We start from the raw sequence: 55,854 nt of genomic DNA on the forward strand, positions 1-55,854 counted from the left end.
GCAGCGGTGGACGCGGCAGCGGACAGCACGGCAGCGGCGATCGCGTCGGCGTCCTGCAACGTCCGTGAACCTTCCGCTGCCGGACCGCCGTCGTTCTGTCCCTAGCCGTTGTAGGTCAGCGAAAGCATCATAGCTTTCAGTTGCTGGTAGATGTCGGTCTGCATCCAGGCCCGGGCTGCGGCGTCGTCCGCGAAGGCTCCGGGATCAATGAGGGCTTCGAACCTGATGTCGCCGTCAGACATGAAAACCGTGCCGTAGGCATTGCCGCCATCCATACCATCCGCGTCCGGCAAGCCGTCATCCTCAAGCTGGACATAGTAGCCGCGACTGGGAGATCCCGGTGCTGCGTAGGTCGGACGGGATTCAAACTGGAAATAGACAGGCTCGCCAACCTTGTTCGTGTAGCCGGGCAGTTCCTGTACGTCGTACATGATGTGCCCCGGGCTAATTACTGAGATGTTGTGGAGGTCGGCTCCACTTTCAAACTTGGCTACCGGGTTCCCGGTTGAGTCCAAAATGTTGAAGGCCGCCGGTGACAGACCGACGCTATGGGCAAGCATGGGCAGCGGTTCGGTCGGAACGGCCGACCATCCGGCCGGAAGGGTGAAGCTGTGCAGCCCGTTGGGGGTGGTGACGGTGACCGGTGCTGCCGGTTCAGGAACGGGCGTTTCCGTGGGCGCCGGCGTCGCTGACGGTGTTGCAGCAGGCGTTGTCGCTGACGCCGTCGCCGACGGTGTTGCCGAAGTGGACGGTGTGGCCGTCGGGCTCTTCGACGGTGCCGGCTCGGCGGCCGTCTCCGCGCCGCAGGCGGTCAGTAAGGCAGCGGACGCGAGAACCAAGGCGCATATGCGGGCCCGGCGTGAAAAAGAAGCGGTCAATCCAATCAATTCCCCCAGTAGTTCGGCGCGGAGTTTCCGGGCCGGTGAGAGGGAGACTAACAGTGCGCCAGACGCCCTGGGGTGTGTCGCGTTCAAGTGTAGCCAAGACGTAATACGACGGCGGCCCGCACCTATTGGTGCGGACCGCCGTCGTCGTTTACCTGCCGGTATCCGTTACCGGATTAGAACGGGTATTCCCGCGGAGCGTGCTGCACGCTGATGGTGTGATCCGTGGTGAATTCGTCGATGGCCCACTCGCCGTTGAAGCGGCCGAGGCCGGAGTTCTTCTCGCCGCCGAAGGCAATGTGCGCCTCGTCCTGGACCGGGAAGTCATTGACGTGCGTCATGCCTGCCTTGATGCGGCGGGCGAACTTGACGCCCTCCTCCAGGTTGGCGGTGAAGACGGCGCTGGAGAGGCCGAGGTCGGTGTCATTGGCCAGGGCCAGTGCGTCCTCGGCGTCCTTGGCGCGCATGATCCCGGCGATGGGGCCGAAGATCTCCTCGCGTGCCAGCTCCATGTCCTTGGTAACGTCGGCGAAGACGGTCGGGGAAAGTACCTGGCCGTTGATTTCGCCTTCGAGCAGGAGGCGGGCGCCTTCGGACTTCGCGGTCTCGATCTTGGTCTTCAGGCCCTCGAGCTGCTTGGCGTTGATGATCGGGCCCACGACGTTCTTCGGGTCGGTCGGATCGCCGGCATTCAGCGTCTTCACGTGCGCCGTGAACTTCTCGACGAACTCGTCATAGACGGCGTCCTCGACGATGATCCGGTTCACGGCCATGCAGATCTGTCCCTGGTGCAGGAACTTGCCCATGGCTGCGGCGCGGACTGCCTGGTCAACGTCGGCGTCGGCAAGAACCACGAACGGGCTGTTGCCGCCGAGCTCAAGTGCCGTGTACTTCAGCGTGGCGCCGGTGGCGGCCAGGGCACCGATGTTCTTGCCCACCGGTGTGGAACCGGTGAAGGAGATCATGCGCGGGGTCGGGTGCTCCACGAAGGCGTCGCCGATTTCCGAGCCGGCTCCGACGACGGCGTTCAGCACGCCCGCGGGCAGGCCTGCCTCTTCAAAGATCTTGGCGATGATGAGGGCGCCGGTGACCGGGGTGTCGCTGGCAGGCTTCAGGACGACGGCGTTGCCCAGGGCCAGTGCCGGAGCCACGGAGCGCTGGGAGAGGTGGAGCGGGAAGTTCCACGGGCTGATGACGCCGACCACGCCCAGCGGTGCGCGGTAGACGCGCAGTTCCTTGTTCGGGGTGTCCGAGTCCATGATCTTGCCGGACACACGGTGCGGGAAGGTGGCTGCCTCGCGGGTGATGGAGGCGGCGGAGGCAACTTCAATGTTGGCCTTCAGCATGGTGCTGCCGGATTCGGCGTTGAGCCAGGCAATGATCTCGTCCCGGCGTTCCTCGAAGATTTCTGCGGCGCGGGCGATGACGGCTCGGCGCTCGTTCGGGGTTTTGGCAGCCCAATCCTTCTGGGCTTCCTCTGCTGCGGCGTACGCGTCATTCAGGTCTTCGCGGGAGGCCTGCTGCATGGTCATCAGCTGCGAACCGTCAAAGGGGTTGGTGTCCGTGAGGGTCTTTTCCGAACGGCCGTCGCGCCACTGCCCGCCAATGAACTGCTTGGCGGGGATCCAGTCGGTGAGGGCCGGGGAAGTCGATTCGAGCTGAGTTGTCATGATTTCTCCTAGATGAATCTTGACGGTGTATTGCTGGCTACAACCCGGGAGGGGCCGGATCAATTCCCGACGGCGATTCCCAAAGGTGCAGAGAGCTGTCAAGGTCGAAGGGAGGAGACCTGCTGTCAAGGGCTCCAGATACTAAGTACCCTTTTTATTTCCTCCCGTTCAGCCTAGCGTTGGGAGTACCAGTGGCCAAAAGGGGAATTCCCCGGCTGCTCTTACCGCAAAGGACACCTTCATGAGCACAAGTGCAAGTGCGGCAGGGGACCGCGGACGAAAGGCTGCCGGCCAGGGGGCCGGAGAGCGCCGAGACGGTGCGGCCCCGACTCCGGACGGCACGCGGGGCGACGCGATGGACAACACCAGCCGCCGGCGGGTGGTTGAGCGTGAGAAAGCGACCTTCGGTGGAGTGAAGATCGGCTCGGCGTTTTTTGGCTGGCTGACCGCCATCGGAACCACGGTGCTGCTGAGTGCCCTGGCCACCGCCCTCGGCGCGGCAGTGCTGTTGAACGACGACAGCCCGGATGCCACAGCCATCACGATCACCGGGACCATCATCCTGCTCGTGATCCTCTTCGTGGCCTATTACTGCGGCGGGTACGTCGCGGGACGAATGGCGCGTTTTAACGGGATGAAGCAGGGTATTGCAGTCTGGGTCTGGGCAGTGGTCATCGCCATTGTGGCGGCCATCCTGGCCGCGATCGCGGGCGACCAGTTCAACATCCTGGTTGAACTCAACGGATTCCCCCAGATTCCGATGTTCGGTGACAACGCAACGGCGTCGACAATCATTGCCGCCATCGTGGCCGCAGCTGTGGCCCTGATCGGGGCCATCCTCGGCGGTCTGGGTGGTATGCGCTTCCACCGCCGGGTGGACAAGGCCGGGCTGGGGGACTGACCGGCCGGGCGAACCGGCCGGCGCCAGAAGGAAACCGGCGGAAAAGTCGTGGGGGGAAGCGGGGGACGTAGTTACCGAGGCAGCACCATGCGCCTGCGAGGCGCGGAACACAGGAGAACAACGTGATCACCAGTGAACAGATCGACACGATTATGAACCACGGAACCGTGGAAGGTCCGAACGGGGAAAAGATCGGCTCGGCAGGGGATATCTACCTGGATGACGAGTCGGGCCAGCCGGCATGGGTCACCACCAAGACCGGGCTCTTTGGCTCCAAGGAGAGCTTTGTGCCCCTGGCCGAAGCCTCGGTTGAGGGATCTGTTGTGCGGGTGCCGTACTCCAAAGAGATGGTGAAGGACGCTCCGCGGGTGGACAAGGACGGACACCTCAGCGACCAGGAGCAGGATGAGCTTTACAGCTACTACTCCATCGGCACGTCCGGTAGCTCCGGTACTTCCGGTACTTCCGGTACCTCGGGCCAGCGGAGCTCTGCAGGCTCCGGCGTCGGGACCTCGAGCGGAAGCGGCATGTCGAGCGGAAGCGGGACCTCGAGCGGAAGCAGAACCTCGAGCGGCGGAACCTCCGGCCGGACGGAAAGCAGCCGGGGTTCAGACCACGGCCAGGTGGGGCATGACACTTCCGGCCCCACTACGGACGACGCGATGACCCGCTCCGAGGAGCAGCTCCACGTTGGGAAGCAGAGCCGGGAGTCAGGCAGGGCCCGCCTGCGTAAGTACGTCACCACTGAGAACGTCACCAAGACGGTTCCGGTCAGCCACGAAGAAGCCCGGATTGAGCGTGAGCCCATCACGGACGCCAACCGTGGCTCCGCCATGGACGGACCAACGATCAGCGAGGAGGAACACGAAGTGACCCTCCACGCCGAGGAGCCCGTAGTGGAAAAGGAAGCAGTCCCGGTCGAGCGTGTCCGGCTGGACACCGAAACCGTGACAGAAGAGGCCACCGTCACCGAAGAGGTCAGCAAGGAACAGATTGACATGGAGGGTGAAGGCGGGAGCGGCCGCGGAGGCAAAAGCAGCCGCTGATCCGAACCAGTCTCACACCAGTACCGCAGGCCGCCGGAATCCTCCGGCGGCCTGCGGTGGTTTAAGGGGTGGTCATCCGGCGCGGTCGGAGTGTTCCGCCATCCACCGGTCCAGCACCGCCGCGAAGTCCTCGCTGCTGCGCTCCGGCCACCAGTGGCCGGCGGCCACCTCACGGACTTCCACCCGGGGAAAACGGCTGTCCAGGCCGGAGACCAGCTTCGGCGAAAGGAACGGGTCCCGCACCGGAACGACCACCTGCACCGGGCCGGGATAGCCGCCGTCGGGTACCGCGCCGCCCGAGCGGAACATGTTGGCCCGGTAAAGCTGCAGGCCCCGCACTCCGCTGTCGCCGATTTTCCGGCCGGCGTATTTCTCGTAGCGGGGGGTCAGCAGGTACTTCCAAGCAACGTCGGGCAGGACCGGGACGTGGAAGGCTGCAACGTACCAGCTCCGCAGCGCCTGTGAAAGGGCCTGCGGCCAGAGGCGGGGTGAGCGCAGCCGGGTGCTGAACCAGCGCCGGAAGTGGCCCAGGTCCGGCCCCGAGATGCTGGTGTAACTGAGGATCCTGCCTTGTGCCCTCGGGTCCTGTATCGCGGCCCACCCCTGAATGGATCCCCAGTCATGGCCTACCAGATGCACTCGTCCGGTCCCGGTGGCGTTGAGGACGGCATAGAGGTCCTCCACCAGCAGCTCCAGCCGGTAGGGCGCCAAGGAACCGCGGTCCGCGGCGTTCCCTGTAACCCGCGACGCGCCGGCGTTGCGGGTGTCGTATGTAATGACGTGCCGGTCCGCAGCCAGCCGTTCCACTACGCCGTCGAACACGTGATGGTCATCCGGGTAGCCGTGCACCAGCAGGATACTTGGCACCGCGGCATCCGGACTCCCGTGCTGGTACACCGCCAGTTCCGAGCCCTGGCTTCGGACCGTGATCCGCCGGCCGTCGGGACGTGCCCTATGCGGGGGTGGATCCGGCGGCAGGGGAGAAGAAGACCGGTTGTGGTTCTGCTCCATGAAAATGTCTCCTGTTCCGACGCCGGCTTCCGGACCATTGCAGGTATGGATCACCACGATAGCCGTCCACAGCGCAGAAGCGCCGCCCCGGGTAAACCCAAGGCGGCGCTTCTGTCATTGCTTTGCTAGCCGGTTACTTCCGTCCGGCCAGGCACAGAATGTACTGCGCCAGTTCGTAGGCGTAGCGGACCCAGCCGCGAACGTCCCACCACTGCTTCGGAGCGGTCGGCGCCTTGCAGACCGGCGCCGGCGCCGGCGCTGCAGCCTTCTCGACCGTGACCGGCAAGGTTACCGTGGTGCCGGAACCAGCAGCCGTCAGCACCAGGGAACCGGTGCCGGAGGCCGACGCGGGAAGCGTCGCGGTCACTGTGGCGGAACCGGCGCTGACCGGTGCCGTGCCCAGGGCCGTGGAGGTGCCGGCAGTATTCACGAAGCTGACTGCCAGGGAGGTGTTGGCAGGGCTGCCGAGTGATGTCAGGTCCAGCTGGCCGACGGTGAACGTCGCTGCCGTGCCTGCCTTGACCGTGGTGGGAGCACCCTTGACGACTACGCCCTGACGGGCAAAGTCGGGAGACAGGGGACTGTTGGCCGAGATGTAACTGATCCAGGCGTCACGGTCTACCAGTCCGGTATCGCGGGTGTTCTTGCCTTCGTTGAAGACGGTGAAGTTGTCGCCGCCCTGGGCCAGGAAGCTGAACGTACCCACCCGGTAATCCCGGGCCGGGTCCATGGCGGCACCGTTGATGGTGACGCTTTGGATCCGTGAGCCGCGGGGCTGGTCCGGGTCGAAGGTGTAGGTGATGTTGTCCGAAAGGCCGAGGGCCAGGAAGGCACGTGAACTGCCGTCCGGCTGCCACTGCTGCTCCAACATTGTCTTCAGCTGGGCACCGGTCAACGTGGTGGTCCAGAGGTTGTTGACGAAGGGCAGAACCGCGTTGGCCTCGGCGTACGTTATGACGCCGTCCTCGCCGTAGTAGAGCTCGGCACGCAGGCCGCCCGGGTTGGTGACGCCGATCTCGGCGCCTCCGCGTTCGGGGGCGGCAAGGGTCGACAGGAGTGAATCGGCCACCAACGCGCCAAGGGTGGATTCGGAACTGCGGTCATCGCGGGCAGTACCCACGAAGGCCGAGGTGATGTCTCCGGTGACGGAGCCGACGGGCTGGTTGCCCACCTCGGCCGAGTAGGCCAAGGCGGCGTCGACAATCCGCTTTACCTCGGCCACTGCCGGGTAGGCGGCTACCAGTTCCGGTGCGGCCGTCTTGGTGCGGGCCACGTTGGCTGCGGTGTAGGACGTGACCTCGTCTGTTGCTGCGTTGTATTCGAGCCGGATCTGGCCGATGAATTCACCGTAGGAACCGGTCTGCACCACGGGACGGGTCTTGCCGTCGCCGCCGGGAATGGCTGCATCCCAGGCGTACTGCTTGTGGGTGTGCCCGGTGTAGATGGCATCGACCAGCGGGGTGGTGTCATTGACGATCTCCGCAAAGGCACCGCCGGCCGCCAGCTCCTGATCGAGGTTGGCGCCGTCGGGAGTGCCGCTGCCGGCGCCCTCGTGGTATTCGGCGATGATCACGTCGGCGAGGTCCTGCTCCACCAACTGTTCGGCTACGCGGTTGACCGCTTCCACCGGATCGCCGAAGTCCAGGTTGCTGATTCCGCCCGGGCTGACCAGGCTTGCAGTCTCCCGGGTGATGGCACCGATAACGGCAACATCGACGCCGTTGACGTCGATGATCTCGTACTCCTGCAGTGCAGGCGTGGTGGTGCCCTTGGTGTAGACGTTGGCGCCCAGGTAGGGGAACTGTGCACCCGCGTCGACGCGGCCGGTGAGGTCCGCGAAACCGCCGTCGAACTCGTGGTTGCCGACGGCCGAGGCCTGCAGCCCGAGGGCGTTCAGGACATCAAGGGTGGGCTGGTCCTGCTGCACCGAGGAAGCGAACAGGGACGCGCCGATGTTGTCGCCCGCGGAGAGGAACAGCGAGCTGCCCTCCGGTGCGCCGGCCTTCAGTTCCTCAACGGTTCCGGCGAACGGAACCGTGTTGGCATCAATCCGTCCGTGGAAGTCGTTGATGTTCAGCAGGTTCAGCGTGGCGGTGTCCGTACCTTCGGCGGTCAGGTCCATGCCGACGAGGATCGGGTCATGGTCCGAGGCCCGGTAGGGATCCGGTGCGTAGAAATCGGTGGCGTTGTAGTTGTAGCGGCTGTATTCGAAGGCCACCGACTCCACGGAGTTGATGTTCCAGATATCCGCGCCGGTGACAGCTTCATTGGCTGCCGGGGAGGCCAGGATGTGGTCCAGGCTGCCGACGGTCCCGCCGAAGGCGTAGGAGTGCTTGCCCGTGGTTGCGCCGAGGTCAACGTAGCCGGCGTCAACCAGCACCTTGATGGGATCCTCCGCGTGGTAGGCGTTGAAATCTCCGAGCAGGAACACCTTGTCCGTGCCGGCTGCTTCCGATACGGTCCCGGCGAACTCCACCAGTGCCTGCGCCTGGCGGACGCGGTCTGCGTTAAAGCCGCCCTGGCCGGTGTCGGCATTCTCGCCGGAGGAGGGTGCCGAACCCTTGGACTTGAAGTGGTTGGTGACGGCGAGGATTTCGGTGCCGTCTTCCGCGCCGGCGGGGCGGAAGGCCTGGGCCAGCGGTTCGCGGGCGTTGGAGAAGGCCTCTTCGTTGTCCAGGATGGTGGATTCGCCGACAGGTTCGGCGGTTCCGGTGCGGTAGATGAAGGCGGAGCGGATCACGTCTTCATCGGCAGGCAGAGCCGCGGGGGAGCGGACGTAGTCCCAGGTTCCCGGTGCCTGTGCGTTGAGGGCTGCCACCAGGCGCGACAGCGCATCGTCGCGGTTCTTGCCGAACTTGGCGGAGTTCTCCACCTCCATCAGCGAGACGACGTCAGCGCCCAGGGCGTTGATCGCGGCCACGATTTTGGCCTGCTGGCGTTCCAGGTTCGCTGCGTTGGCGGCGCCTCGGGCGTCGCAGCCTCCGTTGACGGTCACGGGTTCGCCGCTGCGGTTCTTGTAGAAGGTGCAGCCGGACAGCGTGTCACCGGTGGTGGTGAAGTAATTCAGCACGTTGAAGGACGCGAGCTTCAGGTTGCCGCCGACACTCTCGGGCGCCGCGGTGCGGGTGTTGGTGAACGACGCCGGGGTGGCGGTCGCCGCGTTGGCCTGTGTCAGTTCGGTCAGCGGCTGGAACTTCCAGGCACTGTTGCGGAAATCGAGGATCACGCCGGTGCTGAAGGTTGCTGCGGCACCTACCCGGACCGGGTTTTCCGGTGTCAGGTAGGGCAGGGGCTTGCCCTGGTTGGCGGCGTTGAGGAAGTTGGTGCTGGCACCGTCGTCGAGCTTCACGGCACGGGCAGCATTGTCCGCCACGACGGCGGCGTGCTCCGGGGTTCCGACGGCAGCTACGGCGGTCGGCTGGACAAGCGGGGAATTGCCGGCAGCGAGGCCGATTTCTGCGTACTGGTTCAGCGAGAAGTTATCGGTGACGGTGAACTCGCCCTGAGGCGCCAGCAGCATGCCCTCAAAGGTCTCGCGCTGTTCCTCGGTGGCCGGCCAGGCTACGGCGGCGGGCTTGACCTCGGGCGCTGCTTCGCTGAGCTTCGTCATGGCGCCGTCGGCGACGGTCAGCTGCGTGAGGTTGTAGTACTCGCCTACGGTACCCGTGACCTCGACGTAGTCGCCGGCGGTCACCTGGCCTGCAGTTGCCGCGGAGAAGATGAAGATGCCTTCCGATGCGGTGTGCGTGGCCGGGTTGATGTCACCGCCTGTACCCGGGGTCTGGATGTAGTAGCCGTTGAAGCCGCCGGTGGCGTAGACGCCCGTGACCTTGCCGCGGGTTGTGACCGTCTGGCCGATCAGCGGGCTGGCCGCACCGGTGCCCTGGATCTCGGCGATCGGAACCGCGTCGCCCGGGACCGGCACCGGTACCGGCGTCGTGGGTGTGGGTGTGGGTGTGGGTGTGGGTGTCGGCGTCGGCGTGGGGGTGGGCTCGGTGGGAGCCGTGCCGGCCGAAGACGTGGGGGTGACCGACGTGCTGAGGGTGAAGTCGGCGGCGTTGTTGTTCGAATCTGAGAACCCGGTGCGGTTCAGCGACTTCGGATCCGAGTTGCCGGCGGGTGCGGCCGCGCCCGCGGTCTCGAAGGTGTTGGAGGTGCCGTAGCCGATCAGATCGACCACGCCGGGAGCGCCGATGACCGAGCCGGTGGGCAGGGGGTCAACGCGGGTGCCTTGGTTCGAGAGGATCAGGGTGCCGCCGCCTCCGGCGAAGCTGGCGCCGATGGAGGCGTCGGCGTTCGGGAGGGCCGCGCCGGTGGTGCCGTTGCTGGCGCCGGAAACCAGGTAATACCCGCCCGGAGCGATGCTGCCGGAGAGGGTACCGATGCCGGTGGGCGCCGCGGTAGCGGTCGCGGACCGGTACTGGAGGGACCAGCCGTCCAGGCTCACCGGTTCACTGGTGGGGTTGTAAAGCTCTACGAACTTGGTGTTGAACGGGGCGTTGGCGCTGCCGCCGGAAAGGTATGCCTCGTTGATGATGATGCCGGGAACGGCAGCGTTGCCGTCCTGTGCGTAGGCCGGGAATGCGGTCAGCGGGGCGGCGAGCAGGCCTGCTGACAGGGCGGTCCCGAGCGCGGCCTTCCATGGGAAAGGTCTCATGCCTCATACTCCTTGGTCGGCCGTGCGGGCCGACAGGTAATGGCCGCCGGAAACGGCGGCAGGGGATACAGCGAGTGATTACGAAGGGTGATGCTAGGCGGGGCGGGTTACGAGCAGGTGTCCGTCCGGTGACATGCGTCCATGCATGAGCTTCGGGAAGGTTCCGCCGCGTCCCCCGAGGAGGCGGAAAAGTGATCGCCAGCACAGTGTACGGCCTTACACCCCCACTTCCTGCCACGAGGTACCGAGGAGTAACAAAGGAACGCCCGCTCACCGAGGGTGCCACGAAGGTTCGGCCCCTTATGGTCGTAGTGAACGCAAAACGAGTTCCTTATCCGCCGAAGAGGAGGCCAATACGTGTCCGGCCAGTTCCCTGCTGCTGATTCCGGTGCGGTTGTGCAACCGATCGTCCACCGCCGGCACCGGCTCGCCGACGGCCGGGAGTCACTGTTCTTCACCGACCGCGGCGGGCAACCGGTGGAAACCGTCGTGGATGCCCGTCCGCTGGATCCCCGTTCCGGCAACGGGGAGGTGCGCTTCGACCGGCTAACGGGGGAGTGGGTGGCAGTGGCCGCCCACCGCCAGGCCCGGACCTACCTGCCGCCCGCCGACCAGTGCCCCCTGTGCCCCGCCCGGCCGGGACGGAGATCGGAAATCCCGGCGGAGGATTTCGACGTCGTGGTCTTCGAGAACCGTTTCCCCTCCCTGGGACCGGAACTCGGCATCCTGCCGGAGCCGGAGGGGACAGGGGATGAACGTGCGCTGTGGGGGCGCCCCTCGCCCGCGTTCGGCCGCTGCGAGGTGGTGGTCTTCACCCCGGAGCACAACGGCTCCTTCGCCTCGCTGCCGTACACCCGCGCCCGCACCGTCGTCGAGGCCTGGGCGCAGCGCACCGGGGAACTCTCGGCCCTGCCGGGCATTGCGCACGTGTTTCCCTTCGAGAACCGGGGCCAGGACATCGGCGTCACGCTGCACCACCCGCACGGGCAGATCTACGCCTATCCGTATGCGGCGCCCCATGCCGCCCGGCTGGCCCAACGCTCCCGGCAGCACCTGTCCGAGCATGGCCGGGCACTGATGGGCGAGCTGCTCCGGGACGAGTCCGAGGCCGGGGACCGTATGGTCCTGGCGGGCAGGCACTTTTCCGCGTATGTGCCGTACGCAGCCCGCTGGCCGCTGGAAATCCATCTGGTGCCGCACCGCCAGGTCCCGGACCTGGCCGCGCTCACGGGGGAGGAGCGCGACGAACTCGCTGCCGTCTACCTCGAACTGCTGCAGCGGGTGGACGGACTGTACGGCACCCCCACCCCGTACATTTCCGCCTGGCACCAGACGCCGGTGAATGCCGCTGATCGGGAGGCGGGCTGGCTGCACCTGCAGCTCACCAGTCCCCGACGGGCAGCGGACAAACTGAAGTTCCTGGCCGGCTCCGAGGCGGCGATGGGCGCCTTCATCAACGACACCACTGCGGAGCAGACCGCCGTCCGCCTTCGGGAGGTGCGCGTATGAGCGCGCCGGTTGAGCCGGTGCAGTCCCGGGCGGAGAACCTTGCCCGGCGCTTTGCCGAGGTGTACGGCCCCGAGCCCGACGGCGTGTGGCGGGCTCCCGGGCGAGTGAACCTGATCGGCGAACACACGGATTACAACAACGGCTTCGTCCTGCCGTTCGCCATCGACCGCAGTGCCCTCGTGGCCGTGCGGCTGCGCCGGCCGGGGGAAACAGGGGAGCCCGACGTCGCGCGCCTCGCCTCCACCTATGCCCCGGACGGTGGGGAGCTGTCCCGTGCGCAGTTCCGTACCGGCGGGTTGGAGCCGGGCGGGGTCGGCGGCTGGGCGGCGTATCCGGCGGGTGTGGTGTTCGCACTGGAGCACAGCGCCGGCGTCGTTGTTCCCGGTTTTGACCTGCTGCTGGATTCCAGCGTGCCGGTAGGTGCCGGCCTGTCCTCCTCGCACGCCGTGGAAGTGGCCGTGATCGTGGCGCTGAACGAGCTGCTGGAGCTGGGCATGGACCGGCCGCGGATGGCCCGGCTGACCCAGTACGCCGAAAACGAATTCGTCGGTGCGCCCACGGGCATCATGGACCAGTCGGCATCGCTGATGGGACAGGCGGGCGGTGCGCTGTTCCTGGACTGCCGCAGCCTCGACTCCGAAACCGTGCCGCTGCCCCTGGCCCGGCACGGACTGGAAGTGCTGGTCATCGATACGCGGGTGGTCCACAGCCACGCCGACGGCGGCTACAGCGCCCGGCGCTCGTCCTGCGAACGCGGAGCGGCGGCGCTGGGTGCGGCGTCGCTGCGGGAGGTGCCTGCCGGTACCTCCCTGAACCGGTTGGACGGGGAAACCCGGCGGCGGGTCCGGCACGTGCTCGGAGAGAACGAACGCGTGCTGCAGGTTGTCGGGCACCTGCGGGCTGGCGACGTCGCCGGCATCGGGAACCTGCTGACCGCTTCCCATGCCTCGCTGCGGGATGACTTCGAAGTGTCCTGCCCGGAGCTGGACCTGGCCGTGGACACGGCGCTCGCCGCCGGTGCGCTGGGTGCCCGGATGACCGGCGGGGGATTCGGCGGCTCGGCCATCGCCTTGGTCCGGCAGGAGGACGAGGATCAGGTCCGTGCGGCTGTGCGGGGGGCCTTCGCGGGTAGAGGTTTCCGGGAGCCCGCCCTGTTCACGGTGCTTCCCGCGGACGGGGCCGGACGGATCCGGGTCACCCGGCCCTGAGGGGAATGACTGCCCGGCCGCTCCGGTCGCCCGAATTGCCGTCCTCGCCCTGCGAATACACCGCGAAGGAAATCGTTGCGGTTTTTTCACCCCACTGCACGGAAAAGGCTCCGCCACTGAACGGATCGTAGCCGTCATCGGTCAGCACCTGGTCCCGGTATGCGTAGACCGGGCCTTGCACCTGTTCGTAGACGGCATGCGAGCCGATCAGCAAAATGCTCTGGTTGTTGATCAGCAGTGTGTGCTCTCCCGCCGGCGCTGAGATTTTTTGGTAGCCGGGCCCCGAGAAGAAAATGGTGAGGAATCCATATCCAGCAAGGAGGAGCAACCATGCGCAGGTGATGATGCCGCCGAGGAAGCCGGCGGCACGACGCAGAAAGACATGGCGAAAGAGGCCGCTGAACCAGGGAACGAGTGTCCAGGAAGCTCCGAGGAAGAAACACCAGGCCGCCACCAGTGCAGCCACGATCAACTGGCCTGTGCCGATTCCCGCCCCGAGGTAAAGCAGGGTCCCGCTGGCTTGGAGCACGCGGAGGAGATAGGCCAGAGCCATAAGGCTTGCCGCCTGGACCAACGAGTTGGCCCCGGGGATGATGCGCGGCGGCAGACCCGTCATTTCTTGGCGTCCGCTCCACGGCCTATCTCGGCATGGACGGCGCGCATGCCCTGTTCGAGCGCGCGCAGGTCATTGATCGACAGCCGGGAGAGAATATCGACATTAAGTTCGGGGCGTCCGGCCACGAGCCGGCGCACCACCGTCCGTCCCAGCGGTGTTGCCTTCACCCGGCGTACCCGTGCATCCAGGGGATCCTCCGAACGGACGGCCACGCCCTGGGCAACGAGCCGGTCGATCAGGCCGGACATGGACGCCATGGAGACTCCGAAGGACTCCGAGAGGCCCCGGCCGGTGGCACCCTCCTCGGCGGTGACAAGAACGGTCAGGACCTTCAACTGGCGCACTGTCAGGTCCGTGGACAGCAGCGGATCGAGGAAGGCGGGTAGGGCCGTCGACTGCAGGGAATCGGCCAGTTCTTCGAGATTCAGCAGCACACGTTCGCGCTCCTGTTGCTCATTGCTTCCTTCGGTCATGAGTTCACCGTAGTGGCCGCGGACGTGTCGGCAAACACAGGGGTCAGCGAACCCTCAGTCAAATTAGTTAGGGTGAGGCTAACCGTTTATCGGTTTTTGAGATATACCGGCGTCCCCGCGGCTGCAGTTCGGAGTGAGACGGACTCCGAGCGCACCGGCGTCGTAGTCCTCCCGCTCTGCCCTGGGTCACGGGAACGCGCAAGCGAAGCGAGGACACTACATGAGCAGCACGCAAACCCCCATAGCGTACGAGCGCATAGAAGACGGCCTGGACGTCGAGGCGTTGAGGGCGAAGTACAAGGCGGAAAGGGACCGGCGGATCCGCCCGGACGGCGCCACCCAGTACCAGCCCGCCAAGGGAAAATTCGGCTACTACGCCACTGATCCCTACACTCCCCGCACCGAGCGGGAGCCATTGACGGACACCGTTGAGGTGCTGGTGATCGGCGGCGGGTTCGGCGGGCTGATGACCGGAGCCCGGCTGCGGGAGGCAGGCGTCGAAAGCATCCGCATGATGGATGAAGCCGGCGACTTCGGAGGCACCTGGTACTGGAACCGCTACCCCGGCATCCGCTGTGACATCCAGTCCTACGTCTACCTGCCGCTGCTCGAAGAAGTGGGTTACATGCCCAGCGAGCGTTACGCGCGGGGCGAGGAAATCCGCCGGCACGCCGTGGCCATCGCCGAACGCTTCGACCTGTACCGCGACACCGTTTTCTCCACCCGCGTCACCGGCCTGACCTGGGACGACGAAGCGCTGGAATGGATCGTCACCACCGACCGCGGGGACTCAATGCGGGCCCGCTACGTGATCACCTCCTCCGGAACGCTCACCCAGCCGAAGCTGCCGGGCATCCCGGGCATCGACTCCTTCAAGGGGCACACCTTCCACACCAGCCGGTGGGACTACCGCTACACCGGGGGAGACCAGTCCGGCAACCTCACCGGACTCGCGGACAAGAAGGTGGCCGTGGTCGGCACAGGTGCCACGGGCATCCAGGTGATTCCCATGGTGGCGCGCGACGCCGAGCAGCTCCTGGTCTTCCAGCGCACGCCGTCGTCCGTGGATATCCGGAACAACCGCCCCACCGACCCGGCCTGGGCCGCCTCACTGAAGCCGGGCTGGCAGAAGGAACGCATGGAGAACTTCCTTGCCGTGGTCTCCGGGGAACCGGTGGAGCAGGACCTCACCCGGGATGGCTGGACCTCCGTCCCGCAGCTGCACCGCAAGATGATCAGCGGCGCCGTCGACAAATCCGTGTCCGCGGAGGAACGTGAACGCCTCGACGAACTCGTCGACTTCCGGAAAATGAACTCCATCCGCGCCCGGGTGGACGAGGAAGTCTACGATCCGAAGACGGCCGAACTGCTCAAGCCCTGGTACCGCTATATGTGCAAGCGTCCGACCTTCAGTGACTACTACCTGGAGACCTTCAACCTGCCCAACGTGACGCTGGTGGATACGGCGGACTTCGGCGGCATCACCCGCATCACCGAGAACACCATTGTGGTGGGCGACGAGGAATACGAGGTGGACTGCATCATCTTCGCCACCGGCTTTGACGTAGGCGTCTCCGGTGTCACCTCCGGGGCCATGCCGGTAACCGGGCGCAGCGGCCAGACCCTGCTGGAAGCCTGGGGCCGGGGCCCGCGGACGCTGCACGGCTTCTACACCCACGGCTTCCCGAACCTGTTCCACCTCGGCTCGCTGCAGAACGCCAATTCGGTGAACTTTGTCCACATCCTGATGGAACAGGCCAACCACATCGGCGCCGTCATCGGCAGGGCACGCGAGGCGGGTGCCCGCTACATCGAACCGACGGCCGAAGCCGAGGCCGCCTGGGGCGAAACCATCCAGCGGACCTCCGCGGACAACCGCAAGTTCGCCGCGGAATGCACGCCCGGCTACTACAACCGCGAGGGCAACCCGCCGCCCGTCAGCTTCTCCTTCAGCCCGGGGCCGGTGGTGTTCCACCGGCTGCTGAAGCAGTGGCGTGAGGAAAGCATCGACGAGGTGCTGGTGAGGGAGGCTTAGGCTAGCTCGCCTCAGCCCCGCTCACCTGCGGGGCTCGGCAGCCCCGCTCACCTGCGGGGCCTGGCTCCGGCGGCAACGAAATTCCAGAGCTCGCAGAGCTCGCTTGGAATATTAAAGCCGCCTCCGCCAGGCCCCTACGGGTGTATGCCACCCCTAGCAGCGAGCAGCGAGGATCGGCCACACCTCGCCAGGACAGCCGGCACCTCATCCGTGCTGTTCTGGGTGGGGGGAGGTTAGCCGCCGTTTGATTGGCGGATGCCGGTGGCCAGGGCTTCGAATTCGTAGATGAAGCCGCCGGCAGGGCCGCTGACCGTAAGGTATGCCTCGTTGGTGCCGGGCTTGATGGCGATATTGGTGGCCGAGGTGAGGCCTTCCCGGTCCTCGGCCGGCACGGTGACGGTGGACAGGAGTTCGCCCCGGGGGCTGTAGACAAAGATGCGGGGCTGTCCGTGGACAGCCTGGTAGACATTGCCGTCGGCGTCCACGGCGTTGGAATCCGTCTGGCTGGTGCCGCCGTCAAAGTGCATGCCGGGGTGCGAGGTGGTGACTTCGGTTTTGTCCTCGTTGAGCACCAGGTAGTCGATCCGGTTGTCCATGTACTGGCTGACCCACAGGGCTTTGAAGTCCTCGCTGAAGGAGATGCCGTTCGGGGCGGCAAGGTTCTCGGCGAGGACGGTGGCCTCGGCGGTGTCCTTATCGATCCGCACCACCCGGCCCTTGGCTTCCCATGCCGGATCCGCGTAGCCGGTGGAATCGCTGACGAAGAGGTTTCCCTCCTCGTCGAAGGCCAGGTCGTCCGGGCGTATGGGGGCGCCGTCGACGTCGCCGGTAAAGAAGGTTTTGTGATCCTTGCCGTCGGCGGTGATGCTGTCGATTTTTCCGCCGGCAAAGTCCGTCAGGTAGATCCGGCCGTCCTTCGGGCTGAACTGCGCTGAGGTGTAGGCGCCGTTGCCCTCGGTGTAGACGCGGGAAACGGATTCATCCTCCACGTCCACCCGCATCACCTTGGCTTCGCCGGCCGGAGCCATGACATCGACAACGAACAGGCCGCCGTCGGGCCCGAATGTGGGGCCTTCGATGAGGGTCATGCCGGTTTCCGGATGGATGGAGCTGACCTGGAGCACACGCTCGGCGGTCTGTTCGGGAACCAGGTGCATTCCGGTGTTCGACGCCGACTCGTCGTGATCGTCGTCCTCACCGGCGGCGCATCCGCTGAGTGCGGCGGCCAGACCGAGGGTCAGCACTGCCAGGCGGACCGGCTTCGGAAAAGAGGTGGGAGAGGTGCGGGACATGCTGGGGCTCCGATGCGGTGAGGGACTGCGGAAGCAATTACTTAGGACCACCCTAAGTGATTGGCGCCTTCGCCGGCATGGCCCTAGAGGGAAGCCGTGATGAGCGGTCCCTTCTGTACAGCAAAGGCGGTCTGGAACCCACTTAGCCAGCATCAGCTGTACACAAGGAGGTGCCGGGCCTGCAGAGCCTGGCCGTTAAACAAAAGAAGCGGCCCCTGATCAGGGACCGCTTCTCGTTGTCTGGCGGAAGGTAAGGGATTCGAACCCTTGGTACGGGGTTACCGCACACTGGTTTTCAAGACCAGCTCCATCGGCCGCTCGGACAACCTTCCTCACTATGTAGTCTGGCAGAAGGGATGAAATCACCAAAATTCCCTAAACCTGGAAGGACAGCATGAAAGCCATCGTTATTGGAACACCCGGCGGACCGGAAGCACTGGAACTGCAGGATGTTCCTGCTCCCGAGGCCGGACCGGGCGAGGTCCTGATCGACGTCATTGCCGCCGGCATCAACCGCGCAGACGTGATGCAGCGCCAGGGTTACTACCCGGTGCCCGCCGGAGCATCCGAGTATCCGGGCCTGGAAGTCTCCGGCCGCATTGCCGCGCTGGGTGAGGGCGTTGAAGGCTTCGCAGTGGGAACCGAAGCGGTGGCACTGCTGACCGGCGGCGGATACGCCGAGCAGGTTGCCGTCCCCGCCGGGCAGGTCCTGCCCCTCCCGGACGGCTTCGACGCCGTGACCTCCGCGTCCCTGCCGGAAACCGCCGCCACCGTGTTCTCCAACCTCTTTATGGCCGCCGGCGTCAAGGAGGGGGACTATGTCCTCATCCACGGTGCCACGGGCGGCATCGGCACCATGGCCATCCAGATGGTCGCCGCGTTCGACGCCGTTCCGATGGTGACCGCAGGGTCGGCCGAAAAGCTGGAACTGGCCGAATCGCTCGGCGCGAAGGTCCTTATCAACTACAAGGAGCAGGACTTCGTCGAGGCGGTGCATGAAGCCACTGACGGCCACGGTGCGGACGTCATCCTCGACGTCGTCGGTGCGAAATACCTGCAGCGGAACCTGGACGCACTCGCCGTCGCAGGCCGTCTGGTGATTATCGGGCTGCAGGGCGGCACCAAGGCGGAGCTGAACCTGAACCAGCTCATGACCAAGCGCGCCGCCGTCATCGGCACCACCCTGCGCGGCCGGCCCGTGGAGGAAAAGGCCGCCATCATGTCCGCCGTCGGCGAATACGTCTGGCCGCTGCTGGTTTCCGGCCAGATCCGGCCCCTCGTGGACCGCACCTTCCCGCTGGCCGACGCCGCCGCCGCGCACGAGTATTTCGACTCCGGGCAGCACGCGGGAAAGATCCTGCTGACGATCTAGGCAAGCACCCCGCCGGGCGGCATCCCGCCCGGCAGAATCCCGACGACGACGGCGGCCGCGCACCTGTGCGGCCGCCGTCACGTATGTCTGTGACCGCCGCCTCACGCGCTGGTAATCTCAAGGTGCAGGGCCACTCCCTGCCCCCGTTCGGTACGTATGTCAATGCAGACAAGCCACCGCAGACAAGCCACCGCAGACAAAAGGGATCATCATGAGCGAGAACCAACGGCGCCGGGCCGACAACCGGCAACCACTGGACGGCGACGTCCTGGAACAGGACCCGGCACTGCCGCCGGTGGCCGTGGACCCGGAAGTCCTCGAGGCGGAGGACCGCCGCTGGACGCCCGCGAAGATCGCCATTTGGGCGGGCATTGCCCTGCTGGGCGGTTTCAGCTGGACCATGCTCGCCGTAGTCCGCGGCGAAACCGTGAACGCCATCTGGTTCGTGTTCGCCGCCGTGTGTACCTACCTCATCGGCTACCGCTTCTATTCAAAGCTCATCGAAGCGAAGCTGCTGAAGCCCAATGACCGCCGCGCCACCCCCGCCGAATACAAGGCGGACGGCAAGGACTACGCCGCCACGGACCGCCGGGTCCTCTACGGCCACCACTTCGCCGCCATCGCCGGCGCCGGACCGCTCGTCGGACCGGTCCTGGCCGCGCAGATGGGCTACCTGCCCGGCACCATCTGGATCATCGTGGGCGTGGTGCTGGCAGGTGCCGTCCAGGACTACCTGGTGATGTTCTTCTCCATGCGCCGCGGCGGGCGCTCCCTGGGCCAGATGGCGCGGGATGAACTCGGACTTATCGGCGGCACCGCCGCCCTGGTCGCGACCCTGGTCATCATGATCATCATCGTGGCCATCCTTGCCCTGGTGGTGGTGAACGCCCTCGCCGAAAGCCCGTGGGGTGTCTTCTCCGTGAGCATGACCATCCCCATCGCCCTGTTTATGGGCGTGTACCTGCGCTACCTGCGTCCCGGCAAGGTCACCGAGGTCTCCATCATCGGCTTTGTCCTCCTGCTCGCCGCCATCATTGCCGGCGGCTGGGTTGCCGGGACCCCGCTGGGCGACGCCCTGACCCTGGAACCGACCACCATTGCGTGGGGCATCATCATCTACGGCTTCATTGCCGCCGTCCTGCCGGTCTGGCTGCTGCTGGCCCCGCGAGACTACCTCTCCACCTTCATGAAGGTGGGAACCATCGTGATGCTGGCCGTGGCCATCATCATTGTCCGCCCGGAGATCAGCGTTCCGGCGGTCAGCGAGTTTGCCAGCCGGGACGATGGACCGGTGGTCGCCGGACCGCTCTTCCCGTTCCTCTTCGTCACCATCGCCTGCGGCGCCCTGTCCGGCTTCCATGCCCTGATTGCCTCCGGCACCACCCCCAAGATGCTGGAGAAGGAACGCCAGACCCGCTTCATCGGCTACGGCGGCATGCTGATGGAGTCCTTCGTGGCCATCATGGCGCTGGTGGCTGCCATCTCCATTGACCGCGGCATCTACTTCGCCATGAACTCGTCCGCCGGCGCCACCGGCGGAACGGTGGAAGGCGCGGTCGCCTTCGTGAACGGCCTGGGCCTGGCCGGTGTGAACCTCACTCCGGACATGCTCTCGTCGCTGGCATCCAACGTGGGCGAGGAATCCATTGTGTCGCGCACCGGCGGCGCGCCCACCCTCGCCGTCGGCCTGGCCACGATCATGCAGAGCCTGATCGGCGGCCCCGGCATGATGGCGTTCTGGTACCACTTCGCGATCATGTTCGAGGCCCTGTTCATCCTCACCGCGGTCGACGCCGGCACCCGGGTGGCGCGGTTCATGCTGCAGGACACCATCGGCAACGTGGCCCCGAAGTTCAAGGACATGTCCTGGCGTCCCGGAGCCTGGATATGTACGGCAATCATGGTCGCCGGCTGGGGGTCGATCCTGATCATGGGGGTCACGGACCCATTGGGCGGCATCAATACGCTGTTCCCGCTCTTCGGCATCGCCAACCAGCTGCTGGCCGCCATTGCGCTGGCCATCTGCATGGCGATCATTGCCAAGAAGAACGCATTCAAGTGGCTCTGGATCGTGGCACTTCCCCTGGCGTTCGCCGCAGTGGTGACCATCACGGCGTCGTTCTACAAGATCTTCTCGCCGGTGCCGAGCGTCGGTTACTGGGCCAACCACGAGGCCTTCCAGCAGGCACTGGCCGACGGGAAAACCAGCTTCGGCACGGCCAAGACCGTGGAGGCCATGGAAGCGGTGGTGCGCAACACGCTCATCCAGACCACGCTCTCGGTGGTGTTCGTGACCCTGGCGATCATTGTCATCATCACGGCCATCATTGCCAGCATCCGGTCCTTCCGTTCGGGCGGCGCCCCGAGCGCCGAGGATCCGGCCGTTCCGTCCCGCACCTTCGCACCGGCCGGTTTCCTGGCGACGCCGGCTGAAAAGGAGATCCTGGCCCAGTGGGAGTCGCTGCCGGAAGCTGACCGGCCCGCAAAGAGGGCGGCGCACACATGAGCGCCGCCGTCGCCGTCCGCCAAGGGGTCACCGGGTTCGTCCGGTTCTTCCGTGACGTGATGGGGGAGGACGCCTACCGCAAGTACACGGACTTCCATGCCTCGTCCGGCTGCACCTCGCCGCTGATGAGCGAACGCGAGTTCTGGCGGGACAAGATGGACCGGCAGGACGCCAACCCGGAGGGCCGCTGCTGCTAGCAAGGCGGGCGATCCGGCAATAAGTACGACGCGGCACCGCAGCTGATTGCCTCAGCTGCGGTGCCGCCGTCGTTGTTTCGCTTTGTTGCTTCCCCTTGGGACGCCTGAGCCCAGCCTGCTGAACCGGAGAAAACGCCAAAACAGGAGGACGATACCGGAAAACCGCCCGCCCGCGGGGCAACCGCCGCCAACCGTGAGAGCATTAATGCCATGACTGAACAGAACGGATCCTCCGAGCGCCGCGAGGCGGCTCCGGGGACTGGGCAGAAGTCAGAACAGACACCGGCGGACGATGGCACGGCCCGCGCCGCTGCGCCCGCCGGGGACGCCGGAGCGGTGAACCAGGCCGGGGACAGCCGGGAGGCGCCCGGGCACGGCAAAGGCAAGGCCGGACCGGCGAAGCTCAACGAACTGGTGGATGAACCGGCAAAGGTCATGCGGATCGGCACCATGATCAAGCAGCTGCTGGAGGAAGTCCGCAACGCACCGCTGGACGATGCGGCACGCAACCGGCTGGCGGAGATCCACTCCCGGTCACTGAAGGAACTCGAGGACGGGCTGGCCCCGGAACTCGTGAACGAGCTGCACCGGATCAACCTGCCGTTCACGGACGATTCCACCCCTACCGACGCTGAGCTAAGGATTGCGCAGGCCCAGCTGGTGGGATGGCTGGAAGGGTTGTTCCGCGGCATCCAGACGGCCATTGCCGCGCAGCAGACCGCCAGCCACGCGGCCGGGCGCCTGCAGCTGCGCCAGCTGCCGCCCGGAACCATACTGGCGCCGGGTGTTGTTATCGGAGACGATGGGGAACCTCACCGCGCTTCCCAGGGGACGGGCAGTCCGCGGCAGGAACCACAATCGGGCCCCGGCCAGTACTTGTAGGACGTTGATGGTACTTTTTGCAGCCGCCCGGCAGGGGCGGAAAGACGACGCGGAGCTCGGCAAAGGTGTCTGGCGCCGTGCGCACGACCGCTTTACGCGGGGCCTGGACCGCTATTACCAGATGCTCGAGGGCGTGCAGGATGACGCCATCTACAACGAGTTGGTGACCGTGGCCAATGAACTCGCCGGGCTGCTTCCGCGCGTCCGGGAGGTGTGTGCCTCTGCCCAGCTGCAGCTGCCCAGTACCGGACAGAACATACCCGGAGCGTTGACCGCAGTGCACCGGGCACTGTCCCGCAGCGGCAATTCCCTCGCCGCCGCCGCCGAAGCCGCCGCCATGTCGCGGCTCGAAGGGGAGCGCTGGGGGATCGCGTCCGCCGGCCTGGACAATGTGCGGCGGCGGGCGGAACTCGTCCAGGAGGACGTGGTTGAAGCCGAACGCGCGCTGCTCAGCGCCCGGGAAACCGGGATTTCGCGGAAGTAGGAAGCGGTTTCCGGAAAATACCGGTAATACCGCAAAAGAAACCTGGAAATCCGGGAATACGTTACGTGGGGTTTTCGCGGTGAGCTTATCCGCTTTGTCCTGCCCGGCATCAGGGCAAGGATGAGGAGATGACTACATCACCGGTACTGACTTTCAATGACGGCAACACCATCCCCCAGCTCGGCTACGGCGTGTGGCAGGTTGAGGACGAAGTTGCCGAAAAGGTAGTGGGACAGGCATTCGAGGTTGGCTACCGCCACATCGACACGGCCAAGATCTACGGCAACGAAGCCGGCGTCGGCCGCGCCATCGCCGCCACCTCCGTCCCCCGCGAGGAGATGTTCATCACCACGAAGGTGTGGAACGCGGACCAGGGCTACGAAGAAACCCTTAAGGCCTTCGACGCCTCCATGGAGCGCCTCGGCCTGGAAACCCTCGACCTGTACCTGATCCACTGGCTGCAGCCGAAGCAGAACAAGTACGTGGACACCTGGAAGGCGCTGGTCGAGCTGCAGAAGCAGGGCCGCGTGAAGTCCATCGGCGTCTGCAACTTCACCAAGGAAGCCCTGCAGGAAATCATCGACGCCACCGGCGTTGTCCCGGTCCTGAACCAGGTGGAAACCCACCCGTACCTGAACCAGGCGGACCTGCGTGCCTTCGAGGCAGAGCACAACATCCTGCACGAGTCCTGGTCCCCGCTGGGCTCCGGCAAGGGCCTGCTCGAGGATCCCAAGCTCGTTGAGATCGCTGCGAAGTACGACGGCGCCACTCCGGCCCAGGTCGTCATTGCCTGGCACCTGGCACTGGGCAGCATTGTGATCCCCAAGTCCGTCACGGAATCCCGTATCCGGGAAAACTGGGAAGCCCTGAACCTCACGCTGAGTGACGAAGACATCGAGGCGATCAACGCGCTCGACAACGGCACCCGCTACGGCGCGGATCCGGCCACGGCCGACTTCGCCTAAGCCTTCCGGCTTAAGTCCAAAAGGCGCACGTTCCGCGGAACGTGCGCCTTTTTGTGTTGGAAACCTATGCGGCCACCGGCTCCAGGGGAGCGCGGACCGGCCAGTCCTGGCCCTCAAGGATCACCTGGGCGCAGCTGCCCGTGGACAGGTTGACCACGATCGGTGCCAGCAGGTTCACGGTGGTCCCGCCGACCGTCGGATTGGCCACCACCAGCACGGCGGCGTCCTCGGGAGTCTCCAGTTCCAGCTGATGACGCTGTTCGTCGGTGATTTCCGGGTGGTAGTCCGGAAGATAGACGGAGGCGTCCAGCACGTAGAGGCGCCTGCTGCCGCCGTCGGCGCTTCCGGCCGCGGTCATGGCGAACAGGCCGGCGGCGCCGTCAATCTCTTCGAGGTCGAAGTGCACCTCCGGAGCCAGCCCCGGAGGAGGAGTCAGGAACGTCAGGCCGGTGCTCATCGCAGGAAGTCCATGAGCGTCGGCTGAAGTGCCTTGGCCGTCACAGCGAGGGCCGACTGATAGGCGACTTCCTGCAGCTTCATGTCCAGAATGACCTTCGCCGTGTCCAGGTCTTCGATCCCCGAGCGGCGGGTTTCCAAACTGATGGACTTCTCGGCCAGGTTGTCCTTGGCATTGAGTGTGGCTGCATGCCGGACACCGAGCGCGGAATGTTCCATGAGGACGGTGTCGGCCGCCGCGTCAACCTTTGTGAGGTAGCCGCTGACGTCGTTGTTCGCTTCCAGGTCCGCCACGAGGTTGTCCATCATCCGAAAGACCGAGTTGTCTCCCTTGCCGAAAACGGCTTCACCGTCGGTGTCCACGCGCATCTGGGTACTGCTGTCCAGCCGGCGGGTGGTGGGGGTTCCGCTGCCGCTGTAGGTGTAGGCGCCGTCCGTTTCGGTGAACGCCTTGCCGGTGTCCGAGGTGCCCGCGAAGACCGTGCGGCCAAGGTGGGTGGTGTTGGCCTCGCGCAGCAGATCCGTCTTCAGGCCGGAGAGTTCCGTGGCGATGGCCTTGCGGTCGGTCGGCGAAAGCGTGCCGTTGGCAGCGTTCAGCGTGAGGTCCTTGACCCGGCGCAGGATGTCAGTGGTATTGGTCAGCGCATTGTCGGTGACGGTAAGCCAGCCCTCTGCATCGCTCACGTTGGACGTGTACTGCACGTTGGCCCGGATTTCCGACCGTACCTTCAGTGCATTGGCGGTCCCCGTGGGATCGTCGGATGGGCGGGCAATGGCGGCGGAGGAGGCGACCTGCTCCTGCAGTTTGGCCATCCGGGACATGCTGGCCTGCAGGTTCTGCTGGGCCGTGCGGGCCATGGTCTGGTTCGTGGTGCGGCTGATCACGGGTTACCTTCCAACAATTCCGGTGCGGTTAATGAGGGTGTCAAGCATTTCGTCAATGGCGCTCATGACGCGGGAGGCACCCTGGTAGGCGTGCTGGTACATCAGCAGGTTCACGTTTTCTTCGTCCAGGTCCACCGAGGCGTTGGAAAGCTGAAGATCCAGCGCGGAGGAGGACGCGACGTCGGCCAGCGTGGCCTGCTGCAGTTCGGCTCGGCTCTGCGACGCGGTGGCCGTGACGAAGGCGCTCCAGACCTTGTCCGCGGACCCGGCCTTGGAACCCAGCTGGGCAATCTGGTCGGCGATGCCGCCGTCGAGTGTTCCCGAGCCCGGCCGGCCGGAAGCAATGCCGGAGGCATCGGTCGGCACAGTGGCCAGGGTGGTTGCGGCCGGGGTGCCCACGCTGAAGAAATCTCCGCCGGCGATACCCGCTGTGGTTGCGCCTTGACGGTGCAGCTCGTTGACGCTGGAAGCCAGCGAGGCGGCAACCTCGTTGTAGGAAGCTGCGGCCTGCGCGAAGACGCCGCCGTTGCCGGCCGAGGCGAGGAGCGACGTGGCGCCGGCAATTTCGCCCTTGCCAATGCCTGCCGAGCCGGGCCGGTCGGTCCAGCCCACCACGGGTTCCTGCGCATCGTCCATGGTTTTTCCGCCGGTGACCTGGAGCGAACGGGCATTCGTGCCGGACACCAGTGCATTGCCGTCGATGAGGACATCCACCATGCCGTCGGAGGATTCCCGCACCGTGGCGCCGCTAAGCGCTGCGATGGTGGTGGCCAGGGCGTTGCGCTGGTCAACGAGTTCGTTCGCCGACGCGCCGGAGGCAAGCGTGGAGCGGATGGCCCCGTTAAGGCTGGCCAGCTGCTTTGCGCTGGAATTCAGCTCAGTGACCATGTCATTGAGGCCGCTGCGGGTGCTGTTCCACTGGTCCCGGACCGCGTTGTAGCCGTTGGCGATCTGGCCTGCGGCGGTGCTGGCCGCGCTGAGCAGTACGGCGGCGGCCGTGTTGTCCGAGGGATTGTGGGAAATGCCGTCCCAAGCGGCGGAGAAGTTCTGCAGCGCCGTGGAGAGCCCGTTCTTGCCCGGCTCGTTGAAGCCGTCCTCCAGCTCGATCAGCGCGTTGGCGCGGACGGCGGAATAGCCTGCGACGGCGGCGGTGCTGCGTACCCGGGTGTCCAGCTGCTGGCTGCCCAGCCGGGCAATGGAATCCACCGATACGCCCTGGCCTACCCCGGTAGGGGCGGCGAACCTGCCGGCCGGGGCGAGGGAGGGCGCTGCGGAAGTATTCAGGCGCTGCCGCGTGTAGCCGGCCACGTTGGCGTTGGCCACGTTCTGGCCGACGACGTCAAGGCCCTTGCGGGCGGCGGTGAGGCCGGTGTACGCCGTGTTCAGGCCGCTGAAGGTGCTCATTCTCTAGGAGTCCTTAACGTCAAATGCTCTGGTCAACCAGCCGGGCGGCTGAGGTGGGGGCGGCCGAGGTGCCGGACGCCGTGTAGGTATTCGCTTCCGGGCTTAGCCCCGCCAGCGTTTCCTGGGCCGAGCGTGCCGCAGTGCGCAGGAACTGTTCGTTGATATCGCGCAGTTCGCGGATCTTCACGGTCAGCTCGGTCATGGCCTGCAGGTGTGCGTTGAAGATTTCCGTCCACGGACCGGGAGGAGCTGCGGCTACCAGCTCACGCAGCGTGGCGTTTTCGGAGGTGCCCCATTCGACGGCGAGTCCGGCAACGGCAACAGCCCGGCCGAGATCGGCTCCGCGGAGGCGCTCGAGGACTTGTTCAACCTCGCGCGTGGCGTGCGTCAGCCATTTTGTTTTTCCGGAGGTGAGCAGCAGTTGTTCTTCTTCGAGCTTGAACACAAGAAGTTCCAACAACTCGCGCTCTTCCCAAAGAAGGGCCGAGAGTTTCTGGGTACCCATGCGTTGCTCACCTCCTAGGTGGTGCACTGAATGTCTCTAAAGCGGAATAAGACGTCTGATTTCAGGCCCCAACCTGCGGCAAAAGTCTTTGGTTTGGCGTCCGCATTCCAATACGTCCGCCACAAATCACTATCGGCCGGTTCATCTTCAATGTAAGTGGTATGTTTCAGCTAAAGCGCTTCAGCGTGGATCCACCAGCGGACTCAGCCACTGACCACGAAGCAGGCGCGCAACTGGTCGCAGTATTGGGGGACAGTTGGGGAACAAGGGCTTGGGGGTCCAAATTGAATCGCGCTGAACGTAATGCAATGGTTGTGGAAAATCTGCCTTTGGTTGGTTATCTCGTATCCGAAGTCTGCGCCAAGGCCACGCACCTGTCGCGTGACGACCTGGCCTCGGCTGGATCCATTGCCCTTATAACGTCTGCCGACTCGTTCGATCCGGACCTGGGTGTTCCCTTTGGAGCCTATGCCCGCCGACGCATCGTCGGTGCCTTTGCGGATGAAATGCGTTCCAATGACTGGGCCACGCGATCCGCCCGCCGGCGGATCAAGGAAACCCTCGCGGTGAAGGAAACCCTCACCGGCGCCCTGGGCCGCACTCCCAATGTGGACGAGATTGCCTCCGCCTTGGGTGTGGACCGCACTGTGGCTGAGGATGCACTGTCGGATGCTTCCCGCACAGTGTCCAGCCTGGACGAATCCGCCACGGATTTCCTGATCGCGGACATGCCGTCGCCCGAGGGTTCCCTCCTGGCCTCCGAGCGCTTGAAGTACCTGCAGGCCGCCGTCGCCGCCCTGCCGGAAAAGATGCGGTATGTAGTGGAGGAGATCTACTTCCACGACCGCACGGTCAAGGAAATCGCCGAAGAACTCGGCAGCACCCACTCGGCCGTGTCCCAGCAACGGGCCGAAGCGGTCCGCCTCCTTCGGGACGGCCTGGGCACGCATTACTCCGACGCTGCTGCGGCACCGGAACTCCAGTCCCGGATTGCACCGGCACGCCGCAACGCCTATCTCACCTCAGTGGGAGAACGCACCGCCGGCGGCATCACCCGGCACCATCTGGCCCCGGCCCTTCCCGGCGCGCAGGCTTTTGTGCCCGGACTTACGGGTGTTCCGGACCGCCCGGCAACTTTCAATCCGGCCGCTTCCTAGGCTTACCGCCGCACTTAAATCTTTTTTCGAATTCTTTTTCAGAACTGCTAACACCCGTCGGTGCTCCGCCGATAGCTATGGTTGCAGGCCCACGGAAGGGCCTGTTAGTACAGCCCACTCACGGAGGAATACATCATGGGTTTCACAATCAACACCAACGTTTCGTCGCTCAACGCCATGCGCAACCTGAACCTGAACCAGACGAACCAGGCCAAGTCGGTGGAGCGCCTCTCCAGCGGTATGCGCATCAACCGTGCGGCTGACGACGCTGCAGGCCTGGCAATCTCCGAAGGCCTGAAGAACCAGGTTTCCGGTCTGACGCAGGCCGGCCGCAACGCCCAGGACGGCATCAGCCTCATCCAGACTGCTGAAGGCGCCCTGACCGAGGTCCACAACATCCTCAACCGTATGCGTGACCTGACGGTTCAGGCTGCTAACGATACGAACAACGAAGAGTCGCGTACGGCGATCCAGACCGAAGTCACCGCACTGACCTCGGAACTCGGCCGGATCAAGGACACCACGAACTTCAACGGCATCCAGCTGCTGGACAACACGGTAACCTCCGGTGCAGTGGCCGGCACCCTGAAGATCCAGGTCGGCGCCGATGCCGACGAGACCATCGACGTTACCCTGGCCAACGTTGCCAAGACGCTGGAAGATATGGGCACGCTGGCCGTCGATTCGCAGGCAAACGCTGCGTTGGCCACCGCCTCACTGGACACGGCCATCGCGGCCACCTCTGATCAGCGCGCCACCTTGGGTGCACAGCAGAACCGCCTCGAGTCCACCTCGCGCTCCATCGCGGTGTCCGTGGAGAACCTCTCCTCGGCCAACTCCCGCATCCGCGACACGGACATGGCTGCGGAAATGGGTAACTTCACCAAGTCCCAGATCCTCTCCCAGGCCGCTACCGCGATGCTGGCCCAGGCCAACCAGATGAACTCCGGCGTTATGTCGCTCCTGCAGTAGTAGCAGCGCCTGACCAGATTCATCAGCAGTAACCGCAGAACCGGCAGGTGAATGGCCGCTGGCGGCGGGGAAACATGACTTGGACCTCACGCTTCCCGCCGCCAGCCCATTCCCTGCCTTCTGTTTGTCACCGCAGGACATGCAACCCCAGCATGACCCAGCAGGATCCCGTAAGACACCAGCAGGACACGGCAGGACTTCTCAAGGAGCATTTTCATGGCGCTAGGCATTGACGGGCTGATCAGCGGCATCGACACCACCGCCATGATTGCGGACCTGATGAAGATCGAAGCCCGCCCGCAGAAGCTCCTGAAGGACAAGGTCGAGAGCAACCAGCTCTTTGTGACCGCCCTGCAGAACCTCAACACCAAGATCGCTTCCCTGACCGAAGCCGCCGGGAAGATCGCCAAGGCAGGTGGAACGGACCGCTACGCCGCCGTCACCGGCTCCGCCAGCGTCACGGCCACCACCAAGGCCGGCGCTGCCGCAGGCTCGCTGGACATCACGGTGAACAAACTGGCCACGGCACAGGTCTCCCTTTCCGGCGCCATGGCGGCGTGGCCCAACGGCGACGCCCTTTCCATCTCCGCCAACGGAACCATCACCGAGCTGGACACGGCAGGCAAGAGCCTGGATCAGGTCATCAGCACCGTCAACAAAGCCAACCTGGGTGTCACCGCCGTCAAGATCGCTGCCGGCAGCGTGGACGGCGTCGCCCAGTACCGGATGCAGTTCAGTGCCTCCGCCACGGGCTCGGCCGGTGCGTTTACCGTCTCGCAGAACGGCACGGACCTGGGTGCCATCCGCGCCGGTCAGGACGCCGAGGTCACCCTGTGGGCCGGGGTGGCCGGAGCCGAAACGAAGATCACCTCCGCCACCAACACCTTCACGGACCTGATGCCCGGTGTGGACATCACGGTCTCCGCGGTGTCCGCCGATCCGGTCAACGTGGCAGTGAGCCGGGACATCAAGGCGATTTCGGCCGTCGCGGCCTCCCTGGTGGCCACCCTGACGGATGTTTTCGGCTACATGGACCGGAACTCCGCCGTGACGATCGATACCTCCGACGGCGTCACCAAGACCACTGGTGGAGTATTCACCGGGGATTCGGCCACCCGCTCCCTGAAGCAGTCCATTATGGGTGCGGCCACCGGCTCGCTGGACGGGCGTTCGACGTCGGACATCGGCATTACCCTCACCAAATACGGCACCGTGGAGTTCAACGCCGACAAGTTCGCCGCCGCCCTCGCAGCGGATCCGGAAAAAACCCAGGCTTCGCTGCAGGCAATTGCCAGCCGCGTTGAGGCCGTAGGTAAGACAGCCTCCGATAAGTACGACGGCTCCATTACCAAGCGGATCCAGAGCCAGGAATCCACCGTGAAGTCCCTCAACAGCCAGGTTGAGCAATGGGACCGCCGGCTGGCTTCGCGGGAATCCACGTTGAAGCTCGTCTGGACCAACCTTGAAGTCAAGCTGGGCTCCCTCAACAGCCAGATGGACTGGCTCACCGGCCAGCTCGACTCCCTCACCGCCTCCTCGAGTAAGAAGTGACCGTGAACTACTCAATGGCAGCCAAACGGGCCGAATATGCACGCAATGCCGTGCTCTCCGCCTCGCCTGCCCGGCTCCTGACCATGCTGTACGACCGGCTGCTGCTGGACCTTGTCCGGGCCGAAACCGCGCAGCAGAATGCCGAGTGGCCGGTGGCTTCGGAGAACCTGCTCCATGCCCAGGCCATCATCACCGAGCTGATGGGCACGCTGAAGACCGAGGTGTGGGAGGGCGGGGAAAACCTGCACGGGATCTACACCTATTCGTTGGCGAACCTGATGAACGCGAACATCGGCCGGGACGCAAAGCTGACCCGGGAATGCATCGACCTGCTCGAACCGATCCGCCTGGCCTGGCATGAAGCGGCGGCACAGCTCCCCGCTGCCGGTGCAACACCCGCAGCCGCAGGCACACCGGGAGGGGTTCTCGGTGTCGGCTGAATCGGCAGAGCCCTACCGCGGCCCGGAGGAACTGGCCAACCTCGCGCTCTGGGAATTCGTCCTCACGCAGCTCGAAGACAACCTGGAGTCCTTCCTCGAAGGACAGTCCCTCACGGAACAGGCCCGCGAGGTGGCGGCCGACTGGGAACCTCCGGCGGACCTCGGCCCGCTCCCCGAGGAGCTCGTTACCCGTGCCCGGATGCTGTCCAAGGCGCAGACCCGGGCATACGCCCAGCTGCGCAGTGAGTCGCGGACCAACCGGAAACAGTCCCTGCTGATTCGCAGTGTCCCCGGCCCCGCGGCGTCGGCCGTTTATCTCGAAGTTGACGGCTAAAAGCAGCGAAATCGGAAGACTGCTTACTTTTCCTATACCGCATACTTGCAAAAATCCAAAAGAATTACTTGATTACCGCTTACCTACTCGTTAATTCGGCCGATAACCATTAACGAGCACGGATAGCTCACGAAAGAGGCCACGGATCGGCCGCACTGTCCCTTTAGCGAGAACTGGGTTTCACTGTGTTCGATTCCGTCTCCTCCATTGCGCTGCAAAGCGCCCTGGACGGTCTTGCCCTCCGTCAGCGGACCATCGCAAACAATATTGCGAATGTGAATACCCCCGGCTACCAGGCCCAGCGCGTCACTTTCGAGGACGCCCTCGCTAAGTCGGTAAAAGCCGGCAATGGAGCAGTCGCCGCCACCACCTCGCGTTCCCTTGAACCCACCCGCCTGGACGGCAGCAACGTCAACCTGGACACAGAAACACTGTCCAATATCGACACCGTGCTGCGCTACCAGTTCGCCACCCAAGCCGTTGGCGGAGAAGCCAATTCCCTCCGCACGGCATTGAGGACCAACTAATGACTTTCGATGCCATCGGCATTGCCGCAACCGGACTCACCACGCACCGTAAGTGGCTGGATGCAGTTTCCGACAACCTGGCCAACGCCAACAATGTCTCCAGCACCGACGGTGCTGCTTTCCAGGCCCGCTACGTCGTAGCCCAGGAAGGCCGGGAAGGCAGCGGAGTCCACGTCACAGGCGTGGAGTACGGCGACGCCGAAGGCCGGATGGTCTACCAGCCGGACCACGCCCTCGCTGACGCCGAAGGCTACGTCCGTTACCCGGACATTGACCTCTCGGAGCAAATGGGCAACCTGATCCTTGCCCAGCGCGGCTATGAAGCGAATGCCGCCGTGGTTGACCGTGCCAAGAGCACATACGAAGCAGCACTGCAGATTGGACGCTCCTAATGCCCGTTCCCGCCATCGCCGCAGTCAGCAGCACCACGCCGACGGGATACGTGGAAGCCGTAAAGCCCGCCGTCTCCACTGACGGTTCCTCCTTTGCCACGCAGCTCACCGGAGCCGTGGACAACGTCACCGAACTGCAGTCCACGTCCAAGACACTCGCCGTGCAGGCCGTGACCGGCGACCTGGATGACATCCACGCAGCCACCATCGCGTCCACCCGGGCCTCCGTCACCCTGGAACTTGTCGCCGCAGTGCGGAACAAGGGTGTTGACGCGTTCAACGAGATCATGCGGATGCAGGCCTGATGCCCGGACCCATGAGCGCGATGACCGGCCGGCTGGGCAAGACGGTAGGCCAGTTCACCCTGGCGCAGAAGACCATCGCCATTATCGGTATTGCCGTGGTGGCCCTGGGCATTGCGCTGCTTGCCTCCTGGCTGACCAAGCCGGCGTACACCCCGCTGTTCTCCGGCCTCGAAGCCACGGATGCCAACAGCATCGTGGAACAGCTCAAGACCGACGGCGTTCCCTACGAGGTTGCCAACGGCGGCGGCACCATCATGGTGCCGGAGGAATTCGTGTACGACCAGCGGCTCAAGGCCGCAGGTGCCGGCCTGCCGTCCGAATCCAGCGGCGGCTACTCGCTGCTGGACGAAATGGGAGTCACCTCCTCGGAATTCCAGCAGTCCGTAACCTACAAGCGGGCCCTGGAAGGCGAGATCGCCAAGACCGTAGGTGCCATCGACGGCGTGAAGAACGCCTCCGTGCAGCTGGCCATCCCCGAAGACACGGTGTTCGTTTCCAAAAAAGCCGATCCCACCGCATCCGTATTCGTGGAAACGCAGAACGGGACCACGCTCAGCTCGGACCAGGTCTCCGCCATTGTGCACCTGACCTCAGCTTCGGTTGACGGTATGCAGTCCACCGACGTCGCTGTTATCGATGCCACCGGCACCGTGCTTTCCGCCGTCGGCACCGGCACTGTCGGTTCGGCCGACAAGCAGGCCACCGATTACGAGGAGCGGGTCACCGCTTCCGTGCAGACCATGCTGGACCGCGTAGTGGGTCCCGGCAACGCCACCGTAGCCGTGGCAGCCGACATGAACTACGAGTCCGCCAACCGGGTGGAGGAATCCTTCACCGCGCCGCAGGACACCCCGGCCCTGAACGAAGCCACCAGCACCGAGGAATACACCGGCGGTGCCAACGGCAGCGCCGCGGGCATCCTGGGTCCGGACAACATCGCGGTGCCCAACGGAGGTAACGACGACGGCGCCTTCCGCTCCGAAACGAGCACCAAGAACAACGCGGTGAACAAGGTGACCGAAACCCGGGACATCCCGGCCGGTTCCCTGAACCGCCAGACAATCTCCGTGGCACTGAATACCAATGCGGCCGCCGGATTGAACGTGGCAGACCTGGAAGCCCTGGTCGCCACCGCCGCCGGTATCAACGCCGAGCGCGGTGACGAGATCACGGTCGAAATGGTCTCCTTCAACGCAGACGGCGCCACCAGCGCGCGGGATGCCCTGGCCGAGGCACAGGCAGAAGAAGAAGCCGAACGCCGGGCACAGATGCTCCAGATGGGAATCATCGTGGCCGGCATCGTCCTGGTGGTCATCCTGGCCCTGGTCGCCTACGCCATGCGCTCCCGCCGGCAGAACCGCGAAGCCATCGACATTGGAGAACTGCCGGAGCTGGATCCGCTGGCACCGGCCGCAGGCCTCACCATGCTGAGCGAACCCGCCCCGCTCGTTTCCACGGACACGGCCTCCATGCAGATTGTGGCTGCTGCCGTGGACCAGGACCGCAAGCGGGCCGAACTCGACGCCTTGGCAGCACAGGACCCGGTTCGCACCGCTGACTACCTGCGCAACCTCATGGAGGACACCCGAGCATGACCGACCTTGCCACTGCCCCGGCCGGACTGCCCTTTGCCGCCGCCTCGAACGGGTCCGCCCTTGCCCTGAGCGGCGCCCGGACGGATGCGGGATCCGGCGAGCTGACCGGCACCCAGAAGGCTGCCATCATTTTGATGCAGCTGGAAACCTCCCGGGCCGCGGTGGTTATGCAGCAGTTCACCGAGGCCGAGGCGCAGGCCATCGCGGCGGAGATTGTCCGGCTTCGCCGGGTGGACTCTTCCGTGGCCGAGGAAGCCATCAACGAGTTCTACGAGATGACCATTGAGGGCCGCCGCCGCGCCCACGGCGGCCGCGACGTCGCCATGGGACTGCTTGAAGCGTCCTTCGGTGTCGAGCGTGCCTCCGGCGTGATGGAACGACTGGCCTCCTCGATGGCGGGCAAGTCCTTCGAATTCCTCGAAACCGCTGAGCCCAACCAGGTGATTTCCCTGCTGGACGGCGAGCTGCCGCAGACCATTGCGCTGGTCCTGGCGCATATGCGTCCCCAGCGCGCCTCAGCCGTGCTGACCGGCCTGAGCGCGGAGCTGCGCACCGACGTCGCGCAGGCCATTGCAACCATGGCCCGCGCTACCCCGGAAGCCGTGCGCGTGGTCGCCGAAACGCTGCGGGCACGTGCCTCGGCGCTGGGCGCCGCCCGCGAGGCCACCGATGCCATCGGCGGCGTGCAGCCGCTGGTGGAAATCATCAACCGCTCCGACGCAGTCACCGAACGCGCGCTGCTCGAGGCGCTCGAGGAACGCGATCCGGAGCTGGCGGAAGAAGTCCGCTCCCGGATGCTTACCTTCGCCGACCTGGTCAAGCTCGAACGCCGGGACGTGCAGCTGGTGCTGCGCGGCATCGATGTGGGCACCCTGGCCCTGGCCATGAAGGGTGCTTCCGAGGCGGTGCTGGACGCCATCCGCACCAACGTCTCCGAGCGCAACCGCGAACTGCTCGACGACGAAATCAAGGTTTCCGGTCCCGCCCGCCTCTCGCAGGTGGAAGAAGCACGCGCCAACATTGTCCGGGCCATCCGCGAAATGGAAGCCCAGGGCATCATCGAGGTGCATCATGCGGACGAGGAAGAATATGTCTACTGACGAGCAGACGTTCTCCCGCCTGATCTACACCTCCCTCGGCGCCACGGACGAAGCACAGCTCAACGCGCAGGTGGAAGCCCGCGGCCATGCCGCCGGTTACGCCGCCGGCCTGCGGGCCGCCGCAGCGGACACCGACCTGCTGCGCCGCACCCTGCGGGAGCAGTACGACGACGAAATGCGCCGGGGACAGGAACGCATCAACCGGAGCCTTTCCGCCCTTAACTCCGCTGTCTTCAGCCTCGAAGGCCGCACCGTCGCCCTGATCACCGACGTCCAGGACGCCCTGGCCGCCGCAGCAATCGACCTGGCCGAAGCACTGCTGGGCCGGGAACTCGCTTCCGGCGAGACGTCCGCCCGCGCAGCGCTGGCCCGTGCCCTGGAAGGCGTGGACACAGACCTGGTGCAGCGCGTCCGCATGCATCCGGTGGACCTCGCATCCCTGGATGAAGACACGCTCCGCCGCGCACGGGTGGAGTTCGTGGGCGACGCCGGCCTGCGGCGGGGAGACGCCGTCACCGAGTTCCCGGACGGCTACCTGGACGCCTCGCTGAGTTCCGCCGTCGAGCGTGTCCGCGCGGCACTGCTGGGGGAGGACTCATGACCGTCACCACGTGGCGCCCCCGCGCCGACCGTTTTACGGCAGCCCTGCGCTCCGCCGCCCCGCAGCGCATTGGCCGGGTGTCCTCCGTCCTGGGGCTGAGCATTGAAATTGCCGGCCTCGACTGCGGTGTAGGCGAGCTGGTGTCAATCGGGCACCCCGGGTCCGAGGTGGACGCCGAAGTGGTGGCAGCCACCCGTGACGGCATCCGCTGCATGCCCTTCGGCCGGCTCACCGGCCTGACCGCCGGAACTCCGGCACGCTCCAAGGGCACACCGCTGCTGGTCCCCACCGGCACCGGGCTGTTCGGCCGGGTGCTGGACGGCCTGGGCCGCCCCATCGACGGCAAGGGTCCGCTGCAGGTCGAGGCCTTTGTACCGCTGGACCACGAAACCCCGTCCGCCATGCTGCGCACCCGGATCAATACCCCGCTGCAGCTCGGCGTCCGGGCGATGGACACCCTCACCACTGTGGGGCGCGGCCAGCGTATGGGCCTGTTCGCCGGCTCCGGCGTCGGCAAGTCCTCGCTGCTGTCCATGATTGCCCGCGGCACGGACGCGGAAGTGTCCGTGATTGCCCTGGTAGGGGAGCGCGGCCGTGAAGTCCGCGAGTTCCTCGAAGACGACCTGGGCGCCGAGGGCCTGGCACGGTCCATCGTGGTGGTCTCGACGTCGGACGAACCTGCGCTCATGCGCCTGCGCGCCGCGTTTGTGGCCACCCGGATTGCCGAATCCTTCCGCGATCAGGGTGCCGACGTCATGCTGATGATGGATTCCCTGACCCGCGTGGCCATGGCCCAGCGTGAAATCGGGCTATCCGTAGGCGAACCGCCGGCCACCCGCGGCTATCCGCCTTCCACCTTCTCCCTGCTCGCGCAGCTGCTCGAACGCGCCGGTACGGGCGAACGGGGTTCCGTCACCGGCATGTACACCGTGCTCGTGGACGGCGACGACCACAACGAGCCCATTGCCGACAGCGCCCGCTCCATCCTCGACGGACACGTGGTCCTGGACCGCAAGCTGGCCGTCTCCGGGCACTTCCCGTCAATTGACGCCCTGGCTTCCATTTCCCGCGTTGCCTCCCGCGTAAACCCGCGGGAACGCAGCGATGCCGCGTCAACGCTGCGCCGGGTAATGGCTGCGCGGAAGGCTGCGCAGGATCTGCTCGACGTCGGCGCCTACCAACGCGGATCCAATCCCCTGGTGGACGCGGCAGTGGACAACCAGGACGCCATCAACGCCTTCCTGCAGCAGCGCATGGATGAACAGACGCCGGCGGAGACCGCCTGGGCGCAGCTGCACAATCTCACCCGGATGCTGGGGGTGTCCTGATGTCCCGTGCCTTCCCCCTCGCCGGCCTGCTGCGCCTGCGCCAGCTGCAGCAGGACCGTGCCGCAGGCGAACTCGCGGCGGCCAACGTCCGCATGCGGGAAATCCGCGAAGCCCGTGCAGAGGCCTACAACTCCCTCGAAAGCTCCCACAGCGAGGCGGTGGATGCGGCAACCATGAACGCGATTGCGGCGGCCCGGGCCTCCTCGCGCAGCATGCTCGCCGATCTGAACGCGCTGGACACGCGCCATGCCGCGGAAGTGGAAACGGCACGCGCCGAATTTTCCTCCGCACGCGCCCGCTCCGTGGGCCTGGAAAAGCTTGAAGGCAAGTTCGCCGAGGCAGAAGCCGCCGAGGACCTGCGCACCGAACAAACCATCCTGGACGAACTCGCCGGCTCCGCCTGGCACCGCCGGCAGAAGGAAGCCAACTAATGAGCATGACGGACGCCCTGGGGCGGATCGACGAAATCCGAAGCACGCTGAGCCAGCTCTCCGGAACAGCAGCCGCAAAGGCGGCTGCCGTCACTACCACGGCCACGGCGGCCGGGTCGGATGCGGAGTTCGCTTCCACTCTGTCCGCGCTGACTTCTGCGGCGTCGGCGGGAACGGACACCGGCACCTCCGGCGGCGCGGCAGCGGACGGCAAGGTGCTCGACGCCGTCCAGAAATACCTTGGCCTGCCCTACATCTGGGGCGGCAACGATCCAGCGCAGGGTCTGGATTGTTCTTCCTTCGTGCAGAACGTCTACAAGGATCTCGGCTTCACCCTTCCGCGAGTCACCTGGGACCAGATGAACTCGGGGACCGAGGTCGCTTCCATGGCCGATGCACAGCCCGGGGACCTGCTCTTCAGCCACGACGGCGGACACGTTGCCATCTACCTGGGCAACGGAAAGGCAGTGGACGCGCCGCAGCCCGGCCAGACCATTGCCATCCGCGATGCATGGGAAACCGACGCCAACCTGACCACTATCCGCCGCATCCTGCCGACGGAATCCGCCGGTGCCGCCGGTAGTGCCGGCGCTGCCGGTGCCGCGGGTCTCTCCGACCTGGTGGCTTCCGCCCGCGCTGCGCAGGCGGCCATGATGGGAACGGCAGCATGAGCGTCTCCGCAGGCATGCCGCGCACGGCCGCCCCCGCTGCTTCCCTCCGGACCGCTGTCCCGGGGTCCGCCTCCGCCGGCGTAGGTGCGGACCAGTTCGGGTCCACGTTTGAGGATGCCCTTGCCGCCTCGAACCGGGCGGCATCCGGCCGTGACGCCGGCCGTGACGCCGGCCGCGACGCTGGCCGCGACGCCGGAAAAGCTGCTGCCGCGCCGGAGCAAAAGGCTGGCCGACACGCTGCCGCGACAGCCCCTGCAGATTTTGCCGACGCGCCCGTCGCCGACGAGGGCGCCGCGGTTTCCCCGTTGCAGCCTGCGTCCGTAATGCCCGCGTCCGGATCATCGGTGCAGCCCCAGGTTTCCGCTCCGGCAACGGCTTTTGCCGGTTTTGCGGGTAACTCCCTGCCGGCAGCAGCCTCGACCAGTGCCGGGTCCAGCGATTCCGACGCTGTTGACGGCGTTCCTGCCGGAGGAGCCACATCGGGTGCGGCAGCCACGGCCGCCCCCTCCACCCCGGGCGGTTTCATGGCCGCGGCTACTGCCGGCGCCGCCGCCGTCGTCACCACCGGGGCAGCAGCAACGGCAGTTCCGCGGAACACGGCAGACGCCGGTACCCCGAAGGCGAATGCCGTCACCGCCTTTGCTGCGGCCAACGTGGTGACCGGAGGAAGTCCCTTGCCGGGCACCGCAGCCACAGCCGCCACCGCAGCCACAGCCGCCACCGCAGCCACGCCGGCGAACGCCGTCACCGCAGGTACCGTTCAAGCAGATGCCGCCGCACCGGTGGCAGGACTCCCGGCAACCGGCGGCGCCGCACCGGCGTCGAACGCGCCGGCCGGGGCAGCAAACAGTGCAGTGGTTCCCGGCTCCGTGCCGGTCTCCGGTGCAGGCGCCGGAAACGAGGCGCCCCTGGCCTTCGCCGCCTTAATGCCCGCCGCCGGAACCGCCGGAACTGCCGATACTGCAGCTTCCGCCGCACCGGTTCCCGCGGGCGCAGCAGAAGCCCCGGCTGTCGGGCCGGTTATCACGCCGTCCCCGCTGCAGCCCCAGGCGGCTGTCTCCGGAGCGGCCGTCATGCCGACGGCACCGGCGGCCGCGCCCGTTGCCACCCCGCTGCTGCCGCAGGTGTCCCAGCCGCTGTTTTCCCTCGCAACGGCCGCGCAGGGGGAGCACGTGATGACGCTGAGTATCACCCCGGACAACCTCGGACCGGTCACCGTCAGGGCCCATGTGGGTGCAGAAGGCGTCCGGATTGAGCTCTTCGCTCCGTCCGAGGCCGGCCGCGAAGCGCTGCGCACCCTCATGACGGACCTGCGCCGGGACCTTGCCGGCTCGGGAATGAACGCCAACCTTTCCCTCTCCGCCCAGGACGCCCCGGGCGAGGGCGCTGAACGCCGCGGGCACGGAACGGAACCGGGTTCTGCAACGCAGGCCCCGCCCGATCCCGAGCGGATGCCGGCGGACCCGGCCCCACGCACTTACCGGCCGGGATTCCCCGCGTCGGCATCAACCATCGACTTCCTGGCCTAGAAGAGGAGACCACGTGCCCGTAGAAGGAGTAGCGGCTGCAGGCGGCATTACCGCCGGCGGAACCGCAGTTCGAGAGCCCAAGCAAACCATGGACAGCGAGGTCTTTATGCACCTGCTGGTCACCCAGCTGCGCAACCAGGACCCCAGCTCGCCCATGGACACGAACCAGATGATCTCGCAGACCACCGAGCTGGCATCCATGGAACAGCTCACCGCCATGGCGAAGATGGACGAAGAGAATTTCTCCCTGCAGATGCGTATCGCCGCCGCTGCGCTCATCGGCCAGACCGTCACCTATACCAACGACGACGGCGTCGCCGTCACCGGAACCGCCAAATCGGTCTCCTACGCCGCCGGCGTCCCGACCGTCAACATCAACGGCGAGGACGTCCTGCTGGACCGAATCTCCGGCGTCGTCGACGGGGCAGCAGATCAAACCCCCGACGCACCCAAAGCACCCGCAGCAACCGCATAACCCTCCCTCCCGGCACCACCAAAGCTGAAAGGCGCCACCAATGCTTCGCTCCCTTTACTCCGGTATCTCCGGACTCCGCTCGCACCAGACCATGCTCGACGTCACCGGCAACAACATCGCCAACGTCAACACCACGGGCTACAAGGCCACCGCCGTCCAGTTCCAGGACACCCTGTCCCAGCTGACCCAGGGCGCCACCGCGCCCGGCGCCAACAACGGCGGCGGCAACCCGGCACAGGTGGGCCTCGGCGTCCTGGTTTCCGGCATCACCACCAACTTCACGCAGGGTTCGGCGCAGGCCACCGGCCGGGCCGAGGACCTGATGATCAACGGCGAGGGTTACTTCATCACCCGCCAGGGCACCACCTCCACCTATACCCGCGCCGGTGCGTTCAACGTGGACGGCGAGGGCCGCCTGGTCTCGACGGACGGCGGCATTGTCCAGGGCTGGACTGCCAACGCGGACGGCACCCTGAACACCGGCGGTGCAGTGGGCAACATTGTCCTGCCCGACGGCGCCATCGTCCCGGCCGCGGCCACCAGCGAAGCCACCATGACCGGCAACCTGCCCTCGGAGACCCCGGTCGGCGGCACGGTTGTACGCGACATGGACGTCTACGATGCCAACGGCAACCCCTCAACGGTTCCCCTGACGTTCACGCGTACCGCGGGCGGCTGGAGCGTTAGCGGGAAGGACGCGACAGCCGTGGACCTGACCTTTGCCGACGGCGCCCAGGCCGACGCCAACGCCGACACCATCACCGTTGGCGGCGTGGCCGTGAACCTCACCGGGCTCTCCAGCTACGCCGGTGTCAGCACGGCCTCGGTCACCAGCAACGGCCGCAGTGCGGGCACGCTGGAGTCCTTCTCCATCGGCAAGGACGGCACGGTGATCGGTTCCTTCACCAACGGTGCAAAGCAGGCCCTTGCCCGCATCGCCGTGGCCACCTTCACCAATTCGGCCGGCCTGGAGAAGACCGGCAACTCGAGCTTCACCGCTACGGTGAACTCCGGCAACCCCGTCATCGCCGGTCCCGGCGAGGCCGGTGCAGGCGGCATCGGCAGCGGCATGCTGGAAATGTCCAATGTGGACCTGTCCCAGGAGTTCACCAACCTGATCGTCGCCCAGCGCGGCTTCCAGGCCAACGCCCGAATCATCACCACCTCGGATGAAGTGCTGCAGGAACTTACCAACCTGAAGCGCTAGCCTTCGCTGAACCGAACGGCCCCGCCTGCGGCAGCTGCCGGCGGGGCCGTTTTGCCGTCCTGCACCCCTGGGATGCAACGTCCGGTACCGGACCTTCCTAACGACGGGGCCGTAACGGCCGAAAGTAGGGGTGAGGGCCTATCGGAGTCCTGTGGAACCAGCCAGGACGGGGCAATGATTGTTCTAACGCGTCTCAACGATGCTCAGTTCGCGATCAACCCTGACCTGATCGAGCGGATCCACTCCAACCCGGACACCACCCTGGTGATGGTCGACGGCGCGAAATACATCGTGACGGAGAGCCTGCAGGAAGTTATCGACCGCATTGCGGCCTACCGGGCGCAGGTGATTTCCATGGCACGCGACATCCCTCCCCGCGTTCCCGGGCGTCCCCTTGGGCTCGTGCCCGACGCTTTTCCGGCAGCCCCGGAGAAAGCTCCCCCCAGCAATGCAGTGCCCCTTCGCCCTAGGAACGACTAATGGATCCAGCAACAATTATCGGCTTAGTCCTCGCCTTCGGGTCGCTTTATGCCATGATCACCCTCGAAGGTGCCCATGTGTCCGCGCTCCTGCTGCCGGCGCCGATGATCCTCGTATTCGGCGCCACCATTGCCGTGGGCCTTGCGGGAGGAACCTTCAAGGACTTCGTCCTGTCCTTCAAGTCCCTGCCCCGGGCCTTCATGGGCAAGACCCCCCGGCCGCAGGAGACCATTGACCGAGTGGTCCTGCTGGCGGAAAAGGCCCGCAGCGAAGGCCTCCTGTCCCTTGAGCAGGACGCCGCGGAGGTCGAAGATCCCTTCCTGCGCACGGCCCTGCAGAACATCGCCGACGGCACCGACGGCGAGGAGCTGCGCATGCTGCTCGAAGACGAAATCGCCACCAAGACCGCCACCGACAAGATTGCGGTGAAGTTCTTCAACAGCCTGGGCGGTTATGGTCCCACCATCGGCATCATCGGCACCGTTGTTTCGCTGACCCACGTCCTGGAGAACCTCTCCACGCCGGACCACCTGGGGCCCATGATCGCCACTGCCTTTGTGGCCACACTCTGGGGGCTGCTTTCGGCCAACTTCATCTGGCTGCCCATCAGCACCCGGTTGAAACGGCTGGCGGAGCTCGAAGCGGATGAAATGAACCTCCTGATGGAAGGTGTCCTGGCCCTGCAGGCCGGCAGCCAGCCGCGCCTGCTCGGGGAACGGCTGCGCGCGATGGTCCCGGCCCACGTGTTGGGCGGCAAGGCGGACAAGGCAGACAAGTCCGATGCCGCGGACAAGGTCCAGGACGCAGCGTGAGCGCCAAGGGCCGGCGTCCGAAACAGCACGAGGAGGACGATCACCCGGACGAACGCTGGATGGCCTCCTACATGGACATGGTCACCGTGCTGATGTGCATGTTCATTGTCCTGTTCGCCATGTCCACTGTGGACGCGAAGAAGTTCGAACAGCTCAAGGAGTCCCTGGCCACCGGTTTCGGCGCCGAGGAGAGCAACACGGTGGACACCGCCGTCGGCATCATCGTGCCGCCGGACAAGGTGGACAGCGAAGAGACCGTTGAACCCGACGCCGCCCTGGCCGCCAAGGAAGTCGACGATCTCACGGCGCTCCAGGACGCAATTTACGCGGGACTGCAGGAAAAGGGCATGGAAGACGCCGTGCGCTTCGAAATGGATGAGCGGGGCCTGACCATCCGGCTGGTCAGCTCGGAAATGTTCTTCGCCCCGGACCTGGCCGACCTCACCGACGAGGCCGTCCAGGTGCTGGACACCGTAGGTCCCGCACTCGCGCCGACCACCTACCAGGTTTCGGTGGAAGGCCACACAGCCCAGGTCCGCCAGTACGCCGACGACGCGTTGGACTGGGAACTGTCCTCGTCCCGTTCGGTGAACGTGCTGCGCTACCTCGTCTCCGGCGGGGGAGTGAAGCAGGACCATATGAAGGCAGTGGGTTACGGCGAGTCCCGCCCGCTGACCCCCGGCAGGGACGCCGCTGAACTCGCCCAGAACCGGCGGGTGGACATCGTGGTCCTGTCCGGACAAAGCGAAGACGTCCGCTCCCTCATCCCCCAAATCGTGGCCGAGCGTGAAACCGCTGCAGGCACCTAGCGGCTTTTCTTACGCAGCCGTTCCAAGTGCCGATAGTGCGGGGTGTGATGGTCCAAGATTCACCTTCCTTAAGCATGCCCGCGAAAGCAAAGCCCGTAGAGGTCTATGACTTCAGCAGGCCCACTACGCTGGCCCGTGAGCATGCGCGTGTCCTGGAAATGGCCTTTGATACCTTCGCCCGCCAGTGGGGCACGCAGCTGACCGCCAAGGTGCGGGTGCTGTCGCAGGTCACCTCGGAAGACGTCCAGGTGCTGAGCTACGACGAGTACGCCGCCGCGCTGCCGGACAACACCGGCATGGTGCTTTTCAACATCTCCACGACCTCCGCCAAGGCCGTCATCCAGTTCCCCATGGCCGCAGCACTGTCCTGGGTGGGACACATGCTCGGCGGCACCGGTTTCCAGACCGCGCCGGAGCGCAAGTTCACGCATATCGAGCAGGCACTGCTGGGCAAGATCATGGACGACGCCGTGGAGGACCTGCACTACTCCCTCGGCCACCTGCTCTCGGCCCCGCTGACGCTGTCCTCGGTCCAGTACAACTCGCAGTTCGCCCAGGCGGCGGCCTCCGGCGACCCGATGATCGTGGCCACTTTCGAGATGGTGGTCGGTGAAACCACCGCTCCCGCCACCGTGGCCATCCCGGCCGCGGCCCTGCTGCCGCAGCTGGACCCGCTGGGCGCCCAGTCCAGCAACGCCACGCCGGCCGAACTTGTCCAGCTGCAGCTTGCACACGTGCCCGTGAAGGTGTGCCTGCAGCTGGAACCCATCACGGTGAAGCCCGCCATGGTCTTGAACCTTGCCGTAGGGGACGTCCTGAATCTGGGCCACCCCCGCCACCGCCCGCTGAACGTCACCGTTGACGGACAGACGCTGGCCCAGGCAGCAGTAGGAGCCAGCGGGTCACGCCTTGCCGGCAGCATCGTCAGTATCGAGGAGAAGTAACCTATGTCCAGCCCCCACAGCCTGCACGCCGACGCCGTTTCCGCCCTGGTGCGCGGCCTGCCCACCCCCCTTGTCCTGGAACCGATCCCGCACAACGGGGCAGGAGTACCGGCGTCGCACACCGCGACGGCGGTCACCGCTTCCTTCGTGGGCACCGAATCGGCGGACCTGGCCCTGGTCCTGGACAGTTCCTCGCCGCTGGCCGATGTCGCCGGCACCGACTCCGCGCTCGTTTCGGCCGCGGACGTACTGCGTCCCTCGCTCGAAGCAGCGAGTGCCACCCTGGGCGTCGGCGTGCTCGGCGAAGCCCGCACCGAGGATGCCGCCGCACTCTTTGCCGATCCGGACAGCGTCGTCTTCGAACTGCGCTCCCCTGAGGGCACCGCCGGGTGGTTCGCCATCCGCCTGCGGGACACCCCCGGCACCCCCGGCGGCCACAACGACCCCTCGATCGTCGGCAAGATGGGCCGCATCAACAACATCGAGATGGCGCTGACCGTGGAAATCGGGCACACCCGCATGTCCGTCCGCGACGTCCTGAACCTCGAACCCGGCCGGGTGGTGGAGCTGGACCGGTCCGCCGGTGCCCCCGCGGACATCCTGCTGAACGGCCGGCTCATCGCCAACGGCGAAGTTGTGGTTATTGACCAGGATTACGCCGTGCGGATCACCAAAATCCTGGACGTGGTCGAGGGGCTCAATTAGTGGAAACCCTGTTTCTGGGACTCCGTGTCCTGGTTTCACTGGGCGCCGTGCTCGGACTCCTGTGGTTCCTGCAGCGCCGCTTTAGCCGCACCCTCGGTTCTGCCGGTGCGAACCAGCCCGCCGTGCGCGTGGTCAGCCGCCAGCCGCTGAGCCCCAAGGCCTCCCTGGTAGTGGTGGAAACCGACGGACAGCGACTCCTGCTCGGGGTGGCTGAAGGTTCGGTAAACCTGCTGCACACCACAGAGGTTCCCCCGGAATCCGAACAGGTGCCCGCAACCGGATTTGCCGCGTCGCTGGAAGCCGCCCAACAGTCCTCCGGGTCCTCTCCGGAGGGCGGCCATGCCGCCGACCCCTACTCCGTCCTGCCCCCGCGCCGCGCCGCGCGAGGGGCACATGCCCTTCCCTCCGCACACCCGGTGCCCGCCAAATCGGCGCTGGCCGGATCCATCCTGGCCCCCGAAACCTGGCGCCAGGCCGGCGCGGCCCTGGGCCGGGGACGTAAACGGTGAGCGCCGCCGTCGACGTGCGCAGGGCACGGCACGCGCTTACCCTGGCCGCTGCCCTGTTCTTCGCCGTGGCCGCCCTGCTCCTGCTCGGGGCCGCAGCAGGGCACGCCACCACTTTCGATCCCGCCGCGCCCGTTGCGCCTACCGACCCCAGCGCTCCCACGGAGCCGGACGACGGCGGCGGGCTGAGCATCGATATCAACGGCCAGGACGGCGGGCCCTCCACGGCCGTGACCACACTCATCGGCATCACCCTGCTTTCGGTGGCGCCGTCATTGCTGCTGATGCTCAGCTCCTTCACGAAGATCTTCGTGGTGCTGGCCATGACCCGCAACGCCCTGTCGCTGCCTTCAATCCCGCCCAACCAGGTCCTGGCCGGGCTGGCACTGTTCCTCTCGCTTTTCATCATGGCGCCCGTCATCAGCGAAATTAACACGATCGCCGTGCAGCCCTACCTCAACGGCGAGCTCAACTTCGATGCCGCCCTCGACACCGGGTCCGGGCCGCTGCAGCAGTTCATGCTCGCCCACACCCGGGAAGAGGACATCGCACTGATGACCCGCGCGGCCGGGCAGGAGAACCCCGAAAGCCCCGAGTCCGTTCCGCTGACCACCCTGATCCCGGCGTTCATGATCTCGGAGCTGCGGGCGGCGTTCATCATCGGGTTCGTGATCTTCGTGCCGTTCCTCGTCATCGACCTGGTGGTGTCCGCAGCACTGATGTCCATGGGCATGATGATGCTCCCGCCGGTGATGATCTCGCTGCCGTTCAAGATCCTGCTGTTCATCCTCGTTGACGGCTGGGGACTGATCATTACGTCCTTGGTCAACAGTTACCAGGGCGGCACCTAGTGGATACAAACGCGGTCCTGGACATCGCCATGCAGGGACTCTGGGTTGCGGCCAAGCTGTCGGCCCCGGTGCTGATCACCGCGCTCGTCGTCGGGTTCGGCATCTCGCTGCTGCAGTCCATCACCCAGATCCAGGAAGTCACGCTTTCGTTCGTGCCCAAGGCCCTTGCCGTGGCCCTCGCCCTGCTCGTGTGCGGACACTGGATGATTTCGGAAATCGTGTCCTTCACCCACGAGATGTTCCAGAGGATCCCGTCCCTGCTCGGCGGCGGCTAGATGAACATCACCCTTGACCAGGACTGGATCGAGGCGTTCCTGCTGGCCTCGGTACGGATGGTGGCCTTCCTGGTCATCGCACCCCCGTTCTCCTACAACGCGTTCCCGGCGCGGATCAAAGCCATGCTCGGGCTCGGCCTGGGGCTGGCCATCGCCCCGCAGGTAAGCGAGGGGTACAACGCCCTGAGCACCGGGGCGTTCTTCATGGCCATCGTGATGGAGCTGCTGGTGGGGTTTGTGCTGGGGTTCCTCGTGATGGTGGTTTTCTCCGCCGTGCAGTCCGCCGGCAACCTGATCGATACCTTCGGCGGTTTCCAGCTGGCGCAGGCCTTCGATCCGCAGTCCATGGTCAACGGCGCCCAGTTCACACGCATCTTCCAGATCACCGCCCTGGCGCTGCTCTTCGCCTCGGACGGCTACCAGCTGATCATCGGCGGGCTGCTGCGCAGTTTCACCGCGCTGCCGCTGACCGGGGGACTGGACCTGTCCTCGCCGGTGTCCGCCCTGACGGCCGCGGTATCGCAGATGTTCCTGGCGTCGGTGCAGATTGCCGGACCGCTGCTGGTGGTCCTGTTCCTGGCCGACGCAGGCCTGGGCCTACTCACCCGCGTGGCCCCGGCCCTGAACGCCTTCGCCCTCGGCTTCCCCCTGAAGATCCTGCTGACGTTGTCCCTGGCCTCAGTTGTCTTCCTGGCACTGCCCCGCATCGTCTCCGGGCTGGTCTCCACTATCGAGCGCGCGCTGACGGGGGTGGGATAGATGCCGGAACAGCCCTCAGGGGAGCGGACCGAGCAGGCCACCGACAAACGGATGAAAGAGGTCCGTTCCAAGGGCCAGCTTTCCCGGTCCGAGGACCTCACCGCATGGGTCGGCGTCGGCACGGCCGCCCTGATGATGCCATTGACCATCTCCCGGGGCACCGAAGCGGCCGGCGAGATCCTGGCCGGCGTCGCCACCACCATCGCGAACCCCGATCCCGAGTTCGCCCTGATCCAGATGAACGAGGGCCTGGGCACCCTGGCCTTTATCCTCGGCCCGCTGCTGGGCGTAGTTGCCGCTGCGGTCCTGCTCACCGCCGCCGTCCAGGGCGGTATCCACGTGAAGAAGTTCAAGGGCAAGTTCGAGCAGTTCAACCTGTTCGCTGGCGTCAAACGCGTCTTCGGCACCCAGGCCCTGTGGAACGGCGTGAAATCCCTGCTCAAGACCGCCGTGGTGGGACTGGTCCTGTACGCGGTGATCCAGCAACTGATGCCGGTGCTGATGTCGGCCGGAGGCCTGCCGATCTCCGCCGTCCTGGAAGCTGCGGGAGGCGGTACCGCGTTACTGCTGCAGGCAGCCGTCGCCGCGGGCCTGATCCTCGCTGCGGCGGACATCTTCGTGGTTATGAAGCGCAACCGCAAACGAACCCGCATGACCAAGAAGGAAGTCAAAGACGAAAACAAGAACAGCGACGGCGATCCGTTGATCAAGTCGCAGCGCCGGTCCAGACAGCTGGCCATGAGCCGGAACCGGATGATCGCCGCCGTGGCGGATGCCGACGTCGTGCTCGTGAATCCCACCCACGTGGCCGTCGCCCTGAAATACGAGCCGGGCAAGTCCGCGCCGCGGGTCGTAGCGAAGGGTGCGGACAACATTGCCACCCGGATCCGTGAAGAGGCCGAAAAGCAGGGCGTCCCCATGGTCTCCGACATTCCGCTGGCCCGAGCCCTGCACAGCGCCTGCGAACTGAACGCCGAAATTCCCGTGGAACTGTACAACGCCGTGGCCCGGGTCCTCGCCTTCGTTATGGCCCTGAAGCGGCGCGGCGCCGCCCGGGGCATGCACACCATGGCAGCCGCACCGCCCGAACCCGGAACCACCCCACAACACCGTAAGGCCGCGTCGTGAACCGCAACCGCAACCTCCTGAAACTCGCCGTCCCCGTCGGGGTCATCGGCATCATCCTGCTGCTGGTGGTACCCATCCCCGCCGAACTGCTGGACGTGCTGATCATCATCAACATCCTGCTGGCACTGGTGATCCTGCTGACCACCATGTTCGTACGGAAGCCGCTGGACTTCTCAGTGTTCCCGTCCCTGCTCCTTGTCGCCACCCTGTTCCGGCTGGGCCTGAACGTGGCCTCCACCCGACTGGTGCTGGGGGAGGGGTACGCCGGGCAGGTGATCGAAGCGTTCGGGCACGTTGCCGTGGGCGGTTCGCTGATCATCGGCGCCGTGATCTTCCTGATCCTGGTGGTCATCCAGTTCGTGGTGGTCACCAAGGGTGCCGAACGCGTGGCCGAAGTGGGAGCCCGCTTCACCCTGGACGCCATGCCGGGCAAGCAGATGGCCATTGACGCAGACCTCAACGCCGGCCTGATCACCGACACCCAGGCCCGGGAACGCCGGGCGGAGGTTTCCGCGGAAGCGGACTTCTACGGTGCGATGGACGGCGCGTCGAAGTTCGTCAAGGGCGACGCTATCGCCGGGTTGATCATCATCATCATCAACCTCATCGGCGGCATCGCGATCGGAATGATCCAGCGCAGCATGTCGGCCGGCGAAGCGGTGAGCACCTACAGCCTCCTGACCATCGGCGACGGACTGGTCACCCAGATCCCTGCCCTGCTGATGGCCGTTTCCACCGGCATGATCGTCACCCGGTCCAATGCCGAGGCGGACATGGGAACCACGGCCGGCGCGCAGCTGGGCCAGTCCCGGAACGCCCTGATGATTGCCGGCGCCGCGGCCATCGTGATGGCCCTGATTCCGGGCATGCCGAAGCTCTATTTCATCGCCATCGGTGCCCTGCTGATTTTCATTTCCTGGAAAATCAAGGGAAAGGAAACCACCGATCAGGCCGAGAAGGATTCCGCGCAGGCGGCGCTGGACGCGCCCGCCACCTCCGAGACCACGGAGGACCTGATTGAACAGATGCGTGTCCATGCGCTGGAAATCATGCTGGCACCGGATCTGGTGGACATTGTCACCGGCGGGTCCGACGATCTCCTGGCACGGGTTCGGGCACTGCGCCGCAAGATCGCCATGGAGCTGGGCATTGTGGTGCCTCCGGTCCGCACGCGCGACAGTGTCGACCTGCCAATGTCCACCTACGTCATCCGGATCGCAGGCGTGGAAGCCGGCCGCGGGGACGCCCCTGCGGGCAAGATCCTGGCCCTGGGGGACTATCTGGAGGGTTTGCCGGGCACTGCCACCGTGGAACCCGTGTTCGGCTTGGCCGGGAAGTGGGTTCCGGCGGAAATGCAGCACGCGGCAGAGATGTCCGGGGCAACCGTGATCGACCGCGTGTCGGTGCTGGTCACGCACCTTTCCGCGGTCATCACCGCCAACGCTGCCCGGCTGCTCACCCGCGAAGACGTCCGGGTGCTGACCGAGGGGGTCAAGCTGGTCAACCCGTCAGCCGTCGAGGAACTGATCCCCAATGTGATGTCCCTTGCCGAAGTGCAGCGGGTGCTCCAGGGTCTGCTGGCCGAGCAGATCCCCATCAACGACCTGCCGAGGATCTACGAGTCCCTGCTGCTGCGGGCCAAGGTTTCCGCGGACCCGGAGGGGCTCATCGAGACGGCACGGACGGCACTGGGGCCGGCGCTGGCCGCGCAGTACATCGCCGACGGAGTCCTGCGGGTGATCATGATCGATCCGGCGCTGGAGCAGTCCATGCTCGAAGCGCTGCGCCCCTCGGAGCAGGGCAGCCAGATCCTGCTGGACCCTGCCCGGGTTGATGCCGTGCTGGCGTCGCTGAAAGCTGCCGTGGCGGGCGCCGAGAACGCCGGGTTCAATGCGGTGCTGGTCTGTGCCCCGGCCCTGCGCCCGGCCATCCGGCGGCTGGTCTCGGCACAGACCGGCGGCCTGCCGGTACTGTCCTACCAGGAAGCCACAGCGGGTAATGTCGGTATCGAGACTGTAGGGGTGGTGCGTGGAAGTGAGACGATTTCAGCTTGAGGGGGCGTCGCTTGACGCGCTAAAAGCCCAGGTGCTGGCCGAACACGGCCCGCGGGCCCGGATAATTGCGGCGGAAAAGGTCACCGTGGGCGGGATCGGCGGATTCCTGTCCCGCCAGCATTACGAGGTGACGGTGGAGCTGCCGCCCAGCGGCCGGCGTCGGGCACCGGTGGAACCGGACCTGCCCAGCCGAACCGACTCCGGGCGGGCGGGCATATCCGCACTGCTGGAAGAGGCAGAGCGGGCCGAATCCACGCTGCACCCGGCGGCCGCGGTCATCCCGGTTGTACCGATGGATCCGCCCCCGCAGCCCGCTCCGTCCGTATCCACGGGGTCCCATGCGTTCGCCGAACTTATGGATACCCTCGCGGCAAGCACGGGCACCCCCGTGCAGAGCCAGGCCGCGGCCGCGTTCACTCCCGGGCTGGAGGCCATGCAGCCGCCCAACGCCGTGAACCACGTTCCGCTCAGCCAGGCGGGTTCCGGCCGGATCAACCAAGGCACGGAGCCGGTCCAGCGCAATGCCGTGCCGATGGCGCCTGCTCCGCTCGCCGGAGCCGGTGACCTGGTGATGGTGGTCGGCCTGGGCGACGACGCGCTGGAGGTGTGCCGCTCCATGGCCGACTTCTCCGGCACGGGTGCAGCAGCCGTCCGCGTGGCCGGCGTGCTGGAGACCGACGGCGTCGGCCGGGCCGCGGACCGGCGTGCGGTGGCAACCGCACGTGCCGCCGGCGTTATGGCCGGACACAGCATCTTCCTGGCCTACGGGCTGGGGCGGTCAGGTACCGAAATGGCCCGGCATTCCACGTTGATCTCCGCATTGGCCGCCGATCAAATCTGGGTGGTGGTCGACGCCGGCCGGAAACCGGAAGACACCGCAGCCTGGGTCGGGGCGGTGCGGTCCGCAGCAGTGGTGGACGCCGCCGCCGTCGAAGGCATTGACACCACCGGCACGCCGCAGTCCGTGAACGCGCTTGGCCTGCCCATCGGGTGGCTCGACGGCGGACCCTCGCCGACGCCGGTGCTCTGAGCCCCGGGTAACCCGCCGGGCTGAAGCGATCCTCAGCTTCGGCGGGAACGGCCCCGGCTTGGGGTAGAGTGGGCGGATGCTGGTGCTAACACGCAAGTCCGGGGAGCAGATCCTGATCGGGGATGACATTGTCATTACCGTTTTGGATTCACGCGGTGACGGCCTACGCATCGGCATCGATGCCCCCCGCGGGGTCAAGATCCAGCGCCACGAGGTGCTGCGCGCCGTGGAAGAGGCCAATGTGGCCGCCAGCGCCGCCGCCCTGCCGGATGCGGAAGACCGCATCAAGGCGTTGCTGGCCGGCCGGATGCTGCCCCCGGAAAGCGACAAACCCGCTTCCTGACCGGGTGGCCTTAGCCTGTTACGCCTCGGTTGCTCGGTTGCCCGGTTGCCCCTTGTCCGCTGAGCCGGACTGTTCCAGGCCCTCTTCTGCCGGGTGTTCCCGGTACACCGGACAGCAGAAACCCCCGCCGTTTCTTGGGGAAAACGACGAGGGTTCCCGGTCTGTTGCCCGGGGACGGCCGGGCGTATCAAGGGACCGGCGGCTAGGTGCTGCGCTGTGCGCGTTTGGCACCCAACCCCAGGAACCGGCTGCCGGCTTTGGAGCTCCGGGCAGACGTTGCGGTGTCCCGCCGCGCGTTCGGGGCGGGGACGTGCTGGGAAAGCCCGAAATACTCGGGAAGGACGCGGCGTTCGTGGGTGCTGCACCGGACGCCCGGGTAACGGAAGCCGTTGATGATCCACCGGCCCCGGTCCTCCACCCAGTTCGGGATCATGCGGCGGTTGCACTCGGCACAGAGCGGGGAAATGAAGTTCTCGCGCTGAACAAGCGTGTAGCGGCGGGTAGTGAGCCCCGTCGATGCTCCGTCCATGGTTATCCCCCTCGTCCCGCCGGCGTCCTGCCGTTGCGGTTTCATGTCCCGAGGATAGGGCGCAGGCCGACAGGAAACCCTAAAGCCATCCGCAAGGAAACCGGAATTTCTGCGCAGCGTTTCCACAACTTGATCCGCTTCGCTGCTGTTGAAGACCTCCAGCGGGACCGCCGCGTCGTTGCCGTGGACAGGAAAGCAGAAAGCCCCCGGCACAAGATGCCGGGGGCTTTCTGGGTGGTACTGAGCCTCCTGCCAGAATCGAACTGGCGACCTTCTCATTACGAGTGAGACGCTCTACCAACTGAGCTAAGGAGGCGGGCTTCAGCTGTCCGTTGCCGGGCAGAATCCACAAGGAACTACTTTATACGTCCCGGCGGTGCGGGTCAAAATGGCCGCGCATGACCGAGCCGTTCGGTGGCCGGCGGCAAGGTCCCGCAGGGTCCGCCCCGGCCCCCGGGATCAGCAGACCACGTTGTCCTGCGGCACCGTTCCGTCCACGAAGTAGTCGTCCACCGTGTCTTCGATGCACTGGCTGCCGCGTCCGTACGCCGTATGTCCTTCGCCCTCCCACGTGACCAGTACCGCGGATTCGAGCTGTGCAGCGAGCGCCTGGGACCATTCATAGGGGGTGGCGGGATCCCCGGTGGTTCCAATCACCAGGAGGTCCGCCGCACCGGCAGCCTCAATGGGGTGCGGTTCATTCACCGGTCCGTGCGGCCACGCCTCGCAGGTGACCCCGCCGTAGGCCAGGTACTTGCCGATGGTGGGGGACGCCGCTTTAAGTTCCAGGGCGTCGGCGGCCATCTGCGCATCATCGGCGGTCATGGGATAGTCCAGGCAGTTGACCGCGTTGAATGCCACGGTGCTGTTGGACCGGTACGTGCCGTCTTCCGCACGGTCGGCACTGATGTCGGCCAGGCGGAGCATGTAGGTCGGGTCGCCGTCCAGGGCAGTCTCCAGGGCCTGCGAAAGCACCGGCCAGTTGCCGTCGTCGTACAGCGGGAGAATGAAGCCGCTGACAAAGGTGGAGATGGTGACAACCCGCCCGTCGGCTGCCGTCATCGGACTCGCCTCGACGGAGGCCAGCAGCTCCCGGATTGTTGCGATGCCTTCGTCGGCACTGCCTTCAAGCGGGCAGTTGCTGCCGGTCACGCAGTCCTCGACGTAGGCGCGGATGGCCTTTTCGAACGCCGCGGCCTGGCCGAGGGTGATTTCCTCGTTGGTGGAGGCGGGGTCCAGGGCGCCGTCGAGCACCAGCCGCCCCGTCTTGTCTGGGAACAGTTCGGCATAGGTGGCGCCGAGGTAGGTGCCGTAGGAGAAGCCGAGGTAGTTCAGCTTCTCGTCCCCGGCTATGGCCCGGAGGATGTCCATGTCGCGGGCAGCGCTGGCCGTGTCGACAAACCCAAGCAGCTCGCCGGTCTCTTCTGCACACGCATCGGCGAATTCCTTCGCGCTCAACCGCGAGGCGGTGAGCCCTTCGGGTGTGCTCGCGTCGATGTACTCGGCGCGGGCCTCATCCATTTCCTTGTCGCTCAGGCACTTCACCGGGGTGGAGCGGCCGACGCCGCGCGGGTCGAATCCGAGGATGTTGAAGTTCTCCCGCAGCCGGTCGCTGGTGACGTTTTCCAGCGACTGGAGTACCACGTCGTAACCGGATCCGCCCGGACCGCCCGGGTTGATGAGGATGGTGCCCTTGGCCTCCCCGTCGGCATCGGCCAGGATGGCTGACAATTCCACCGTCCCGGCGTCCGGGTCTGCGTAATTCATCGGGACCGTAATGGTGGCGCAGCGGAACTTCTCTTCGCACTCGGACCAGGTGACGTCCTGGCTGTAGAACTCCTGCAGGTCCTCGGGCACGTCGCCAATCACGTCTGCCGGGGCGGTGGTGGAGGAGTCCCCGCCGCCGCTGCCTTCTGCGCCCGGTTCGGAGTCCGTGGTGCAGGCGGTGGAGGCCGCCAGCAGCACCACCGAGGCGGCGGCGGCGGCCAGCCGGGGGAAACGGCGGCGGGCAGTGGCGGTGGTCATTCTTACTCCTGGAGCGGCTAGGTGCGCGGACCAGCCGGGCTGGCGGAAGGCGGTGGATAACTGGACATTACAGCAGGCTCAGGGCCATCGCTTCGATGGCCAGCAACGGTGCCACATTCGTGGTCACCAGGCGGCGGCGCACGGTGTTGATCTCCTCCATGCGCATCAGGGTCTGTTCCGGAGAGCCGTACGCGGCAAACTCGTCCAGCTCCCGGCGGAGTCCCTCGTTCACGAGGGGGCCGGCACTGCCCAGCTGGATCATCAGCACGTCGCGGTAAAAGGAGAGCAGGTCAGTCAGCGCCCGGTCGAAATAGTCGTTCTTGGACCGCTTGGCACGGCGCACCTGGTCTTCTTCGAGCCGTTTCACCTGGCTGCGCAGCGACGGCGGCAGGGTTCCGGTGGCGGGTGCGCCCAGGGAGGCGAGCAGTGCTTCCTTCTCGGCGGCGTCCCGCTGTTCAAAGGAACTGGTGGCTTCCGCTTCGGCCAGGGCCACGAGGTCCGCCGCGGCCTTCATGGCTCCGGAGACATTGCGCAGCGACAGGGGCAGCCGCACGATGCTCTCGCGGCGCTGCCGTGCGCCTTCGTCGGTGGCCAGGCGCTTGGCGACGCCGATGTGGCTCTGCGCGGCCCTCGCAGCATTGAGGGCCACGTCCGGGTCGATGCTGTCCCGCCGGATCAACAGTTCCGCTACATCCTCAACCGGCGGCAGCCGCAGCCCCACCGGACGGCACCTGGACCGGATAGTGACGAGGACATCGCCGGGGCTCGGGGCGCAGAGCAGCCAGATGGTCCGCGGCGGCGGCTCTTCAATGGCTTTGAGCAGCACGTTGGTGCTGCGCTCCTGCATCCGGTCGGCGTCCTCCACGATGATGACGCGCCAGCGGCCGGTGGACGGCTTGTCCTGGGCCTTCCGGACCAGTTCGCGGGCTTCATCGATGCTGATGGTGACCTTCTCCGTGGTGACGGAGGCGACGTCGGCGTGCGAGCCGGCCAGCACGGTCCGGCAGGCCTTGCACTCCCCGCAGCCCCGA

56 protein-coding genes and 2 tRNA genes (1 of these 58 only partly in view) are annotated in these 55,854 nt (G+C 65.9%); 41 read left to right on the forward strand and 17 right to left on the reverse strand.

Annotation, left to right across the window (positions count from 1 at the left end):
* Positions 1-101: 101 nt before the first annotated feature.
* The 3 genes from NNX34_RS15570 to NNX34_RS15580 form a co-directional block, all read right to left on the reverse strand.
* The gene (locus NNX34_RS15570; RefSeq protein WP_255767440.1) at positions 102-560 is read right to left on the reverse strand and encodes a hypothetical protein; all 459 of its coding nucleotides are present in this window, start codon (positions 558-560) and stop codon (positions 102-104) included.
* 94 nt (positions 561-654) lie between these two features.
* The gene (locus NNX34_RS15575) at positions 655-846 is read right to left on the reverse strand and encodes a hypothetical protein (protein WP_255767441.1); all 192 of its coding nucleotides are present in this window, start codon (positions 844-846) and stop codon (positions 655-657) included.
* Positions 847-1,060: 214 nt separating this feature from the next.
* Positions 1,061-2,554 carry an aldehyde dehydrogenase family protein gene (locus NNX34_RS15580; protein ID WP_255767442.1) on the reverse strand — a complete coding sequence of 498 codons (1,494 nt, stop codon included), beginning with the start codon at positions 2,552-2,554 and terminating at the stop codon, positions 1,061-1,063.
* Between the two features lie 241 nt (positions 2,555-2,795).
* Here NNX34_RS15580 and NNX34_RS15585 point away from each other — a divergent pair, with 241 nt between their 5' ends.
* Both NNX34_RS15585 and NNX34_RS15590 read left to right on the forward strand, forming a co-directional pair.
* The gene (locus NNX34_RS15585) at positions 2,796-3,455 is read left to right on the forward strand and encodes a hypothetical protein (RefSeq protein WP_255767443.1); all 660 of its coding nucleotides are present in this window, start codon (positions 2,796-2,798) and stop codon (positions 3,453-3,455) included.
* 122 nt (positions 3,456-3,577) lie between these two features.
* Positions 3,578-4,501 carry a PRC and DUF2382 domain-containing protein gene (locus tag NNX34_RS15590; RefSeq protein WP_255767444.1) on the forward strand — a complete coding sequence of 308 codons (924 nt, stop codon included), beginning with the start codon at positions 3,578-3,580 and terminating at the stop codon, positions 4,499-4,501.
* A gap of 72 nt (positions 4,502-4,573) precedes the next feature.
* Here the strand turns inward: NNX34_RS15590 and NNX34_RS15595 are convergent, their stop codons facing one another.
* Positions 4,574-5,512 (reverse strand): alpha/beta fold hydrolase, encoded by a 939-nt coding sequence (locus NNX34_RS15595; protein ID WP_255767445.1) that lies wholly within the window; start codon positions 5,510-5,512, stop codon positions 4,574-4,576.
* A gap of 133 nt (positions 5,513-5,645) precedes the next feature.
* Positions 5,646-10,169 carry an ExeM/NucH family extracellular endonuclease gene (locus tag NNX34_RS15600; protein ID WP_255767446.1) on the reverse strand — a complete coding sequence of 1,508 codons (4,524 nt, stop codon included), beginning with the start codon at positions 10,167-10,169 and terminating at the stop codon, positions 5,646-5,648.
* 405 nt (positions 10,170-10,574) lie between these two features.
* On the opposite strand from NNX34_RS15600, the gene galT reads away from it, so the two are divergent.
* Positions 10,575-11,678, forward strand: coding sequence for a galactose-1-phosphate uridylyltransferase (galT, locus tag NNX34_RS15605; protein WP_255767512.1), 1,104 nt, complete (start codon positions 10,575-10,577; stop codon positions 11,676-11,678).
* A complete protein-coding gene (gene galK, locus NNX34_RS15610; RefSeq protein WP_255767448.1) occupies positions 11,675-12,886 on the forward strand; it encodes a galactokinase in 1,212 nt (403 codons plus the stop codon). Before galT ends, galK begins: the two co-directional genes overlap by 4 nt.
* Here galK and NNX34_RS15615 read toward each other — a convergent pair.
* Together NNX34_RS15615 and NNX34_RS15620 are read right to left on the reverse strand one after the other, a co-directional pair.
* Positions 12,873-13,502 carry a hypothetical protein gene (locus tag NNX34_RS15615; RefSeq protein ID WP_255767449.1) on the reverse strand — a complete coding sequence of 210 codons (630 nt, stop codon included), beginning with the start codon at positions 13,500-13,502 and terminating at the stop codon, positions 12,873-12,875. The genes galK and NNX34_RS15615 overlap by 14 nt on opposite strands.
* Positions 13,499-13,975 (reverse strand): MarR family winged helix-turn-helix transcriptional regulator, encoded by a 477-nt coding sequence (locus NNX34_RS15620; protein ID WP_255767450.1) that lies wholly within the window; start codon positions 13,973-13,975, stop codon positions 13,499-13,501. Before NNX34_RS15620 ends, NNX34_RS15615 begins: the two co-directional genes overlap by 4 nt.
* A gap of 220 nt (positions 13,976-14,195) precedes the next feature.
* Between NNX34_RS15620 and NNX34_RS15625 the strand changes: the two genes are divergently transcribed.
* Positions 14,196-16,010: an NAD(P)/FAD-dependent oxidoreductase gene (locus tag NNX34_RS15625; RefSeq protein WP_255767451.1), complete on the forward strand. Its 1,815-nt coding sequence runs from the start codon at positions 14,196-14,198 to the stop codon at positions 16,008-16,010.
* A gap of 233 nt (positions 16,011-16,243) precedes the next feature.
* Here NNX34_RS15625 and NNX34_RS15630 read toward each other — a convergent pair whose 3' ends face one another.
* Both NNX34_RS15630 and NNX34_RS15635 read right to left on the reverse strand, forming a co-directional pair.
* A complete protein-coding gene (locus NNX34_RS15630) occupies positions 16,244-17,302 on the reverse strand; it encodes an SMP-30/gluconolactonase/LRE family protein (protein ID WP_255767452.1) in 1,059 nt (352 codons plus the stop codon).
* A 241-nt stretch (positions 17,303-17,543) separates the two neighbouring features.
* Positions 17,544-17,634: transfer RNA gene (locus NNX34_RS15635), tRNA-Ser, on the reverse strand.
* A gap of 62 nt (positions 17,635-17,696) precedes the next feature.
* On the opposite strand from NNX34_RS15635, the gene NNX34_RS15640 reads away from it, so the two are divergent.
* The 6 genes from NNX34_RS15640 (at position 17,697) to NNX34_RS15665 (ending at position 23,708) form a co-directional block, all read left to right on the forward strand.
* A complete protein-coding gene (locus NNX34_RS15640; protein ID WP_255767454.1) occupies positions 17,697-18,674 on the forward strand; it encodes an NAD(P)H-quinone oxidoreductase in 978 nt (325 codons plus the stop codon).
* Between the two features lie 211 nt (positions 18,675-18,885).
* On the forward strand, positions 18,886-21,180 hold the full coding sequence (locus NNX34_RS15645; RefSeq protein ID WP_255767456.1) for a carbon starvation CstA family protein: 2,295 nt from the start codon (positions 18,886-18,888) through the stop codon (positions 21,178-21,180).
* Positions 21,177-21,377 (forward strand): YbdD/YjiX family protein, encoded by a 201-nt coding sequence (locus tag NNX34_RS15650; RefSeq protein ID WP_255767457.1) that lies wholly within the window; start codon positions 21,177-21,179, stop codon positions 21,375-21,377. Before NNX34_RS15645 ends, NNX34_RS15650 begins: the two co-directional genes overlap by 4 nt.
* A 210-nt stretch (positions 21,378-21,587) precedes the next feature.
* A complete protein-coding gene (locus NNX34_RS15655; protein WP_304660058.1) occupies positions 21,588-22,259 on the forward strand; it encodes a bacterial proteasome activator family protein in 672 nt (223 codons plus the stop codon).
* A gap of 7 nt (positions 22,260-22,266) precedes the next feature.
* Entirely contained in the window at positions 22,267-22,743 is a 477-nt protein-coding gene (locus NNX34_RS15660) for a hypothetical protein (protein ID WP_255767459.1), read from the forward strand.
* Positions 22,744-22,871: 128 nt separating this feature from the next.
* Positions 22,872-23,708, forward strand: a complete 837-nt coding sequence (locus NNX34_RS15665) for an aldo/keto reductase (RefSeq protein ID WP_255767460.1) — start codon at positions 22,872-22,874, stop codon at positions 23,706-23,708.
* 64 nt (positions 23,709-23,772) lie between these two features.
* On the opposite strand, the gene NNX34_RS15670 is transcribed toward NNX34_RS15665, so the two are convergent.
* Genes NNX34_RS15670 through NNX34_RS15685 form a run of 4 tightly spaced genes read right to left on the reverse strand, consistent with a single transcriptional unit; the run spans position 23,773 to position 26,958 of the window.
* On the reverse strand, positions 23,773-24,165 hold the full coding sequence (locus NNX34_RS15670) for a flagellar assembly protein FliW (protein WP_255767462.1): 393 nt from the start codon (positions 24,163-24,165) through the stop codon (positions 23,773-23,775).
* Entirely contained in the window at positions 24,162-25,049 is an 888-nt protein-coding gene (gene flgL, locus NNX34_RS16225) for a flagellar hook-associated protein FlgL (RefSeq protein WP_255767463.1), read from the reverse strand. Before flgL ends, NNX34_RS15670 begins: the two co-directional genes overlap by 4 nt.
* Before the next feature lie 3 nt (positions 25,050-25,052).
* Complete coding sequence (gene flgK, locus NNX34_RS15680; protein WP_255767464.1) at positions 25,053-26,453, reverse strand: flagellar hook-associated protein FlgK; 1,401 nt, start codon at positions 26,451-26,453, stop codon at positions 25,053-25,055.
* Positions 26,454-26,472: 19 nt separating this feature from the next.
* Positions 26,473-26,958 (reverse strand): flagellar protein FlgN, encoded by a 486-nt coding sequence (locus tag NNX34_RS15685; protein WP_227923886.1) that lies wholly within the window; start codon positions 26,956-26,958, stop codon positions 26,473-26,475.
* A gap of 308 nt (positions 26,959-27,266) precedes the next feature.
* Between NNX34_RS15685 and NNX34_RS15690 the strand changes: the two genes are divergently transcribed.
* The 30 genes from NNX34_RS15690 (at position 27,267) to NNX34_RS15835 (ending at position 52,269) form a co-directional block, all read left to right on the forward strand.
* Positions 27,267-28,115 carry a sigma-70 family RNA polymerase sigma factor gene (locus NNX34_RS15690; protein WP_255767465.1) on the forward strand — a complete coding sequence of 283 codons (849 nt, stop codon included), beginning with the start codon at positions 27,267-27,269 and terminating at the stop codon, positions 28,113-28,115.
* A gap of 135 nt (positions 28,116-28,250) precedes the next feature.
* The gene (locus NNX34_RS15695) at positions 28,251-29,087 is read left to right on the forward strand and encodes a flagellin (RefSeq protein WP_255767466.1); all 837 of its coding nucleotides are present in this window, start codon (positions 28,251-28,253) and stop codon (positions 29,085-29,087) included.
* Between the two features lie 216 nt (positions 29,088-29,303).
* Complete coding sequence (gene fliD / locus NNX34_RS15700; RefSeq protein ID WP_255767468.1) at positions 29,304-30,638, forward strand: flagellar filament capping protein FliD; 1,335 nt, start codon at positions 29,304-29,306, stop codon at positions 30,636-30,638.
* Positions 30,639-30,640: 2 nt separating this feature from the next.
* The gene (gene fliS, locus NNX34_RS15705; protein WP_308219756.1) at positions 30,641-31,078 is read left to right on the forward strand and encodes a flagellar export chaperone FliS; all 438 of its coding nucleotides are present in this window, start codon (positions 30,641-30,643) and stop codon (positions 31,076-31,078) included.
* Entirely contained in the window at positions 31,068-31,412 is a 345-nt protein-coding gene (locus NNX34_RS15710) for a hypothetical protein (RefSeq protein ID WP_227923873.1), read from the forward strand. Before fliS ends, NNX34_RS15710 begins: the two co-directional genes overlap by 11 nt.
* A 185-nt stretch (positions 31,413-31,597) precedes the next feature.
* Positions 31,598-31,939, forward strand: coding sequence for a flagellar basal body protein (locus NNX34_RS15715; protein WP_227923871.1), 342 nt, complete (start codon positions 31,598-31,600; stop codon positions 31,937-31,939).
* Complete coding sequence (gene flgC / locus NNX34_RS15720) at positions 31,939-32,331, forward strand: flagellar basal body rod protein FlgC (protein ID WP_227923870.1); 393 nt, start codon at positions 31,939-31,941, stop codon at positions 32,329-32,331. The genes NNX34_RS15715 and flgC overlap by 1 nt, the downstream gene beginning before the upstream one ends.
* On the forward strand, positions 32,331-32,636 hold the full coding sequence (gene fliE / locus NNX34_RS15725) for a flagellar hook-basal body complex protein FliE (protein ID WP_227923869.1): 306 nt from the start codon (positions 32,331-32,333) through the stop codon (positions 32,634-32,636). Before flgC ends, fliE begins: the two co-directional genes overlap by 1 nt.
* A gap of 11 nt (positions 32,637-32,647) precedes the next feature.
* Positions 32,648-34,231 (forward strand): flagellar basal-body MS-ring/collar protein FliF, encoded by a 1,584-nt coding sequence (fliF, locus tag NNX34_RS15730; RefSeq protein WP_308219757.1) that lies wholly within the window; start codon positions 32,648-32,650, stop codon positions 34,229-34,231.
* Positions 34,228-35,331, forward strand: coding sequence for a flagellar motor switch protein FliG (gene fliG / locus NNX34_RS15735; RefSeq protein ID WP_255767472.1), 1,104 nt, complete (start codon positions 34,228-34,230; stop codon positions 35,329-35,331). The genes fliF and fliG overlap by 4 nt, the downstream gene beginning before the upstream one ends.
* Positions 35,321-35,932, forward strand: coding sequence for a FliH/SctL family protein (locus tag NNX34_RS15740; RefSeq protein ID WP_255767473.1), 612 nt, complete (start codon positions 35,321-35,323; stop codon positions 35,930-35,932). The genes fliG and NNX34_RS15740 overlap by 11 nt, the downstream gene beginning before the upstream one ends.
* A complete protein-coding gene (locus NNX34_RS15745) occupies positions 35,929-37,260 on the forward strand; it encodes a FliI/YscN family ATPase (protein ID WP_255767474.1) in 1,332 nt (443 codons plus the stop codon). Before NNX34_RS15740 ends, NNX34_RS15745 begins: the two co-directional genes overlap by 4 nt.
* On the forward strand, positions 37,260-37,691 hold the full coding sequence (locus NNX34_RS15750; protein ID WP_255767475.1) for a flagellar FliJ family protein: 432 nt from the start codon (positions 37,260-37,262) through the stop codon (positions 37,689-37,691). Before NNX34_RS15745 ends, NNX34_RS15750 begins: the two co-directional genes overlap by 1 nt.
* Positions 37,691-38,362 carry a C40 family peptidase gene (locus NNX34_RS15755; protein WP_255767477.1) on the forward strand — a complete coding sequence of 224 codons (672 nt, stop codon included), beginning with the start codon at positions 37,691-37,693 and terminating at the stop codon, positions 38,360-38,362. The genes NNX34_RS15750 and NNX34_RS15755 overlap by 1 nt, the downstream gene beginning before the upstream one ends.
* The gene (locus NNX34_RS15760) at positions 38,359-39,891 is read left to right on the forward strand and encodes a flagellar hook-length control protein FliK (RefSeq protein WP_255767479.1); all 1,533 of its coding nucleotides are present in this window, start codon (positions 38,359-38,361) and stop codon (positions 39,889-39,891) included. The genes NNX34_RS15755 and NNX34_RS15760 overlap by 4 nt, the downstream gene beginning before the upstream one ends.
* Positions 39,892-39,904: 13 nt before the next feature.
* Positions 39,905-40,366 carry a flagellar hook assembly protein FlgD gene (locus NNX34_RS15765; protein ID WP_255767480.1) on the forward strand — a complete coding sequence of 154 codons (462 nt, stop codon included), beginning with the start codon at positions 39,905-39,907 and terminating at the stop codon, positions 40,364-40,366.
* A gap of 40 nt (positions 40,367-40,406) precedes the next feature.
* Positions 40,407-41,573, forward strand: coding sequence for a flagellar hook protein FlgE (locus NNX34_RS15770; protein ID WP_255767481.1), 1,167 nt, complete (start codon positions 40,407-40,409; stop codon positions 41,571-41,573).
* A 174-nt stretch (positions 41,574-41,747) separates the two neighbouring features.
* Positions 41,748-42,053, forward strand: coding sequence for a flagellar FlbD family protein (locus tag NNX34_RS15775; protein WP_227923849.1), 306 nt, complete (start codon positions 41,748-41,750; stop codon positions 42,051-42,053).
* Positions 42,053-42,865: a motility protein A gene (locus NNX34_RS15780; protein ID WP_255767482.1), complete on the forward strand. Its 813-nt coding sequence runs from the start codon at positions 42,053-42,055 to the stop codon at positions 42,863-42,865. Before NNX34_RS15775 ends, NNX34_RS15780 begins: the two co-directional genes overlap by 1 nt.
* Positions 42,862-43,674, forward strand: coding sequence for a flagellar motor protein MotB (locus tag NNX34_RS15785; protein WP_255767483.1), 813 nt, complete (start codon positions 42,862-42,864; stop codon positions 43,672-43,674). Before NNX34_RS15780 ends, NNX34_RS15785 begins: the two co-directional genes overlap by 4 nt.
* A gap of 74 nt (positions 43,675-43,748) precedes the next feature.
* Complete coding sequence (locus NNX34_RS15790; RefSeq protein WP_255767484.1) at positions 43,749-44,618, forward strand: flagellar motor switch protein FliM; 870 nt, start codon at positions 43,749-43,751, stop codon at positions 44,616-44,618.
* Between the two features lie 3 nt (positions 44,619-44,621).
* On the forward strand, positions 44,622-45,323 hold the full coding sequence (fliN, locus tag NNX34_RS15795) for a flagellar motor switch protein FliN (protein ID WP_255767485.1): 702 nt from the start codon (positions 44,622-44,624) through the stop codon (positions 45,321-45,323).
* Entirely contained in the window at positions 45,323-45,832 is a 510-nt protein-coding gene (gene fliO, locus NNX34_RS15800; protein ID WP_255767486.1) for a flagellar biosynthetic protein FliO, read from the forward strand. Before fliN ends, fliO begins: the two co-directional genes overlap by 1 nt.
* Positions 45,829-46,680, forward strand: coding sequence for a flagellar type III secretion system pore protein FliP (gene fliP / locus NNX34_RS15805; RefSeq protein ID WP_370647092.1), 852 nt, complete (start codon positions 45,829-45,831; stop codon positions 46,678-46,680). The genes fliO and fliP overlap by 4 nt, the downstream gene beginning before the upstream one ends.
* Positions 46,680-46,955 (forward strand): flagellar biosynthesis protein FliQ, encoded by a 276-nt coding sequence (fliQ, locus tag NNX34_RS15810; RefSeq protein WP_255767487.1) that lies wholly within the window; start codon positions 46,680-46,682, stop codon positions 46,953-46,955. The genes fliP and fliQ overlap by 1 nt, the downstream gene beginning before the upstream one ends.
* A complete protein-coding gene (locus NNX34_RS15815; RefSeq protein WP_255767488.1) occupies positions 46,956-47,714 on the forward strand; it encodes a flagellar biosynthetic protein FliR in 759 nt (252 codons plus the stop codon). It abuts the gene before it with no gap.
* Positions 47,715-48,842, forward strand: a complete 1,128-nt coding sequence (locus NNX34_RS15820) for a flagellar biosynthesis protein FlhB (protein WP_255767489.1) — start codon at positions 47,715-47,717, stop codon at positions 48,840-48,842.
* Positions 48,839-50,896, forward strand: a complete 2,058-nt coding sequence (locus NNX34_RS15825; RefSeq protein ID WP_255767490.1) for a flagellar biosynthesis protein FlhA — start codon at positions 48,839-48,841, stop codon at positions 50,894-50,896. Before NNX34_RS15820 ends, NNX34_RS15825 begins: the two co-directional genes overlap by 4 nt.
* Complete coding sequence (locus NNX34_RS15830) at positions 50,877-51,926, forward strand: hypothetical protein (RefSeq protein WP_255767491.1); 1,050 nt, start codon at positions 50,877-50,879, stop codon at positions 51,924-51,926. The genes NNX34_RS15825 and NNX34_RS15830 overlap by 20 nt, the downstream gene beginning before the upstream one ends.
* 76 nt (positions 51,927-52,002) lie before the next feature.
* Entirely contained in the window at positions 52,003-52,269 is a 267-nt protein-coding gene (locus NNX34_RS15835) for a carbon storage regulator (RefSeq protein WP_255767492.1), read from the forward strand.
* Positions 52,270-52,471: 202 nt separating this feature from the next.
* Here NNX34_RS15835 and NNX34_RS15840 read toward each other — a convergent pair whose 3' ends face one another.
* The 4 genes from NNX34_RS15840 to NNX34_RS15855 form a co-directional block, all read right to left on the reverse strand.
* The gene (locus tag NNX34_RS15840) at positions 52,472-52,843 is read right to left on the reverse strand and encodes a hypothetical protein (protein WP_255767493.1); all 372 of its coding nucleotides are present in this window, start codon (positions 52,841-52,843) and stop codon (positions 52,472-52,474) included.
* Between the two features lie 198 nt (positions 52,844-53,041).
* Positions 53,042-53,114 (reverse strand) — tRNA-Thr (locus NNX34_RS15845).
* Positions 53,115-53,257: 143 nt separating this feature from the next.
* Positions 53,258-54,823, reverse strand: a complete 1,566-nt coding sequence (locus NNX34_RS15850; RefSeq protein WP_255767494.1) for an alpha/beta hydrolase — start codon at positions 54,821-54,823, stop codon at positions 53,258-53,260.
* Between the two features lie 67 nt (positions 54,824-54,890).
* Positions 54,891-55,854, reverse strand: partial view of a DNA polymerase III subunit delta' gene (locus NNX34_RS15855; RefSeq protein WP_255767495.1) — the 3' portion only. It continues 179 nt past the right edge of the window; only the last 964 of its 1,143 coding nucleotides appear in the window; its start codon lies beyond the right edge, outside the window; it ends in the stop codon at positions 54,891-54,893.

Source organism: Arthrobacter sp. zg-Y1116, assembly GCF_024385485.1.
Taxonomy (GTDB): domain Bacteria; phylum Actinomycetota; class Actinomycetes; order Actinomycetales; family Micrococcaceae; genus Arthrobacter_B.

What these genes read in the sequence shown, in the direction of transcription:
- NNX34_RS15570 (WP_255767440.1), bottom strand. Translation starts at nt 560, where the DNA reads ATGCTTGCCCATAGCGTCGGTCTGTCACCGGCGGCCTTCAACATTTTG.
- NNX34_RS15575 (WP_255767441.1), bottom strand. Translation starts at nt 846, where the DNA reads ATGCGCCTTGGTTCTCGCGTCCGCTGCCTTACTGACCGCCTGCGGCGC.
- NNX34_RS15580 (WP_255767442.1), bottom strand. Translation starts at nt 2,554, where the DNA reads ATGACAACTCAGCTCGAATCGACTTCCCCGGCCCTCACCGACTGGATC.
- NNX34_RS15585 (WP_255767443.1), top strand. Translation starts at nt 2,796, where the DNA reads ATGAGCACAAGTGCAAGTGCGGCAGGGGACCGCGGACGAAAGGCTGCC.
- NNX34_RS15595 (WP_255767445.1), bottom strand. Translation starts at nt 5,512, where the DNA reads ATGGAGCAGAACCACAACCGGTCTTCTTCTCCCCTGCCGCCGGATCCA.
- NNX34_RS15600 (WP_255767446.1), bottom strand. Translation starts at nt 10,169, where the DNA reads ATGAGACCTTTCCCATGGAAGGCCGCGCTCGGGACCGCCCTGTCAGCA.
- galK (WP_255767448.1), top strand. Translation starts at nt 11,675, where the DNA reads ATGAGCGCGCCGGTTGAGCCGGTGCAGTCCCGGGCGGAGAACCTTGCC.
- NNX34_RS15615 (WP_255767449.1), bottom strand. Translation starts at nt 13,502, where the DNA reads ATGACGGGTCTGCCGCCGCGCATCATCCCCGGGGCCAACTCGTTGGTC.
- NNX34_RS15620 (WP_255767450.1), bottom strand. Translation starts at nt 13,975, where the DNA reads ATGACCGAAGGAAGCAATGAGCAACAGGAGCGCGAACGTGTGCTGCTG.
- NNX34_RS15625 (WP_255767451.1), top strand. Translation starts at nt 14,196, where the DNA reads ATGAGCAGCACGCAAACCCCCATAGCGTACGAGCGCATAGAAGACGGC.
- NNX34_RS15630 (WP_255767452.1), bottom strand. Translation starts at nt 17,302, where the DNA reads ATGTCCCGCACCTCTCCCACCTCTTTTCCGAAGCCGGTCCGCCTGGCA.
- NNX34_RS15640 (WP_255767454.1), top strand. Translation starts at nt 17,697, where the DNA reads ATGAAAGCCATCGTTATTGGAACACCCGGCGGACCGGAAGCACTGGAA.
- NNX34_RS15645 (WP_255767456.1), top strand. Translation starts at nt 18,886, where the DNA reads ATGAGCGAGAACCAACGGCGCCGGGCCGACAACCGGCAACCACTGGAC.
- NNX34_RS15650 (WP_255767457.1), top strand. Translation starts at nt 21,177, where the DNA reads ATGAGCGCCGCCGTCGCCGTCCGCCAAGGGGTCACCGGGTTCGTCCGG.
- NNX34_RS15655 (WP_304660058.1), top strand. Translation starts at nt 21,588, where the DNA reads ATGACTGAACAGAACGGATCCTCCGAGCGCCGCGAGGCGGCTCCGGGG.
- NNX34_RS15660 (WP_255767459.1), top strand. Translation starts at nt 22,267, where the DNA reads ATGGTACTTTTTGCAGCCGCCCGGCAGGGGCGGAAAGACGACGCGGAG.
- NNX34_RS15665 (WP_255767460.1), top strand. Translation starts at nt 22,872, where the DNA reads ATGACTACATCACCGGTACTGACTTTCAATGACGGCAACACCATCCCC.
- NNX34_RS15670 (WP_255767462.1), bottom strand. Translation starts at nt 24,165, where the DNA reads ATGAGCACCGGCCTGACGTTCCTGACTCCTCCTCCGGGGCTGGCTCCG.
- flgK (WP_255767464.1), bottom strand. Translation starts at nt 26,453, where the DNA reads ATGAGCACCTTCAGCGGCCTGAACACGGCGTACACCGGCCTCACCGCC.
- NNX34_RS15685 (WP_227923886.1), bottom strand. Translation starts at nt 26,958, where the DNA reads ATGGGTACCCAGAAACTCTCGGCCCTTCTTTGGGAAGAGCGCGAGTTG.
- NNX34_RS15690 (WP_255767465.1), top strand. Translation starts at nt 27,267, where the DNA reads ATGGTTGTGGAAAATCTGCCTTTGGTTGGTTATCTCGTATCCGAAGTC.
- NNX34_RS15695 (WP_255767466.1), top strand. Translation starts at nt 28,251, where the DNA reads ATGGGTTTCACAATCAACACCAACGTTTCGTCGCTCAACGCCATGCGC.
- fliD (WP_255767468.1), top strand. Translation starts at nt 29,304, where the DNA reads ATGGCGCTAGGCATTGACGGGCTGATCAGCGGCATCGACACCACCGCC.
- flgC (WP_227923870.1), top strand. Translation starts at nt 31,939, where the DNA reads ATGACTTTCGATGCCATCGGCATTGCCGCAACCGGACTCACCACGCAC.
- fliE (WP_227923869.1), top strand. Translation starts at nt 32,331, where the DNA reads ATGCCCGTTCCCGCCATCGCCGCAGTCAGCAGCACCACGCCGACGGGA.
- fliF (WP_308219757.1), top strand. Translation starts at nt 32,648, where the DNA reads ATGAGCGCGATGACCGGCCGGCTGGGCAAGACGGTAGGCCAGTTCACC.
- fliG (WP_255767472.1), top strand. Translation starts at nt 34,228, where the DNA reads ATGACCGACCTTGCCACTGCCCCGGCCGGACTGCCCTTTGCCGCCGCC.
- NNX34_RS15740 (WP_255767473.1), top strand. Translation starts at nt 35,321, where the DNA reads ATGTCTACTGACGAGCAGACGTTCTCCCGCCTGATCTACACCTCCCTC.
- NNX34_RS15745 (WP_255767474.1), top strand. Translation starts at nt 35,929, where the DNA reads ATGACCGTCACCACGTGGCGCCCCCGCGCCGACCGTTTTACGGCAGCC.
- NNX34_RS15750 (WP_255767475.1), top strand. Translation starts at nt 37,260, where the DNA reads ATGTCCCGTGCCTTCCCCCTCGCCGGCCTGCTGCGCCTGCGCCAGCTG.
- NNX34_RS15755 (WP_255767477.1), top strand. Translation starts at nt 37,691, where the DNA reads ATGAGCATGACGGACGCCCTGGGGCGGATCGACGAAATCCGAAGCACG.
- NNX34_RS15760 (WP_255767479.1), top strand. Translation starts at nt 38,359, where the DNA reads ATGAGCGTCTCCGCAGGCATGCCGCGCACGGCCGCCCCCGCTGCTTCC.
- NNX34_RS15770 (WP_255767481.1), top strand. Translation starts at nt 40,407, where the DNA reads ATGCTTCGCTCCCTTTACTCCGGTATCTCCGGACTCCGCTCGCACCAG.
- NNX34_RS15775 (WP_227923849.1), top strand. Translation starts at nt 41,748, where the DNA reads ATGATTGTTCTAACGCGTCTCAACGATGCTCAGTTCGCGATCAACCCT.
- NNX34_RS15780 (WP_255767482.1), top strand. Translation starts at nt 42,053, where the DNA reads ATGGATCCAGCAACAATTATCGGCTTAGTCCTCGCCTTCGGGTCGCTT.
- NNX34_RS15790 (WP_255767484.1), top strand. Translation starts at nt 43,749, where the DNA reads ATGCCCGCGAAAGCAAAGCCCGTAGAGGTCTATGACTTCAGCAGGCCC.
- fliN (WP_255767485.1), top strand. Translation starts at nt 44,622, where the DNA reads ATGTCCAGCCCCCACAGCCTGCACGCCGACGCCGTTTCCGCCCTGGTG.
- NNX34_RS15815 (WP_255767488.1), top strand. Translation starts at nt 46,956, where the DNA reads ATGAACATCACCCTTGACCAGGACTGGATCGAGGCGTTCCTGCTGGCC.
- NNX34_RS15820 (WP_255767489.1), top strand. Translation starts at nt 47,715, where the DNA reads ATGCCGGAACAGCCCTCAGGGGAGCGGACCGAGCAGGCCACCGACAAA.
- NNX34_RS15835 (WP_255767492.1), top strand. Translation starts at nt 52,003, where the DNA reads ATGCTGGTGCTAACACGCAAGTCCGGGGAGCAGATCCTGATCGGGGAT.
- NNX34_RS15840 (WP_255767493.1), bottom strand. Translation starts at nt 52,843, where the DNA reads ATGAAACCGCAACGGCAGGACGCCGGCGGGACGAGGGGGATAACCATG.
- NNX34_RS15850 (WP_255767494.1), bottom strand. Translation starts at nt 54,823, where the DNA reads ATGACCACCGCCACTGCCCGCCGCCGTTTCCCCCGGCTGGCCGCCGCC.